The 57,671-nt window shown below is 69.6% G+C and carries 48 protein-coding genes, 1 tRNA gene and 1 riboswitch (1 of these 50 running past the window's edge); of the genes, 30 read left to right on the top strand and 19 right to left on the bottom strand.

Annotation, left to right across the window (positions count from 1 at the left end; all coding sequences use genetic code 11):
• Positions 1–1,512, bottom strand: the 5' portion of a protein-coding gene (locus ABZX12_RS01450) for a helix-turn-helix domain-containing protein (RefSeq protein WP_355688785.1). It extends 27 nt beyond the left edge of the window; the window shows 1,512 of its 1,539 coding nt (coding positions 1–1,512); its start codon is at positions 1,510–1,512; its stop codon lies beyond the left edge, outside the window.
• A gap of 90 nt (positions 1,513–1,602) precedes the next feature.
• On the opposite strand from ABZX12_RS01450, the gene ABZX12_RS01445 reads away from it, so the two are divergent.
• The 3 genes from ABZX12_RS01445 to ABZX12_RS01435 all read left to right on the top strand — a co-directional run bounded on the left by ABZX12_RS01445 (position 1,603) and on the right by ABZX12_RS01435 (position 3,978).
• The gene (locus ABZX12_RS01445; protein WP_355688783.1) at positions 1,603–2,868 is read left to right on the top strand and encodes an FAD-dependent oxidoreductase; all 1,266 of its coding nucleotides are present in this window, start codon (positions 1,603–1,605) and stop codon (positions 2,866–2,868) included.
• Between the two features lie 248 nt (positions 2,869–3,116).
• A complete protein-coding gene (locus ABZX12_RS01440; RefSeq protein ID WP_355688781.1) occupies positions 3,117–3,518 on the top strand; it encodes a VOC family protein in 402 nt (133 codons plus the stop codon).
• A 10-nt stretch (positions 3,519–3,528) separates the two neighbouring features.
• Entirely contained in the window at positions 3,529–3,978 is a 450-nt protein-coding gene (locus ABZX12_RS01435) for a GNAT family N-acetyltransferase (RefSeq protein ID WP_355688779.1), read from the top strand.
• A gap of 24 nt (positions 3,979–4,002) precedes the next feature.
• On the opposite strand, the gene trxA is transcribed toward ABZX12_RS01435, so the two are convergent.
• Together trxA and ABZX12_RS01425 are read right to left on the bottom strand one after the other, a co-directional pair.
• A complete protein-coding gene (trxA, locus tag ABZX12_RS01430; protein ID WP_355688777.1) occupies positions 4,003–4,392 on the bottom strand; it encodes a thioredoxin in 390 nt (129 codons plus the stop codon).
• 150 nt (positions 4,393–4,542) lie between these two features.
• Positions 4,543–5,418 carry an aldo/keto reductase gene (locus tag ABZX12_RS01425; RefSeq protein ID WP_355688775.1) on the bottom strand — a complete coding sequence of 292 codons (876 nt, stop codon included), beginning with the start codon at positions 5,416–5,418 and terminating at the stop codon, positions 4,543–4,545.
• Between the two features lie 769 nt (positions 5,419–6,187).
• On the opposite strand from ABZX12_RS01425, the gene ABZX12_RS01420 reads away from it, so the two are divergent.
• The 15 genes from ABZX12_RS01420 to ABZX12_RS01350 all read left to right on the top strand — a co-directional run bounded on the left by ABZX12_RS01420 (position 6,188) and on the right by ABZX12_RS01350 (position 25,463).
• Positions 6,188–7,141, top strand: a complete 954-nt coding sequence (locus ABZX12_RS01420) for a conjugal transfer protein (protein WP_355688773.1) — start codon at positions 6,188–6,190, stop codon at positions 7,139–7,141.
• Between the two features lie 52 nt (positions 7,142–7,193).
• A complete protein-coding gene (locus ABZX12_RS01415; RefSeq protein ID WP_355688772.1) occupies positions 7,194–7,478 on the top strand; it encodes a hypothetical protein in 285 nt (94 codons plus the stop codon).
• Positions 7,478–8,041 (top strand): hypothetical protein, encoded by a 564-nt coding sequence (locus ABZX12_RS01410; RefSeq protein ID WP_355688770.1) that lies wholly within the window; start codon positions 7,478–7,480, stop codon positions 8,039–8,041. The genes ABZX12_RS01415 and ABZX12_RS01410 overlap by 1 nt, the downstream gene beginning before the upstream one ends.
• Entirely contained in the window at positions 8,038–10,986 is a 2,949-nt protein-coding gene (locus ABZX12_RS01405; protein ID WP_355688768.1) for an ATP-binding protein, read from the top strand. The genes ABZX12_RS01410 and ABZX12_RS01405 overlap by 4 nt, the downstream gene beginning before the upstream one ends.
• Complete coding sequence (locus tag ABZX12_RS01400) at positions 10,983–12,989, top strand: hypothetical protein (RefSeq protein WP_355688767.1); 2,007 nt, start codon at positions 10,983–10,985, stop codon at positions 12,987–12,989. The genes ABZX12_RS01405 and ABZX12_RS01400 overlap by 4 nt, the downstream gene beginning before the upstream one ends.
• A 153-nt stretch (positions 12,990–13,142) precedes the next feature.
• The gene (locus ABZX12_RS01395; RefSeq protein ID WP_355688765.1) at positions 13,143–13,931 is read left to right on the top strand and encodes a hypothetical protein; all 789 of its coding nucleotides are present in this window, start codon (positions 13,143–13,145) and stop codon (positions 13,929–13,931) included.
• Positions 13,932–13,946: 15 nt separating this feature from the next.
• Positions 13,947–15,098, top strand: a complete 1,152-nt coding sequence (locus tag ABZX12_RS01390; RefSeq protein ID WP_355688763.1) for a hypothetical protein — start codon at positions 13,947–13,949, stop codon at positions 15,096–15,098.
• A 249-nt stretch (positions 15,099–15,347) separates the two neighbouring features.
• The gene (locus tag ABZX12_RS01385; protein WP_355688762.1) at positions 15,348–16,199 is read left to right on the top strand and encodes a M48 family metalloprotease; all 852 of its coding nucleotides are present in this window, start codon (positions 15,348–15,350) and stop codon (positions 16,197–16,199) included.
• Between the two features lie 266 nt (positions 16,200–16,465).
• On the top strand, positions 16,466–17,299 hold the full coding sequence (locus tag ABZX12_RS01380; RefSeq protein ID WP_355688760.1) for a hypothetical protein: 834 nt from the start codon (positions 16,466–16,468) through the stop codon (positions 17,297–17,299).
• Between the two features lie 301 nt (positions 17,300–17,600).
• Entirely contained in the window at positions 17,601–19,067 is a 1,467-nt protein-coding gene (locus ABZX12_RS01375) for a M36 family metallopeptidase (protein WP_355688758.1), read from the top strand.
• A gap of 38 nt (positions 19,068–19,105) precedes the next feature.
• Positions 19,106–20,035 (top strand): oxidoreductase, encoded by a 930-nt coding sequence (locus tag ABZX12_RS01370; RefSeq protein ID WP_355688757.1) that lies wholly within the window; start codon positions 19,106–19,108, stop codon positions 20,033–20,035.
• A 58-nt stretch (positions 20,036–20,093) separates the two neighbouring features.
• Positions 20,094–21,680, top strand: a complete 1,587-nt coding sequence (locus ABZX12_RS01365; RefSeq protein WP_355688755.1) for a CocE/NonD family hydrolase — start codon at positions 20,094–20,096, stop codon at positions 21,678–21,680.
• A gap of 86 nt (positions 21,681–21,766) precedes the next feature.
• Positions 21,767–24,226 (top strand): LamG-like jellyroll fold domain-containing protein, encoded by a 2,460-nt coding sequence (locus ABZX12_RS01360; protein WP_355688754.1) that lies wholly within the window; start codon positions 21,767–21,769, stop codon positions 24,224–24,226.
• Between the two features lie 66 nt (positions 24,227–24,292).
• The gene (locus tag ABZX12_RS01355; protein ID WP_355688752.1) at positions 24,293–25,111 is read left to right on the top strand and encodes an aldo/keto reductase; all 819 of its coding nucleotides are present in this window, start codon (positions 24,293–24,295) and stop codon (positions 25,109–25,111) included.
• Positions 25,109–25,176: riboswitch (guanidine-III (ykkC-III) riboswitch) on the top strand. It overlaps the preceding gene by 3 nt.
• A 23-nt stretch (positions 25,177–25,199) precedes the next feature.
• Positions 25,200–25,463: a hypothetical protein gene (locus tag ABZX12_RS01350; RefSeq protein ID WP_355688750.1), complete on the top strand. Its 264-nt coding sequence runs from the start codon at positions 25,200–25,202 to the stop codon at positions 25,461–25,463.
• On the opposite strand, the gene ABZX12_RS01345 is transcribed toward ABZX12_RS01350, so the two are convergent.
• The gene (locus tag ABZX12_RS01345; RefSeq protein ID WP_355688748.1) at positions 25,460–26,314 is read right to left on the bottom strand and encodes a hypothetical protein; all 855 of its coding nucleotides are present in this window, start codon (positions 26,312–26,314) and stop codon (positions 25,460–25,462) included. The genes ABZX12_RS01350 and ABZX12_RS01345 overlap by 4 nt on opposite strands.
• A 277-nt stretch (positions 26,315–26,591) precedes the next feature.
• Here ABZX12_RS01345 and ABZX12_RS01340 point away from each other — a divergent pair, with 277 nt between their 5' ends.
• The 3 genes from ABZX12_RS01340 to ABZX12_RS01330 are packed head-to-tail and all read left to right on the top strand — an operon-like array spanning position 26,592 to position 29,571.
• Positions 26,592–27,626 (top strand): MoxR family ATPase, encoded by a 1,035-nt coding sequence (locus ABZX12_RS01340; RefSeq protein ID WP_355688746.1) that lies wholly within the window; start codon positions 26,592–26,594, stop codon positions 27,624–27,626.
• A 29-nt stretch (positions 27,627–27,655) separates the two neighbouring features.
• On the top strand, positions 27,656–28,618 hold the full coding sequence (locus ABZX12_RS01335) for a DUF58 domain-containing protein (protein WP_355484560.1): 963 nt from the start codon (positions 27,656–27,658) through the stop codon (positions 28,616–28,618).
• Positions 28,618–29,571, top strand: a complete 954-nt coding sequence (locus tag ABZX12_RS01330) for a VWA domain-containing protein (protein WP_355688744.1) — start codon at positions 28,618–28,620, stop codon at positions 29,569–29,571. The genes ABZX12_RS01335 and ABZX12_RS01330 overlap by 1 nt, the downstream gene beginning before the upstream one ends.
• A 52-nt stretch (positions 29,572–29,623) precedes the next feature.
• Here the strand turns inward: ABZX12_RS01330 and ABZX12_RS01325 are convergent, their stop codons facing one another.
• Both ABZX12_RS01325 and ABZX12_RS01320 read right to left on the bottom strand, forming a co-directional pair.
• Positions 29,624–30,022 carry a hypothetical protein gene (locus ABZX12_RS01325; protein WP_355688743.1) on the bottom strand — a complete coding sequence of 133 codons (399 nt, stop codon included), beginning with the start codon at positions 30,020–30,022 and terminating at the stop codon, positions 29,624–29,626.
• Positions 30,023–30,334: 312 nt separating this feature from the next.
• Complete coding sequence (locus tag ABZX12_RS01320; protein WP_355688742.1) at positions 30,335–32,521, bottom strand: glycoside hydrolase family 9 protein; 2,187 nt, start codon at positions 32,519–32,521, stop codon at positions 30,335–30,337.
• A gap of 198 nt (positions 32,522–32,719) precedes the next feature.
• On the opposite strand from ABZX12_RS01320, the gene ABZX12_RS01315 reads away from it, so the two are divergent.
• The 3 genes from ABZX12_RS01315 (at position 32,720) to ABZX12_RS01305 (ending at position 35,442) form a co-directional block, all read left to right on the top strand.
• A complete protein-coding gene (locus tag ABZX12_RS01315) occupies positions 32,720–33,730 on the top strand; it encodes a LacI family DNA-binding transcriptional regulator (protein WP_355688740.1) in 1,011 nt (336 codons plus the stop codon).
• Between the two features lie 38 nt (positions 33,731–33,768).
• On the top strand, positions 33,769–34,752 hold the full coding sequence (locus tag ABZX12_RS01310) for a hypothetical protein (protein WP_355688739.1): 984 nt from the start codon (positions 33,769–33,771) through the stop codon (positions 34,750–34,752).
• A 192-nt stretch (positions 34,753–34,944) separates the two neighbouring features.
• Positions 34,945–35,442 (top strand): DUF3145 domain-containing protein, encoded by a 498-nt coding sequence (locus ABZX12_RS01305; protein WP_355688737.1) that lies wholly within the window; start codon positions 34,945–34,947, stop codon positions 35,440–35,442.
• Positions 35,443–35,649: 207 nt separating this feature from the next.
• On the opposite strand, the gene ABZX12_RS01300 is transcribed toward ABZX12_RS01305, so the two are convergent.
• The 6 genes from ABZX12_RS01300 to ABZX12_RS01275 all read right to left on the bottom strand — a co-directional run bounded on the left by ABZX12_RS01300 (position 35,650) and on the right by ABZX12_RS01275 (position 42,269).
• Complete coding sequence (locus ABZX12_RS01300) at positions 35,650–37,083, bottom strand: carboxyl transferase domain-containing protein (RefSeq protein ID WP_355688735.1); 1,434 nt, start codon at positions 37,081–37,083, stop codon at positions 35,650–35,652.
• Between the two features lie 2 nt (positions 37,084–37,085).
• The gene (locus tag ABZX12_RS01295; RefSeq protein ID WP_355688733.1) at positions 37,086–38,321 is read right to left on the bottom strand and encodes a beta-ketoacyl-ACP synthase II; all 1,236 of its coding nucleotides are present in this window, start codon (positions 38,319–38,321) and stop codon (positions 37,086–37,088) included.
• Positions 38,322–38,472: 151 nt separating this feature from the next.
• Positions 38,473–38,721, bottom strand: a complete 249-nt coding sequence (locus ABZX12_RS01290; protein WP_130446978.1) for an acyl carrier protein — start codon at positions 38,719–38,721, stop codon at positions 38,473–38,475.
• Between the two features lie 77 nt (positions 38,722–38,798).
• A complete protein-coding gene (locus ABZX12_RS01285; protein ID WP_355688731.1) occupies positions 38,799–39,788 on the bottom strand; it encodes a beta-ketoacyl-ACP synthase III in 990 nt (329 codons plus the stop codon).
• Positions 39,785–40,978, bottom strand: a complete 1,194-nt coding sequence (locus ABZX12_RS01280; RefSeq protein ID WP_355688730.1) for an acyltransferase domain-containing protein — start codon at positions 40,976–40,978, stop codon at positions 39,785–39,787. Before ABZX12_RS01280 ends, ABZX12_RS01285 begins: the two co-directional genes overlap by 4 nt.
• A gap of 79 nt (positions 40,979–41,057) precedes the next feature.
• Positions 41,058–42,269, bottom strand: a complete 1,212-nt coding sequence (locus tag ABZX12_RS01275) for a helix-turn-helix domain-containing protein (RefSeq protein ID WP_355688728.1) — start codon at positions 42,267–42,269, stop codon at positions 41,058–41,060.
• Positions 42,270–42,416: 147 nt separating this feature from the next.
• Here ABZX12_RS01275 and ABZX12_RS01270 point away from each other — a divergent pair, with 147 nt between their 5' ends.
• Together ABZX12_RS01270 and ABZX12_RS01265 are read left to right on the top strand one after the other, a co-directional pair.
• The gene (locus ABZX12_RS01270; RefSeq protein WP_355688727.1) at positions 42,417–43,460 is read left to right on the top strand and encodes a PHP domain-containing protein; all 1,044 of its coding nucleotides are present in this window, start codon (positions 42,417–42,419) and stop codon (positions 43,458–43,460) included.
• Positions 43,457–44,464 carry a pirin family protein gene (locus ABZX12_RS01265; RefSeq protein WP_355688725.1) on the top strand — a complete coding sequence of 336 codons (1,008 nt, stop codon included), beginning with the start codon at positions 43,457–43,459 and terminating at the stop codon, positions 44,462–44,464. The genes ABZX12_RS01270 and ABZX12_RS01265 overlap by 4 nt, the downstream gene beginning before the upstream one ends.
• Here the strand turns inward: ABZX12_RS01265 and ABZX12_RS01260 are convergent.
• From ABZX12_RS01260 to aceE, 6 genes are all read right to left on the bottom strand, one after another.
• The gene (locus ABZX12_RS01260; RefSeq protein ID WP_355688723.1) at positions 44,439–44,963 is read right to left on the bottom strand and encodes a hypothetical protein; all 525 of its coding nucleotides are present in this window, start codon (positions 44,961–44,963) and stop codon (positions 44,439–44,441) included. The two genes, ABZX12_RS01265 and ABZX12_RS01260, sit on opposite strands and share 26 nt — an antisense overlap.
• Before the next feature lie 196 nt (positions 44,964–45,159).
• Positions 45,160–46,794: a LuxR C-terminal-related transcriptional regulator gene (locus ABZX12_RS01255; protein WP_355688722.1), complete on the bottom strand. Its 1,635-nt coding sequence runs from the start codon at positions 46,792–46,794 to the stop codon at positions 45,160–45,162.
• A 33-nt stretch (positions 46,795–46,827) separates the two neighbouring features.
• Entirely contained in the window at positions 46,828–47,913 is a 1,086-nt protein-coding gene (locus tag ABZX12_RS01250) for an NAD(P)/FAD-dependent oxidoreductase (RefSeq protein WP_355688720.1), read from the bottom strand.
• The gene (locus tag ABZX12_RS01245) at positions 47,910–48,206 is read right to left on the bottom strand and encodes a hypothetical protein (RefSeq protein WP_355688718.1); all 297 of its coding nucleotides are present in this window, start codon (positions 48,204–48,206) and stop codon (positions 47,910–47,912) included. The genes ABZX12_RS01250 and ABZX12_RS01245 overlap by 4 nt, the downstream gene beginning before the upstream one ends.
• Positions 48,207–48,385: 179 nt before the next feature.
• Positions 48,386–48,907, bottom strand: coding sequence for a GNAT family N-acetyltransferase (locus ABZX12_RS01240; RefSeq protein WP_355688716.1), 522 nt, complete (start codon positions 48,905–48,907; stop codon positions 48,386–48,388).
• A gap of 90 nt (positions 48,908–48,997) precedes the next feature.
• Complete coding sequence (gene aceE, locus ABZX12_RS01235; protein WP_355689712.1) at positions 48,998–51,724, bottom strand: pyruvate dehydrogenase (acetyl-transferring), homodimeric type; 2,727 nt, start codon at positions 51,722–51,724, stop codon at positions 48,998–49,000.
• A 330-nt stretch (positions 51,725–52,054) separates the two neighbouring features.
• Here aceE and ABZX12_RS01230 point away from each other — a divergent pair, with 330 nt between their 5' ends.
• From ABZX12_RS01230 to ABZX12_RS01220, 3 genes are all read left to right on the top strand, one after another.
• Positions 52,055–52,498 (top strand): DUF3052 domain-containing protein, encoded by a 444-nt coding sequence (locus tag ABZX12_RS01230; RefSeq protein WP_355688715.1) that lies wholly within the window; start codon positions 52,055–52,057, stop codon positions 52,496–52,498.
• Positions 52,495–52,977, top strand: coding sequence for a peroxiredoxin (locus tag ABZX12_RS01225; protein WP_355688713.1), 483 nt, complete (start codon positions 52,495–52,497; stop codon positions 52,975–52,977). Before ABZX12_RS01230 ends, ABZX12_RS01225 begins: the two co-directional genes overlap by 4 nt.
• 21 nt (positions 52,978–52,998) lie before the next feature.
• A tRNA-Val gene (locus ABZX12_RS01220) sits at positions 52,999–53,070 on the top strand.
• Positions 53,071–53,076: 6 nt separating this feature from the next.
• On the opposite strand, the gene ABZX12_RS01215 is transcribed toward ABZX12_RS01220, so the two are convergent.
• Positions 53,077–54,159: a serine hydrolase domain-containing protein gene (locus ABZX12_RS01215; protein WP_355688712.1), complete on the bottom strand. Its 1,083-nt coding sequence runs from the start codon at positions 54,157–54,159 to the stop codon at positions 53,077–53,079.
• Positions 54,160–54,598: 439 nt separating this feature from the next.
• On the opposite strand from ABZX12_RS01215, the gene ABZX12_RS01210 reads away from it, so the two are divergent.
• Positions 54,599–57,671 (top strand): AMP-binding protein (locus tag ABZX12_RS01210; RefSeq protein WP_355688711.1); only part of this gene is annotated, 3,073 nt, incomplete at its 3' end.

Below are 57,671 nucleotides of genomic sequence, written 5' to 3'. Positions count from 1 at the left end.
CTGCAACTGCAACGCCAACCGCTCGCGCGGATCCGACAGGTCGAGCGCGGCGATCTCCCCGATCCGTTTCATCCGGTGCCGCAACGTGTTGGTGTGCAGGTGCAGTTCCCGCGCCGCCCGCTGCGGCTGCCCCGGAAAGTCCAGCCACGCCTGCAACGTTTCCACGTAGCCCGTGTCGTGCTCGATGTCGTGCCGCAGCAACGTCGCGAGCGGACCATCCATCTTGGTGGTATCCAGCGACGTCACCGCCCGGTGCACCGTCAGCACGTGCCACGCCTCCTCGACCCGCAACGCCGGCCCCGGCGCGACACCCCGCCGTACCAGTCCCAGCAGCTCGGCAGCCTCGGCCCGTGAGCTCGGCAGATCGGCCGGACCGCGCGCGGGACCGCCCGCCGCGGCGTACGTGCCGGACGGTTGCTCCAGCACGAGTTTCTGCAGCCAGTTCCAGGACCCTGGCCCGTCGGCGTCCGTGACGACAGCGAGTACCGTCCCGTCGAGGTCAGCCAGCTGCGGTTCGCTCCATCCGTGCCGACGACCGGTCGACTCCCAGAGGTCCAGCTGCTGCGGTACGTCGTACCCGTCGGGCGACCCCAGCGCTACGACTCGCCACGGCTGTGCCGGGAGCCGTACGTCGATCGGGTTGTCCGGCGAGAACTGCCGCAGGATGGTCCGCAGCCGGTCGATCGCACTCCGCCGCGCCACGTCGGCCTGGGCGCGCAGCCGCAACAAGTGCAACGCGAGAACGGACGCGGCGTTGCTGAGCTCGGTCGTGACCGCATCACTGACCGGACCGTCGACAACAGCCCAGATGGAACCCAGCCATTCACCCCCAGCCCGGACCGGTACGACGAGGCGCGGGCGGATGCCGTTCGGTCCGTCCGGCACCAGGAACGGCTCACTGGACCGTGCGAGCCGTCGGAAGATGCCACGGGCCCGGAAATGCGCGATCACCTCAGGCGGCACCCGGCGTCCGACGATGGTCGACACCCGGGTCGGGTCGGTGAAGTCCTGACCGGAGGAGTACGCCAAGACCCTGGACTGGTTGTCCTCGATCGTTACAGGCGCGTCGACGATCGCGGCGGCGGCATCTGCCAGCGCGAAGAGCTCTTGATGGACACCGGCGTCCCCGGCGGCGGGGGAGTCCGGTGCGGCCGCCCGGTCGAGTACGCCGCGGAGCAGCCACACCACGTGCGCCCAGGTGACGCTCGGCTGCAGTGCGACGAGTGTTATGGCTTCCCGCTCCGCTGCGGCGACAACAGTCGGCTCGTGCGCCAACGCCGTACGCAGAACCACTCCGGACGCGTTGCCGGCGGCGCAGCGCTCCACAAGCTCCACAGCGTCCTCTGCGTCGCGCAGACCGAGTCCGAGCACCAGATCGCCCGGCTGACCGGTCGCGGGCTCCTGTGGGTCGGCCAGGAACACGTCCCGGACCTCATTGTCACCCCTGCCGGCGACCACGACCTCGAACAGCGCAGGACCGACAGCCACGATCAGATCGGACGAGGAGGTCATGAGGTTATTGTGCGCTGAGCACAGTCATTTGTCGCCGATATGGTGTGATCGCACCATGACAGTCGCGCGCGGCGGCCCCACCATCGATACATGACCACAGCTGGATCCACTCACCTCGTCCCGGATCGCGTCGCCGTCGTCGGCGCGGGCATGGTCGGCCTGGCCACTGCCTGGTTCCTCCAGGAGGCGGGCGTCGAGGTGACCGTGCTCGACCGTGAGGGTGTCGCCGCGGGCGCGTCCTGGGGCAACGCCGGCTGGCTGACCCCCGGACTGGCCACCCCGCTGCCGGAACCAGCGGTCCTCAAGTACGGCGTCCGTGCGGTGCTGAGCCCCTCCTCGCCGGTGTACGTCCCGCCGACGGCGAGCCCGCGGCTCCTCACGTTCCTCACCCGCTTCGCTCGCAACAGCACCGCCGGACGCTGGAAGACCGCGATGGACGCGCTGGTCCCGATCAACCGGCAGGCTCTGACCGCCTTCGACTTCCTGGCCAAGTCCGGGGTCGAGGCGCAGACGCACGAGGCCAAGTCGTTCCTGGCCGCCTACCGGACCGTCGAGGAGCGCAAGGTGCTGCTCGAGGAGATCGAGCAGATCCACGCCGCCGGCCAGGGCATCGAGTTCGAGGCGATCAGCGGTGACGACGCCCGCGAGATCGAGCCGTCGCTGTCCGACCAGATCGGCGCCGCGATCCGGCTGCACGGGCAGCGCTTCATCAACCCCGGCGAGTACGTCGGCCTGCTCGCCGACTCGGTGCGCGCCCGCGGCGGGCAGATCATCAGCGGCGTCGACGTGCGCGACATCGTCGACGAGATCCGCGGTGTCCGGCTCGTCACGGGCGACGGCGAGACCGACCCGTTCGACGCGGTCGTGATGGCGACCGGCGCGTGGCTCGGCGACCTGGCGCGGCAGTACGGCGTGAAGACCATCGTCCAGGCGGGCCGCGGGTACAGCTTCAGCGTGCCGATGGCCCACGTACCGGCCGGCCCGGTGTACTTCCCGGCGCAGCGGATCGCCTGCACGCCGCTCGGGGACCGGCTCCGGGTCGCCGGGATGATGGAGTTCCGCAAGCCCGGAGCCAAGCTCGACCCGCGCCGGATCAACGCGATCGTCGAGGGCGCCCGGCCGCTGCTGCGGGACGCCGACCTGGACGCGCGGACCTTCGAGTGGGTCGGGCCGCGGCCCTGCACGCCGGACGGCCTGCCGCTGATCGGCGCGACCGCGTCGCCGCGGGTCTTCGCCGCCGGCGGGCACGGCATGTGGGGCATCACGCTCGGCCCGATCACCGGGCAGCTGCTGGCCGAGACGATCACCACCGGCCGCACCCCGGAGGAGCTGCGTCCCTTCAACCCGCTCCGCTGACCGACCGCTCGGCGTGGAGGGGCTCCAGCGACGTGGCCCCTCCGTCCCGCTGACCGTGTAGCGCTTTCGGTGACCCTCCTCGGGCAGCCACCTCACCTGCCCGCCACCACCCGGCCACCACGACGCCGCTCCGGTCAGCCTCGAGAGCGGGCCCTGGCGATCGTTCTCCTGCCCAGGGCCCGCTCTCTTCTGTCGTGGGCTGTTTCGTCGTGGGCTGTTCTGTCGGTGGGCTGTGGGACGGTGCTGCCATGGTGCTCAGGTGGTACACGGTGGTGATCGACTGTCATGACGTCCGCAAGCAGGCGGCCTGGTGGGCCGAGGCGTTCGGCTGGAAGACGATCATCGAGACCGACGACGAATGTGTGAACGTGCCGGGCTGGGTCGAGCCGGACACCGTCCGGGACATTCCGTGGGAGCGGATCGGCCCTGGGATGGTGTTCGTCCCGGTGCCCGAGGGCAAGACGGTGAAGAACCGGCTGCACCTCGACTTCGCCCCGCACACCAGTCAGGACCGCGACGCCGAGATCGCGCGACTCGAGGCGCTGGGCGCCCGGCGGGTCGACGTCGGCCAGTCGGAGGAGTCCACGTGGACCGTTCTCGCCGATCCTGAGGGCAACGAGTTCTGCGTCCTCAGCTCCCGCGAGTACTGACCCCGCGCCGATGCTCACCACCGCACATGCGGTGCCTGCACACCGCATCCCCGAGTTGACCGAGCTCATGCGCACGGCCTGGTGGATGACCGACCGCACGCCCACCGAGGTCAGTCGATTGCTGGACAACTCGGACCTGGTCTTCGCCGTCACCCACGACCCGACGGACGAGCTGGCCGGCTTCGCGCGAGTCCTCACCGACTACGCGCACATCGCCCTGCTCCTCGACGTCATCGTCGCTGAACCTCATCGCGGCTCCGGCGTCGGCGCGGCGCTGCTGGACGCCGTCGTCACTCACCCGGGGCTCGCCGGCGTCCGCAGCCTCGAGCTGGTCTGCCAACCCGAACTGTTCCCGTTCTACGCCCGCTGGGGATTCACCACCGAGGTCGGCACGTCCCACCTGATGCGCCGCACCACCGACCCCCGCCTCGGACACAGCAGATCCGGGAGCTCGAGCTGAGCTCCCGGATCTGGTGGGGTTGTGTCAGTGAGCGTGCGGCTCGGACCCGTGCTCTGCCTCGTGGGCGGCGATCTGGGCCTTGACCTCTTCCATGTCGACCGCGCGCAGCTGGCCGATCAGGTCCTCCAGGCTCGCCGCGGGCAGCGCACCGGCCTGCGAGTACAGGACGACGCCGTCGCGGACCGCCATCAGGGTCGGGATGGACCGGATCTGGAAGGCCTGCGCCAGCTCTACCTGTGCCTCGGTGTCGACCTTGCCGAAGGTGATGTCACCGTGCGTCTCGGACGACTTCTCGTACACCGGCCCGAACATCTTGCACGGGCCACACCACTCTGCCCAGAAATCCACCAGCACCAGGCCGTCGCTACCGACCACCTCGTTGAAGTTCTCCTGGGTCAGCTCGACCGTTGCCACTAGGACCTCCGAAAGTAGATGAGTACGAAGTAGTCAACACCGGCGGCCCCCGGACTTGTTCCCGCGCCGCGACGGCCGCCGTACGGAGATCCCGTACGGCGTACGGCGTGACCGGAATGCGGAGTCTCGTATGTGACCTGGGCCACGTTGTCAGATCGGCATGTCCACGAAGGGTGACGCGTAGTCCTTGACCTCGTCGAGGATCGACGCGGCGGCCTCGGGGGTCAGGTCGGCGCGCTCGCGCTCTGCGACGATCATCTGCTGCAGCAGCCGGGTCTCACCCGCCGTAGCCAGGCCGGTGATCTCCGGATGACCGTTCAGCAGCCAGGCGGTCGCGGCGGTGATGTAGCGCTGCTCGTCGAACGGCCGGTACCACGTGTCGTACGACTTCTGCTCGCCGTCGGCCCAGTTCCGCCGGGCGATCATCTTGATCGTCATCAGTGCGGCGTCCGACGCCTTGACCGCGTCCACGAGCGCGGCGTAGTCGGCGGCGTACTGCGGATCCGTGGACAGCTTGTAGTTGAACGGCGTGAGCACGCTGTCGAAGTCGAACCGGCGCAGTCCCTCGGTGTGCACCGACGGCGCCTGCGCGGTGTGGCCGGTGATCCCGATCGCGCGGACCATGCCTTCGTCCTTGGCCCGGATCGCGGCTTCGAGCGATCCGCCCTTGCCCGTCACGAGATCGAGGTTCTCCAGGTCGCAGACGGCGTGCATCTGGATCAGGTCGACATAGTCCGTCTGCAGCCGCTCGAGCGACCGGTTGATCTCACTCCAGGCCTCCTCGAACGTCCGGCGGCCGGTCTTGGTGGCGAGGAAGATGCGGTCCCGGATCTCCGGCATCCGGGGGCCGAGGCGCAGCTCGGCGTCGCCGTAGTCGGCGGCCACGTCGAAGTGGTTGAGGCCGGCGTCGAGGGCTTCCTGGATCGACGCGTCGGCGCGATCCTGGTCGACGCCGCCGAGCGACGCGGCGCCGTAGATCAGTACCGAGCTCTGGTGGCCGAGCCTGCCCAGTCGGCGAGTTTCCATCCTGGTCCTCCAGGGGTAGCAGGGGTCACTCCGACCTTATGCCCGCACGCGCCGTCGGCAAGCGGTTGTCCACAGCCTAATTTGACCCCGTCGGCGCGGGAGAGTTTTCCACAGGGTGACCATCGGATCGGTTACTATGCGTGATCAGTGGTGCGTTCTTTTACCATGTTCTTCGCACGGATTTTCGAACCTGTCCGCGGCGTGTGGCATGGTGTGCGCTGCCCGGCCGACCCGAGCGGGCATGGGAGAGGAGCTATGACGACGGTACCGAAGGTGTCACTCTTGGCCGGGAACTGTGACGGTGAGGATGGCACTGCCCGCGAGCGGGGTAACAGTATGGCTGCGGGGAGCGATGGACCATCGGGATCCTGGCTTCAGGTCTCCCGGAGGGCGGTTGCTTGCCGTATCCTCCCGGCTACTGTCCGCGTAACTGCTGTCTGAGGGGCGGGTAGGGATGAGTTGGTGGCGAACGGTACTGAATCTGCCGCCAAAAGGTGAGCATTGGTCGGACCAGCGCCGGACCAGGAAGCCGGGTAAAGGACGCCCGCAGAGCACCGCGCCGGAGTGGTGGGCCCACCCCGGCGGGCCGGTGTCACCTACCCCTCGCCAGGCGCAGGGGGTCGCGGCGCAGTATTCCGCTCCGCAGAGCCAGACCCCGCCGAACCAGGGCCCGCCGCCCGGCGGCGTGATGGCTCCTCCTCGTCGTCCAGGTCCGCAGCGCCCGTCCGAGACCCCGCAGCCGGAGCCGGGGCGCCGCACACCCGAACGTTTGAAACAGCGTTCGCCGCATAGTTCGCACGCGGCGCCCGGACCGGCCCGCGAGGTGCTGGAGCCCGGGCAGACACCGTGGTCGACGGAGCCGGAGTCCTCGTTCTCCACCTGGGCCCGGCGGTTCTTCCGCGGCCTCGTGGTCGTCGTGCTGCTGCTGGCCGCGATCAGCGGTATCCGCTCCTGGATCGCTCCGAACAAGACGCCTGAGACGATCGTCAGCGGACAGAGCAGCTTCCCGGCCGCCGACGCGAGCGCCGTCGCGACGCGGTACGCGATCTCGTACTTGACCTGGGACGAGAACAACCCCGACGCCCGTCCAGCGCAGATCGGTCTCGACCTGGCCTCCGGCTTGGACGGCCGAGCCGGCTGGAACGGTCGCGGCAAGCAGACCGCCGACGTGGCGTATCCGGGAGAGGTCAAGGCCGACTCCAACGGCGTCACGGCCGTGGTCGACGTCCGGGTCCGCGTCTACACGTTCACCCGGCAGGGCAAGAACTGGGCCGCCGGACCGGTCACCTGGGAGCGCATCTCGGTGCCGGTCGCACGGACCGCGTCCCGGGTGGTGGTCAGCGGGCCGCCGACGTTCGTCCCGGACGAGCGGGCGCCGCTGCCCGGCAACATGCCGGACGCCGGCCAGCCCGACGAGGACCTCACCACGGCGACCGAGAAGGACGCGGAAGCCTTCTTCTCGGCGTATGCGGAGTCCGACAACAAGGTGTCCGCCGTGACCGCGCCCGGCTCCACGATCCGCAGCCTCAACGGTGCGGTGAAGTTCGGTGAACTGAAGGACTGGCAGGTGTACGCCGGCAACGACGACGAGCGGCGGGCGACCGCCGCCGTCACCTGGAACGGCGTGGGTGACACCACGCTGGACCAGACCTACACGCTCACGCTGAGGCGTACTGTCGCCACGGACGGAGCACAGCGATGGCAAGTGGCTGCCGTCGGATGAATCCAGCGACTGGCCATCGGATGACCGAAGCAACAAGGGAGACACCGCAATGATGACGCACGAACTGGCCGCGAGCGTGGTTCAGCTTGCTCTGCCCCTGGCTGACCCGAATGTTCCCACCGGCGCGGACTTCAAGGACTGGGTCCTGGTCATCGCGGGGAACATCTTCATCGCCATCCTCGTGCTGCGCGCCATCGGTCACTACTTCAAGCGCGAGTGGGGCGAACTGTTCGGCCATATCGCGGCCGGGGTGCTGGTCGGTGGGCTGATCTACGCCAACAACCAGACGATCAACGTGCTCAAGGGCTTTTGGGGATTGCTCTCCGGGGGTAATTGATGCGCGTCGGCCGTACCCTTACCCACCACTTCGAGATCGAGACCCGGCAGTACGACCTGCTCGGGATCGACCTCGGAGAAGGCGCCCGGCGCCGGATGATCATCTTCGGTGCGGTGGTCATCCTGCTCTGGGTCGCGCTGCTGTTCCCGTTCATCGGCGTACCGCAGAAGCCCACGGTCAGTCTGTACATCGTGCCGCCGTTCGTCATCACCGCGTTCGGCTGGCGGTCCGGCAAGTTCCACGAACGGCGCCGGCGGGTGACCGAGTGGGCGTTGTCGGTGCGGTACGCACTGCGGGCGCACCGCCCGATCATCGGCCTGGGCGCCCGGGCCGCCGACAAGTCGGAGTACCTGCCCTGGCGGGAACGCATCTCGACCCGGAAGGTGGCCGACCTGGCCAAGGCCCGGGTCACACCGGAGTGGGAGCGCGAGGTCGTGGTGGAGGTCGACCCGATGGTCCGCGCGGGCGCGGACATCACCGTCAACCAGCGGGCCCGCCTGCTGGGATCTGATTACGTACAACGGGTGAGTCGCAGGACGTCGTCAGGGAAGGGCCGCGAATGAAGATCGCTGACAAGCTCTTGAACCTGGTGGGGGTCGGCCGCGAGCGCGGCTTACCGCCACCTCGTCTTGTTGCTATCGCCGACGGTCTGCTGGTGACCGAGCGCAGCGCCGAGGCATGGTTCCTGATCTCGGTGGCGAACACCGACCTGGCCACCGAGGCCGAGCAGGACGCCGCCCTGGACGCCGCGGTCAGCGCCGCGGCGACCATCCTCGGCGACCGGCTCAGCCACCTGAAGGTGGTCTGGGGCCGTTCGACCGGACAGGACTACATCGACTCGGTCGGCGGCCACTACCGGCTCGGCGACCACGAGGCGTGGGCGCAGACCCGGGCCGACCGGATCGACGAGATGCGGATGCCCGAGCGGTACGTCGCGCTCGGCGTCCATCTGTCCGACCGCGACCCGAGGGCGACGGCCCAGGTCCGCGGCTCGATCAGCGATGCCCTCGGTACGACGTCGTGGCGGGTCAGTGCGCGCGAGCTCGCGCACCTCGACGAGCGGGTGCGCAAGCTCGCTCGCCAGCTCGGCTCGACCGTCTGGCGGGCACACACCGCGCCGGCCGAGGTGATCTCCTGGCTGATCAGCCGCGAGATGCACCGCGGGGCGGTCGCGGCTCCGCGCCGTGGTCTGATCACCGGCGCCTCACTCGCCCGGCTGACGTCCGGGCGTGTCGTGCCGTACACCGACCACCTCCGGATCTACGACACGCGCGGCCAGATCGCGGCGTACACGTCCGTCCTGGCGATGACCGACTTCCCCGAGGAGCTCGAGACACCGGGCGCGGGGGAGTGGTTGCGGACCCTGTCCGAGATCAAGGCGATCGACGACGACGGCGAGGAGATCGACGTCACCGTCGAGGCCTCGGTCCGGTTCCGCGTACTGACGAAGAAAACCGCGCGCCACCTGGTCGACGAGACCCGGAAGAGCGCGAAGGAGCAGCGACGCTCGGCCGCCAAGGGCACCGCGGAGGAGACCGCCGACGAGATCGTGGAGACCGAGCGCGTGATGCGCGAGGTCAAGCGCGACATCAACCGGAGCGGTCTGACCCTGGTCGAGGATCACCCACGTCTACTGGTCAGCGCGGACACCCGTGAGGACCTCGAGGCGTACGTCGACGCGGTCATCGCGCACTACGCGGACCGCGGCATCACCGTCGCCACCGGTGCCGACGAGCAGCGCGACCTGTGGCTGGAGTCCTTGCCGGGCGACCAGCTGCGCGTTCCCGACCTCGGGCACGTGCGGGAGTCGACCGCGTTCTTCGGGTCCTGGTTCTGGGGCGGTGCATCGATCGGTGACGCCACTGGCCCGGCTATCGGCTATCTGACCGGCTCCACGCCCGGTCTGGTGCGTTTTGACGCCGCGGCCGGTTCTGCGCTTGGTGACGCGACCACAACGCTGTTCCTCGGCCGGTCCGGTCGAGGGAAGACGACTGCCGCGATGATGGGCGGTCTGGACTCCGCGTTCGCCGGTGCGTGGGTGCCGCTGCTGGACCTGAAAGGCGACGCCGCCGGCGTGTCGGCCGTCGCGGCCGAGTACGGCGTACCAACTGCTGTCATCGAGATCACCGCACAGTTCTCGGGTGCTGCCGACCTTCTGCGGGTCCTGCCCGTCGATGACGCGTTGCTGCAGGCTCCTTCCCAGCTGATGCTCCTGCTGCCGCCGCATCTGCGTGGTGCCGCTGAGGCCCCCGTGGTGGCGGCGACACGTGCCGAGATCCAGTCGCCCGACCCCTCCTCGTGGGGCGTCATCCAGCGGCTGTGTAACGCCGAAGAAGAGACCGTGCGCACGGTCGGCTTCGCACTGCGCGACCTGGTCGAGACAGGTCTCGGCTCCGTCGTCGCCGGCCCGCCGTCCGGCCTGTCCTCCCTGACCACCAACCCAGGCCTCTGGGTCGTCCAGATGCCCGGCCTGACCCTGCCGTCCCCCGAGTCGGCGCCGGAGTCCTGGTCCCCGATCGAGCGCGTCGGCATGGCCTGCCTCCGCGGCTGCCTGGCCTGGATGATCCGGACGACGGGTCGCCGCGAGTTCCGCGGTCGCTCCAAGGTCGTCATCGTCCCCGAGGTCCACCTCCTGACGAAGACCCCCGACGGCGCGTCCTTCCTCGACTACATCGCCCGCGTAGGCCGCGCCCTCGGCGCCTCCCTGGTCCTCGACACCCAGGACCCCGCGTCGATCCTCAAGCTCCCCGGCCTCGTCGAGCAGATCACCACCCTGTTCGCCTTCAGCCTCCGCTCCCGCGAACAGGTCGACTCCCTCCTGGAGTTGCTCGGCCGCCCGCAGACCCCGCCGTACCAAACCCTCGTCCGCGGCATCAACACCGCCGCCAACGGCAAATCCATCCGCCACGGCCACTGCATCATGCGAGACCGCTGGGACGAAGTAGCCACAGTCCAGATCGACATCCCCAGCCAACGAGTAGCAGCCCTCCTCCGGACCACCCCGGAGTCCGAACACAAGGTCGAAACGGCCCCGGTCGTTCCCGACTACGAGCCGGAAGACCCGTTCGCCGAGGACGAGGAGCTCTACGAGCCGGCCTCCTCAGCCCACGCCCAGGCCGAGGCCGTACACCCACCCCAGGACACCATCACCCAACCGGCACCGCCTGCGACCCCGGCACCGAGTGTCCCGAAGCAGCCGCCGGCTCCCCAACCTGCGCCTAGCGCCAACCCGGCTGCCAAGTCGCCTCAGCAGCCGCCGGCACCAGCACCCGTGGCGGTAGCCCAGCAAAACGGCCATCCCCCCATCCCCAACGGCCAAGAACCCAACGGCGACCACAGCCACCGCCACCCCCTCCGCTACGAGTCCCCGATAGGCCCCGACGAGGTCTACGACCAAGAAGCAGACGAGGCCGCCTACAACGAGGCGATGTACCCCGCCTACGACACCACCGACCAACCCCCCAACGACTCCGCAAAGACCCCGTCCGGCAAGGAGCACGTCGCATGAGATGGCAGCGCCGCACCCGCACGGCGCTCACCGTCCTCTCCATCTCCCTGATCCTCACCTCCCAACTAGCCCTAGCCGCCGACCCCAACCAAGGCCCCACCAACCCCACGGGGTTCGCCGACCTGCTCCCCACCCCAGACCTGACCCACGGCGACACCCGAACCCTCTTCGAGCAATACAGCCCGATGACCTACGGCCTGGACTTCGACACAGGCCTGTCCGACACGTTCAACATGATCTTCAACGGATACGCGTACATCGTCATGATGTACATCCTGGCGATCACGCGTGCGGCGATCTCAGTTGGCTGGTGGCTGTTCTCATTTACCGATGTCAAACCGCTGACAGACGCGACATCCGCGACCATCGGTGCTACGGGCACTCAATTGGTGGGGTGGCTGTTGCCGTCGGCGCTTGCTTTCGGGGCAGTTGCGGCCTACACACAACGCCGAGCCACCGGGAGCGCCCTCGGCCAGATGGTCTGGGTTCTTGTTGCGGGTGTGCTGAGCATTAGTTTCGCGCTCGCGCCGGCGACCTGGCTGCGTGGCGTCGACGGTGCACGTCAACTCGGAGCCGGTGCCGTTATGACCGCCTCCTCCGATGCCCTCGGGCCGACCATCCAAAGCCCGATCCCTTGGCCCGAGCCAGGATTTACGGGAACGCCACGAGACACCTTGCTCCGGAAGTCGGCAGACGCGAGCTGGCGCGGGTTCGCTGTCACTCCATGGTGCATCGCGGAGTTCGGCTCGATCGCGGCATGTGAGCGCTACGGCAAGGGCATGCTTGATGTCGGCGTAAGTGCGGACGCCAGAAAAGACTATGTGGACAAGGTGATCGCTCCGGCCGAAGGCGGTGATGACTCGCCGACTGTCAAGTGGGTCAAGGGCGACAATCCCTTTGGTCGCACGGCCGTCGTCATGCTTGCCGCCATCGCGGCAACGCTCTTCGGCTTCCTGAACATCGGGTTGGCCTTCACCGCGCTGATGGCCTTTATAGGTGCGTTGCTGCTGCTGGTAGTCGGAGTGTTCTTCGCCTGCCTGTGGATCATCCCTGGCCGACCTCGTCAGTGGGGGTTGAACTGGTTCGAGGCGCTCGTCGGGTTGGTCCTGCAATCATTCCTCGCGATGCTGGTGTTCGGTACGGCGTTGACACTCGTAACGGCCGTCTTCTCGCTCACAGGTCCGCTCGGCTGGCTGCCGGTTACTGGACTCGCGATCGTTGTTCTGATCGTCGGGTTCCGGTTGCGACGATTGTTGGACAGCTTGACGACGATGATGCGGCCGGGGTCGGGGAGCATCATGCTTGGTGGGCTTGCGCGTCGGGGTGCGATGGGCGCGGTCCGCAAGGTCATGAGTGTGCTGAACAGCCGGGGCGCAGCCCCGATGCCGACCGAGCGAAGCAGAGACCGGATCCGGACCACGGACCCTACGGCCCAGCGGGTTTCCTCCGTTCGTGTGTATCGCGAGGCGCCCAGGGCCGGAGCGGCTCTTTCACGGGGTTCCACGGCGGCAAGTTCGCCGTACGAACTCACCACCGGATCCGAGCGACGGCGAACTGAAGCAGGATCGATGCCCGGCGCCGCTGGCCCAGGCGGCCAGGCGGCAGGCACCGGAGCCGGGGGACGACTGGCGGCGGCGGCGCCGTCCGGCGGCACGTCCGCGCTCAATCTCTCGCGCGCTCGCGCGCAGTCCAAGGACGGCAACAGGCGTCGGACCATCACGGTCACAAGCGCTGGCGTTGCGGCCCGCAGTGCTTCTGCTTCAGGCGGCTCGCGGGGTGGGGAAGCGCAGAAGGCTCGGCATTCTCGGCGGCCGGTTCCGGTGCCCGCCAACGAGGTTCGGTATGAGCCGAGGGTGCACACGCATTCGGCGAGTCTTCGTGAGGGGCCGCCGAAGGGGCAGCGGGCGCGGCGGAAGTCGCCGGCGTCTCAATCGCGGCGGTTCCGTGAGTATTCCGCTGTCACCAACGACGGTGTGACGGTCCACGTACCGACGCGCAGGTGATGCCGCATGGCCCGGAAACCACGTTCATCACAGGACCGTCGCGAGGGCGCGAGCCGGTCCCGACATCGTGCGCCCGACTCTGAGCAGACTGATCCGAACCTCGGACGTCCTGCGGGCCGGCACCGTCCGGACGCACCCGACGGCTGGCGCTCGATGATGAGCACCGACTACGACTACCCGGACGAGATCGACGACCTCAGCGGTCGCGAACGACGCCGCGCGAAGAAGAACTGGCGTCGGGACGATCATGCGCAGCGGATGGCGTGGCTGCGTGACCGGCGTCAGGCCGAACCGGTCAGCCCGGTGGCAATCGTGGTTCTGGTCGTCATCGTTGCGATTGTCGTTCTCGGTCTCGGTGGTGGTCTGCCGCGCCTGTTCGGAAACGGCAATGGCGACGACGGCGGCCCGGTCAGCCTGCTGACTCCTGGCCGAACCGTTCCGCTGCCGACCGCTCCGTCGAACACACAAAGCGGCCAGCCCGCGAACACGAACACGACGACCGCGCTGTCGACACCTCCGCCACAAACACAGCGACCGTCCTCTGAGGCAACCGCGCTGGCGAACGGTGTCGTCGGGTCCTGGGCGCGCGCGTTCTACACCCGCGACCCCGGCGCGGAGACCTACGGTGCGCTCGTCACCAATGCGTCGAAGTACATGACCGAGGACGTCGCGGCAAGCTTCGTCTCCGCTGGCGATCCGACGTACGAGGCTCTCAAGAACGACGGCGGGAAGTCGACGGTGATCGCCGCGCCCGTCAGCACCCCTCCGGCGAACGCGGAGGCGCCGGTCGACACGCCGGAGCGGATCACCCGCTTCGTCAAGGTCACGATCGATGTGACCGGCAAGCATGCCCAGCGCTTCGACGTACCCCTGCTCGTCACGCTGGCGAATCAGAACGGCCAATGGCTCATCAGCGAGGTGTCCGGCGGGACTGGGCCATGACGGCAGGGGGCTACGATGTTCGACGAGCGTGACCTCGGCCGGGGGGTCCTGGCGGTGGCCAGTAAGGGTGTGTTCGCCAAGGGCGCAGCGGCACTGGCGGTGGTCGGCATCGCGGGGCTGTTGATGCTGGCGCCATTCGGTGGGGGAACGAAGACGCAGGCCGCGTGTCCCCTCGTGGTTCCAGGTCAGGCTGACGTCCCGGCTGCCACCGGAGCTCTGAGGGCCAGCCAGCTCTATTACGCGAAACTGATCGATCAGGTCGCGGTGGAGCGGGGCTTGCCCGGCAGAGCGACTCTGATCGCGTTGATGACAGCTCTGGTCGAGTCGGATCTGCAGAACCTCACCTACGGCGACAGGGACTCGGTGGGTCTGTTTCAGCAGCGCTGGAGCGCCGGTTGGGCGCCCAGCAAGTTGGCGATCATCACCAACCCCCGCTATTCGATCAATGCCTTTTTCGGTGGCGCGGCGAAGCCGGATCCGCCGGGCCTGGTCGACATCGATGGCTGGCCGTCGATGGCTCTGGGGGATGCGGCGCAGCGGGTTCAGAGGTCGGCGTTTCCGGATCGCTATGCCTTGCGGGAGAACGAGGCACGCCAGATCGCGGCAGCCGCGGGGATCGACCTCACTCGGACAGGAGACCCGTACGCCGGTCGCGCGGGCCCGCCACCTGGATCTGGGGGGGACGGCCTACTGCAGGACAACGATGACTGCGGGCAGAGCGACGGTCTTGCAGACGGCCGTCCTGTCAATGGTGTTTGGCCTGAACAGCAGCAGAGTGTGACCGATCCGACAGGCACCGGCGGGATGGTGACTCCGCGTACGGCGGCCTGGGTCGCCGAGGCTCGCAAGACCCTCGGCACGCTGAGCATGAGCTGCTGGGACGCACACGTCTGGAACCCGACCAGCGACCACCCCAGAGGCAAGGCGTGTGACGTCATGGTCGGCGCCGACGCACGCCAGTCGGCCCCGGCGAGGGCCCGTGGCGACGAGATCGCGAACTGGGCTGTGCGGACCGCCGGCCAGACAGGCGTGCACTATGTCATCTGGTACGGCAAGATCTGGTCCGCCCGCCGCGGCACGTGGATCCCCTACAACGGCGGCGGCGTCTACAACCCCACCGACGCCACCGGCGGCCACTACGACCACGTCCACGTGTCTTTGTACTGATAATGGATCGACCCTCCCCGCCATCCCAAGGAGTACCCCACAATGACCGGCTCCGGTGAGCCCCAAGACCCGAACGGCGGCCAGGTACCCGGACCCGGCGAAGGACGCCCGTTCTCGGACGTGCCTCACCAAATGCCGCCCCAGCCCTCCTGGGCACAGCTGCCAGGCCCTGGTGGGCAGCCGCGAGGACAGGCTCCCAAGCCGCGCTCACTGCCTGAGGCGTCGGCCTGGACCGAACTGCTGTCCGCCGTGCCATGGTTCTTCTGGAGTCTGGTCCTTGTTATCTGGATCGCAGGTGCCATCGGGTTTGACTGGGGCTGGATCGTCATTGTCGCATGGGTCCTGTCGGGAGCTCTGGTCCTGCTTCCTTCGACCGAAGACTCGATGGCCAGGTATCTCTTCCGCTTACGCAAGCCGACGCTCGTCGAGCAGCAGCGCCTTGGTCCCGTGTGGCAGCAGCTTCTGCGTCGGGCGGAGGTGCCCGACGGCATGTTTTCCCTCTGGATCCAAGAGTCCGACGAGGTCAATGCCACTCCGACTCCAGGACACATCGTCGGTGTCTCGCGTTGGGCGCTCTACACCTTGCCTCCCCAGCATCTTGAGGCTGCGCTGGCACACGAGTTGAGTCACCATCTGGGCGGACGCGCCTGGCTGAGCCTGATCAGCTTTTGGTACTCGATCCCTGCCCGGTTCGGCCTCATCGCCGCGAGGGCCGTGGCTCGCGTGATGAGGCGTGTTCCAGCGCTCGGCTGCATCATCGGTGGGTTCCTCGTGCTGGCCTACGCGGGTATGGCGCTGGCGGCCTTCACCTTCGGCCGCGGCTACATCTGGCCAATCCTCTTCCTGACACCTTTCGTGGCTCCGCCGTTCCTGGCCTGGCTGAACCGTTGGCATGTTAAGCAGGCCGATCGCAAGGCGGCGCTGCTCGGGTACGGCACGACGCTGGTCCAAGTCCTCTACGGATGGCAGATGCAGCACCAGCAGATGCTCGGGCGGGACACAAACCGCCGCACTCAGGTGATGTCGAGTTCGCCGTCGCTGATCCAGCGCGTACAGACGATCGAACAGGCAGGGGACATCCCACCGCAAGCGTGGAGCTAGTGCCGCCGGTAAGGGTCTTGCAGGTTCGTGCAATCTTGTGGGACTGACTTACGGACCGTGGCGTGGTTTCTCTACGCTTTGGGATCGGTTGGGCTCGTTCCGTAAGTGGGGGAGGGACTGTGCATCGAGGGTTTCGCCTCCCGCTCGGACGAGATCCTCTCGGTGAGGGCCGACGGTACGACGCCGGAGCCGATCGCCAGCGATTTCCCGCTGGTGAGCAGTGCGACGACCGCACCGAACTACGCGATCTCCGGGACGGGCGTTTCGTGCCCTATCGCACGGCGGCCGGGTCGCTGAATCAGAACGACCAGATCGCCGTGCGGGACACGCAGTCCGGCGAACACTGGACGTCGCCGGTGACGCCGGACAAGGTGAGTGTCTTCATACTCTCGGCAGACGGCACCAAGCTCACCTACATCACCGGCAATGGAGGCTTCGGCACGCGCAGGGTCTACCAGGCAACCAAGGGACAGGCGGACGCCGTGTGGTTTGACGGCTGCTTCGACGCGAAGTCCTGCGGCTCGGGCTCACCGCTGGTTCTCGGCGTGACGCCGGACGGCAACTCTGTGATGTACGACTTCGAGAGCGAGGACCCGGCGAGCCCGTACTACACAGCCACCAACCGTGTGATGGTGCTCGATGTCAGCACCGGCCAGAAGACCATGCCGTACGTGAACCAGGGACTGCCGTTCCTCGATCCGATCTTCAGCGCCGACGCGTCCTGGATGCTCGCCCAGGTCAAACTCGGCGACGACTTCGACCCGCAGTACACCGTCGCTGCCCGCAGGTCGGCACCGGGCCGTTCGTGGTTGCGAACGTCCTGTTCCGCGGGACGTCGGACGGGGGTCGACATCAGCAACGACGGCGAGCGGATCGCCTGGCGGGACGGCTGGAAGTCTGGGAGCTACCCGGATCCCAGGCGCCTGCACGTGTACTCGCGCTCCACCAAGACGAACTGGACCGCACCGACAGGCTCGAACACTGGCTACTACCTGGACGACCTGGTGGACCTGGCGCCCTCCGGTTCCGCGGTCGCCTGGCACAGCGTCGACGAGAACACGACCCCGGTCGGCAAGCCCTGGGGAGCGGCCGTGGGCTAGCGAATCACCTGGCCCGTAGATCATGTTCTGGTACACCTCACGTTCCAGCCGCGGCTGGAGCGTGAGGAAGTCGCGGCTCGACATTTGGTGGATGGTTGCCCGCATCATCGAACCGCGGATCGTCTGGCGTTTCTCCAGGAGCTTCAGTGGCGCGGTTCAGGGCTCGCCGAGCGGAACGCGCAGAGGGTTTCCCTTGCCCGTCCGGGCGACGCGCTGGTCGGCTTCCTACCGCGACCGCCGCGAACTAGGGTCGACGGACAGTAGTGGTTGCGTCACGCAACACGAACGTGGGAGGGAATGAATGTCGAAATGCCGCAAGGCGGTGGTGGCAGTCACCGCCGGACTGGCCACCATCTCGCTCGGGTTGTCCTTCACCAGTGCCGCGGGGGCGGTGCCCGAGGCAACAATCAGCCTGGGCGACCTGAAACTCGTCAAGACCAGGACGTCGCTGCTCGGCAAGCACTACTGGTACCAGCAGACCTTCAAAGGGCTGCCTGTGATCAACGGGTACTACGCCAAGCACGTGACGAAGCAGGGCGCCACCGAGATCGCAGACGGGCGGGACGCCGTGCCGGCGAACCTCGATGTCACCGCGAAAGTGCAGGCCGCGAGCGCCACGCGGAGCGCGAACGCGGTAGTCACCGCGCGGGCCAACAGCCAGGCGCGGGTCGCCGTGCCGAACAAGAACATCGCGCCGGCGCCGGCCGCGACCAGTGGCGCCGCGCAGCTTGCGGTGATTGGTGGCCTGGATGCTCGTCTGGTCTGGAATGTCACGAGCCGTTCGACCGAGGGGGTCAGTCGGTCGCTCGTCGACGCGAAGACCGGCAGTGTCGTCGAGTCGGAGGTGATCAGTGACAACGTCGACGGCCGGGGCTCGGTGTTCGATCCGAACCCGGTGGTCAGTGAGCAGAACGAGAAGCTGACCGACCAGAACGACAAGAACACCGACGAGCTGTTCCTCGCGCAGAAGAACGTGATCCTGGGTAACCTGGACGGTTCCGGCAAGCTCAACGGCACCTACGTGAACATCAAGGAAGCCAAGGGCGGGCTGGCGCAGAGCAAGACCAACACGTTCGTGTATCAGCGGCAGAACGACAAGTTCGAGCAGGTGATGGCGTACTACCACGTCAACCAGACGCAGGAGTACATCCACCAGCTCGGTTTCACCGAGGTGAACAACGAGTCGCAGGACTTCTCGATCGACACGTTCTCCGGTGACAACTCGTTCTACGACCCGTCCACGGACATGATCACGATGGGCGAGGGCGGGGTCGACGACGCCGAGGACGCCGAGGTGATCTGGCACGAGTACGGGCACGCGATCCAGGACGACGTGGTGCCGGGCTTCGGCGAGTCGGAGGAGGCCGGCGCGATGGGCGAGGGCTTCGGCGACTACTGGGCGGTGACGATGTCGGTCCCGGTCAGCAAGGGCTTCGAGCTGCCGTGCGTGATGGACTGGGACGCCACGTCGTACACCACGAACGAGCCGCACTGCCTGCGCCGTACGGACACCGGCAAGACGATCGACGACAAGACCGGTGAGGTGCACGACGACGGTGAGATCTGGTCGAACGCGCTGTGGGACATCCACCAGGCGCTCGGCCGGACGAAGGCGAACAAGCTGATCCTCGAGGCGACGTTCTTCTACGACCCCGACACCTCGTTCGCCGCCGCGGCCCAGGACACCGTCCAGGCGGCTCGGCTGCTCTACGGCAAGGCCGCCGCGCAAACGGTGACCGACGCCTTCAAGGCCCGCAAGATCCTCTAGCGACCACCCGGTCATGCGCCCACCACTACTGTGGGCGCATGACCTGGACCACGGCGGACATTCCTGACCTGACCGGACGGCTGGCGCTCGTGACGGGCGCCACCAGCGGGATCGGGTACGAGACCGCGTGCGAACTGCTCCGGCACGGCGCGGACGTGCTGGTCGCGGCCCGCAACCCGGAGAAGGCCGCCCGGGCGGCGGAAACGCTGACGCAGCGGGCCGGGCGGGCGCCGACGGTTCTGGAGCTCGACCTCGCCGATCTCGCCAGCGTCGAGCAGGCCGCCGCCGAGGTCGTGAAGTCGTACGACAGGCTCGATCTGCTGGTCAACAACGCCGGCGTGATGGCGCCGCCGCACCAGGAGACCGTCGACGGATTCGAGCTGCAGCTGGGCACGAACCATCTCGGGCATTTCGCGCTGACCGGGAGATTGCTCCCGTTGCTGGTCAAGGGCAGCCGGGTCGTCACGGTCAGCTCGTTCATGCACAAGACCGTGCGGGGCATCAGCGAGAGCGACCTGCGCCGCCCGTCGGGCAGTTATCGCAAGTGGGAGGCGTACGGGAAGTCGAAGCTCGCCAACCTGCTCTTCATGCTGGAGCTCGATCGACGCGCTCGCGCGGCGCGGGCTGATCTGTTGAGCGTCGGCGCGCATCCCGGGTATGCAGCGACCCATCTGCAGGCCGCCGGTCCCGAGCTCGCCGGCCGTGCCCGGCAGGCGCAACTGTTGGCTGCCGCGACGCGCCTGGTCGCACAGTCCGCGGCGGCCGGCGCCTGGCCGAGTCTGTACGCCGCGACGTACCCGGACCTGCGTCCCGGATCGTTCGTCGGGCCGAGCTTCTTCGAGTACCGCGGTACGCCGAAGGTCGTGCTGCCGACCCGCACCGCGCAGGACCCCGAGCTGGCCGAGCGGCTCTGGGCATGGTCGGTGGAAGCGACCGGGGTCGATCCGAAACTCACCGTGCCGAGCTAGTGACACAGCGGCATCGTTCTGGTTACCCTCCGGTAATTCCAACTGCCGGAGGCCCCCAGTGCGCAGACTTGCCGCCGCCCTTGCTGTCGCTCTGACCCTGATCGCGATCGGTCCACGCGCGGACGCGAGTCAGGCCACCGCCGGTTTCAGCACGTCGTACCAGCGCATCCCCGGCGCCGGCGGGATCGAGATCGGCGCCGTCGTGCTCACGCCGACCGGGCAGGGCGACGGACCGTTCCCGCTCGTCGTGATGCCGTCGAGCTGGGGGGTGCCGAACGTCGAGTACGTCGGTCAGGGCGCGAAGCTGGCGACCGCCGGGTTCCAGGTGATCTCCTACTCGAGCCGCGGCTTCTGGGACACCGGCGGCGGCATCGACATCGCCGGCCCGCCGACCGTGGCCGATGTGAGCAAGGTGATCGACTGGGCGGACCAGCACACGCCCGCCGACACCGAGCGGGTCGCCGCTGTGGGAATCTCGTACGGCGCCGGTACGTCGCTGCTCGCCGCCGCGCAGGACCCGCGGATCATGGCGGTCGGCGCGCTGAGCGGGTGGGCGGATCTGATCCGGTCGCTGAATCCGAACGAGACGGTCTCGCTCCAGGCGGTCGCCGGTCTGCTTGCTCTGGGCAACGTGACCGGTCGGCCGGGGCCGGAGATGGCGTCGCTGCAGACGAAGTTCGTCACCGGCGACTTCGACGGCGCGATCGGAGAGGCGAAGCAACTCGCGCCGGTGCGGTCGGCGGCGACCGTGGTGGACCGGATCAACGCCCGCCGGCCGGCCGTGTTCCTCGCGAACGCGTTCGAGGACTCGATCTTCCCGCCCGCGCAGTACACGGACTTCTACACCGCCCTCACCGGCCCGAAACGGTTGCTGCTGGCGCACGGCGATCACGCGACGCCGGAGGCGAGCGGTGCCGTTGGCCTGCCCAATGAGACGTGGACCGAGCTGGCCGGCTGGCTGCGGCGCTACCTCACCGGCGCCGACAACGGGACCGACAACGGGACCGACACCGAGGCGCCGGTGCAGTTGAAGTCGCAGCGCGGCGTGTGGCGTGGATATCCGAGCTGGTCGGCGGTCGGGCAGGAGCGTACGTCGTACCTGACCAAGGCGGGTGTACTGCAGGCGAAGGAGTCAACCGGCTGGAGCCGGACCATCGGTGCCGGCGTACCGACCGTTGCCGACAGCGGGGTTGCGCTCGTGTCCGGCGCGTTGCAGGGCCTGCTGTCGATCCCGACCGGGGTTGTGACGCCGTTGGTGGACAGGACGTTCGCCGGCGTGTGGTCCGGGCCGGCGTTCGATCGGCCGACCGTCGTGAACGGGTCGCCGAAGGTCCATCTCACGGTGAAGCCGTCGGCCGCGAGTACGTCGTTGTTCGCCTACCTGTACGACGTCGACGCGCTCGGCGTGGGCTCGCTGATCTCGCACAAGCCGTACACGCTGCGCGGCGCGACGCCGGGGAAGGCGCTCCCGCTCGACGTCGCGCTCGAGGCGACGAGCTGGGAGGTGCCGACCGGACATCACCTCGTCCTGGTGGTGGACACGGTCGACCCGCGGTACCTCGGCCGGAGTGTGCTGGGCTCCACGGTGACGTTCAGTTCACCGGCCGGGGATCCGTCGTGGATCGGCATTCCAGTGGCAGGGTGAATGTTTGATCGTGCGCGAGCTCTTGCGCTTTTGTCGTGAGAACGTTTCCATGGGATCGCCTTTCTCCGCCCCTGAAAGGACCGCCCATGCTCAAGATCCTGGCCGCAGCAGCCCTCGTGGCGTCAGCCGTCCTGGTCCCCACCGCCCAGGCCGCACCGGAGTGGCAGGTCGGCGTGCCGCCGCTCACGACCCCGTGGACCGATGACGTCTCGCCCGCGAACGCGCTCCCGGAGTACCCGAGACCCCAGTTGACCCGCCCCAAGTGGCGCAATCTCAACGGCCTCTGGGAGTGGTCCGCCGCCGCGCCGGACGAGCAGCCGCCGGTCGGGCGCACGCTCGGCGAGAAGGTGCTCGTCCCGTACCCGATCGAATCCGCGCTCTCCGGGCTGCAGAAGCATGAGGACCGGATGTGGTACCGCCGTACCTTCGACGTCCCCGGCAACTGGAAGGGGAAGCGACTGCTGCTGCACTTCGGCGCGGTCGACTACGACGCGAAGGTGTGGGTCAACGGCCGTCAGGTCGCCACCCACCGCGGCGGGTACGACGGCTTCGACGTCGACGTCACCGGCGCGCTGCACGCCACCGGCCCGCAGGAGCTCATCGTCTGGGCCGAGGACCTGACCGACGAGACGTACCAGCCGATCGGCAAGCAGCGCGAGGTCGGGGACCACGGGATCTTCTATCAAGGCAGCTCCGGTATCTGGCGGACCGTCTGGATGGAGCCGGTGAACGCCGCCTCGATCAGCCGCTTGCAGATCACTCCGGATCTGCCGAACCAGGCTCTGAAGGTGACCGCGGACACCGCCGCCGGTCCCGCGAACCTCGACGTCGAGGTCACGGCGTACGACGGACGCCGGCTGGTCGGGAAGGCGACCGGCACGGCGGACACCGAGCTGAGCGTGCCGATTCCGCACCCGAAGACCTGGTCGCCCGACAACCCGTTCCTGTACGACCTGAAGGTGAAGCTGTTCGACCGCGGCAGACTGGTGGACCAGGTCGGGTCGTACGCCGGGCTGCGCGCGGTCGGCCTGAAGAAGGGGGCCGACGGCAAACTTCGGATGGCGCTCAACGGGAAGATCCTGTTCAACCTGTCCACCCTCGACCAGGGCTTCTGGCCGGACGGGCTGAACACCGCGCCGACCGACGCCGCGCTCCGCTTCGACCTCGAGCAGCACAAGCGGCTCGGCTTCAACACCGTCCGCAAGCACATCAAGGTCGAGCCGGACCGCTGGTACTACTGGGCCGACAAGCTCGGACTGATGGTCTGGCAGGACATGCCGGCGTCGAAGACCGACGCGATGCCCGAGCCGTGGCGAACCCAATGGAAATCCGAGCTGCACGAGATGGTCGAGGAACACAAGAGCTTCACGTCGATCACGGTCTGGGTGCCGTTCAACGAAGGCTGGGGCGAGTGGGACCGGACCGAGACGGGCCAGATCGCAGACTCCGTGAAGGCACAGGACCCGTCCCGGCTGGTGAACGCGCACAGCGGTGTGAACTGCTGCAACTCGCACGGCGACTCCGGCCGCGGTGACCTCCTCGACTATCACGCGTACCTCGGCCCGGCGACCACCTCGCCGACGGCCGACCGTGCCGCGGTCGACGGCGAGCACGGCGGATTCGGCCTGAAGGTGCCGGATCACATGTGGTTCGGCGACGGATCGGCGTACGAGATGGAGCCCGACTCGGCGACCCTCACCCGCAGGTACGTCGAGAACCAGACCGACGTGCTGAAGTCGGCCCGGCAGTGCGGCATCAGCGGCTCGGTCTACACCCAGATCACCGATGTCGAGGGCGAGCTGAACGGCTTCTTCACCTACGACCGGCGGGTACCGAAGATGGACTTCGCGCAGGTGCGGACGATCAACGAGCAGATCGTCGCCGCCGCGGACGGATCCGGCAGCGGTGCCCCGGATCCCGGCCCGGGCACACCCGGTGCCGACGGCATCCACTTCTACCCCCTCGACGGATCCGGTGAAGATGCCGTCGGCAACAACGACGCGACGCTCCAGGGCGGCGCGGTCTACGGACCCGGCAAGATCGGCGAGGCCCTTGTGCTCAATGGGTCCGGCCAGTACGCCGACACCGGCGCGGCGCTGCTCGACACGAGCAAGAACTACACCGCGAGCGCCTGGGTGAAGCTCAACAAGGCCGACGGCGCGTTCCAGACCTTCGTCAGCCAGGACGGCGATCGTGACAGCGCGTTCTTCCTCCAGTACTCCGGGCAGGACCAGCGGTTCGCGATGAGCTTCCCCGGGATCCGGGCGCTGTCGCCGACGAAGCCGAACCCGGGGCAGTGGTACCACGTCACCGGCGTCCGCGACGTCGTGCAGGGCGAGCTGAGGCTGTACGTCGACGGGCAGCTCGTCGCCGCGAAGAGCGCCTGCACCCTGGACGCCGGCTCGACCGGCGACACGGTGATCGGACGCGCGAAGTTCGGCGGCAACCCGGTCGACTTTCTCGACGGGACGGTCGACCAGGTGCACCTGTACGACCGAGCCCTGACCGACGCGGAGGTGCGGACCCTGTACGAATCCGGTCGTTAGTTCGAGATGCGGAGAAGCCGCCCAGCCCTGATCCTGGTAGGTAACCGACCAGCGGAGGTGAGTGCGATGGCCGCACCCAGCCAAGTGCTCGCGCCCCGCTCCACGGCCCGGTTCCGGCCGCCGCGGTTCGGGCTCGGCGGCGCCCATCTCGGCGACGACCTGCCCGGGACCGCCGCCGGCGTGGCGGACGAGCGTGCCGTCGCGACCGTCGACGCGGCGTACCAGGCCGGGATCAGGTTCTTCGACACCTCCCCGGCGTACGGCGCCTCGGAGCGCCGCCTCGGTACGGCGTTGCGGCGCCGGCCGCGGGGTGAGTTCCTGGTGTCGACGAAGGTGATCGGCGCCGACCCGGAGGAATCGGTCCGGGCGAGCGGCGAACGACTCGGTCTCGCGGTCGATCTGGTGTTCGCGCAGGACGAGGCGGCGTACCCGGTGCTCGACCGGTTGCGGCGCGACGGCGTGATCAAGGCGGTCGGCGCGGCCTCGGACGACTGGCGCGATCTCGACCGGCTGGTGCGGGACGTCGAGCTGGACTGTGTGCTGCTGACCGATCGGTACGGGCTGCTCGACCGGTCGGCCGAGCCGCTGCTCGACCGGTGCGCGGCGCGTGCCGTGTCCGTGATCGTGTCCGGTGTCCTGACGCCGCAGATCCTTCAGGTGCAGACCGTCGAGGCCCGGCGGATCTCGGCGGTGTGCGAGCGGTACGGCGTGTCCCTGCCGCAAGCCGCGCTCGCGTTCCCCACCAGGCATTCCGCGGTCACCTCGGTGCTGATCGCGGCGTCGACACCGGCGGAGATCCGGGCCGACGCGGCACTCGTCCGGCAGCCCGTGCCGCAGCGGCTCTGGAAGGACCCGGACTTGCTGCGCTTGCTATCGTCGAGATAGGAGTCTGCGTTCCGGCGACTCCCCGGACGAGCGGCGTCGTACCCGGTCTGCCAAGACGGCGCCTCACCCCGCAGGAGGGGGTCGTCCGATGCACGTCCTCGATGTCGTCGAAATCGTTGGTGCGCTCACCGTTCTGGTCGCCTTCGCGGCCGCGCAGGCCGGCCGCCTGCGGCAGCGCACAGTCACCTACCAGCTGCTGAACCTGATCGGATCAGGTGCGCTGGCAACGATCGCCCTGGTGCAGTCGTCGTGGGGCTTCCTGCTGCTCGAGGGGAGCTGGGCCGTCATCAGCCTGCTCGGCCTGATCAACCTGATCAACCTGGTCAGCCCGGCACGGCGGGACGCCGACTAGAACTTGTCGCCCGGGTTGGTCGCCGTACCGGCCGATCCGGTCGGCACCTCGGTCGGGACACCGCCGGTGCTCGGGGTGCTCGTCGGCGGGCCGGTCGGCGGCGGTGTGACCGATCCGGAGCCGGTGCCGGGCGGTGGCGTGGTCGGCGTGACGGTGACCGTCGTGGTGCCGGTCGGCGTCGGGATGACGGGCTCCGGCTCCAGCGGCGCGGCGTGCCGGAACAGCAGCCAGGCCAGGAACACCGCGAGCGCCATGATCACGGCCATCGTCAGCAAGGCGAACCCGAGCGCCCACCACGACGGCGGGCGGAGCGCGTTCGGCCACGGCAGCGGCCAGATCCGGAACAGGCCGGGGCGGCGGCGGTTCTCCCAGTAGTGCCGGAAGTCCGGGCCGCGGAGCTTGCCGGGCTGCGGGATCCGGTCCATCAGCACCGCGGACAGGATCTCCTCGCCGCGACGCTCCGCGATCAGCCGCTCGTCGGACGCCGCGCTGGATCCGTCGTCGGCCCGGATCGGCCCGATCGCGACCCAGAGCGCCAGATCGTCGTCGTCGGAGTCGTTGTGCGCGAGGACGACGTCCTCGGGCAGCTCGTCGACGGCGTACACGAACCGCTCGCGCGCGGCGGCGTCGTCGGCCGAGCCCTCGGTCATCATCGCGACGACCGCCTCCCGGCCGTCGTCGGAACTGACCGCGTACAGGTACCCGGCCGCGTTCGCGCCGAGGCGGCCGCGGAGCCAGAACTCGCCGACCCGCGGCGGGTCCTCCGGCTGCAGCGGGAGGGCGTCCGGAATCTCCAGGCCGGCCGGCACGTCCGCCGGCTGCACCTCGGTCTGGGATTCGGTCGCAGTCATCACCCCCAATCCCACCACATCCCCGGTAGCACTGTCGTCGCCACTCCTCCCGAGCCGACTTTGTGCACCGCGTCCGTACGCGGGGCGCGCCGACGTACGGACGTCGTGCACAAAGAGTGGTCGGCGGGCGGGATTTGGCGCGCAGGGGGAGGATGGGGAGGGACTGCGGCAGGCCCTGCGGCTGCTGGCCCCGGTGATCTGATGGAATGGCCGGTGTTGCGAAGTGGGGAACGACGGTGAATGACAAGGTCCGCGCGCGGACCCCGGAAGGACAGGCATGACCGAAACCACGGTGCCGACAGGTTCGGTTGCCCAGCAGTCCCGGCTGATCGGCGAGGCCGTCAGCGAGGTCAAGCGGGTGATCGTCGGCCAGGAGCACATGGTCGAGACCCTGATGGTGTCGCTGCTGGCCAAGGGTCACTGCCTGCTCGAAGGCGTTCCGGGCGTCGCCAAGACGCTCGCGGTGCGCACCTTCGCGAGTGTGGTCGGCGGCACCTTCGCCCGGATCCAGTTCACCCCGGACCTGGTCCCGTCCGACATCGTCGGCACCCGGATCTACCGCCAGACCCGGGAGGCCTTCGACATCGAGCTCGGCCCGACGTTCGTGAACTTCGTGCTGGCCGACGAGGTGAACCGCGCGCCGGCCAAGGTGCAGTCCGCGATGCTGGAGCTGATGGCCGAGCGGCAGGTGTCGATCGGCGGACAGACGTTCCCGATGCCGAAGCCGTTCATCGTGATCGCGACCCAGAACCCGATCGAGTCCGAGGGCGTGTACCCGCTGCCGGAGGCGCAGCGGGACCGGTTCCTGGTGAAGATCGACGTACCGCACCCGCGCGGCCACGAGGAGTTCGAGATCCTCCGCCGGATGAGCGTCGACCCGCCGGAGCCGCGGCAGGTGCTGCAGCCGGAGACGATCCTCGAGCTGCAGCGGTCCGCGGAGCAGGTGTTCGTGCACAACCTGGTCGCGGAGTACGCCGTCCGCCTGGTGATGGCGACCCGGACGCCGACCGACTTCCACCTGCCCGACCTGGAGCCGATCATCGAGCTGGGCGTCAGCCCGCGCGCGACCCTCGGCCTGATCGCGGCCGGCCGGGCGCTGGCGCTGATCCACGGGCGTGACTACCTGCTGCCGAGCGACATCCAGACCGTCGCGCTGGACGTGATGGGCCACCGGCTCGGCCTGACCTTCGACGCGGTCGCGGACAACATCGACCCGCGGGCGGTGATCGAGCGGATCCTGGCCACCGTCCCGCCGCCGCAGCCGGTCTGGCGCGACGGCGCCGACGGCACCGGCCGCCCGGAGTTCGTGTAGTGCCCAACCGACCCGATGCGCGAGCTGCGATGACGATCTCGCAGCTCGCTCCCGAGCGTGCGCTGCGGCGGCTGGAGCTGACCGTCGTCCGGCGGCTCGAGGGCTACCTGCACGGCGAGCATCTCGGCCTGCTGCCGGGGCCGGGCACCGAGCTCGCCGAGGCGCGTGAGTACCAGGTCGGTGACGACGTACGGCGGATGGACTGGGCCGTCACCGCGCGCACCACGGTCCCGCACGTCCGCGACCTGATCGCGGACCGTGAGCTGGAGACCTGGGCGCTGGTGGACCTGTCCGGCTCGATGGACTTCGGTACGTCGACGCTGGAGAAGCGCGAGCTCGCGGTCGCGGCCGTCGCCACCGTCGGGTTCCTGACGCATCGGCTCGGCGACCGGTTCGGCGGGCTGATGCTGCGCGACTCGGCGCTGCGGCGCTGGCCGGCGCGGTCCGGGCGGCTCGCGCTCTACGGCCTGCTGCGTGCGCTGCTGGCCGAGCAGTTCAGCACCGACGACGAGGTGCACCGCAGCGACCTGGCCGCGGCGCTGGAGTCGATGGCGCGCACCCAGCGCAAGCGTGGTCTGCGGGTGATCGTCTCGGACTTCCTCACCCCGCAGGACGGCGAGATCGCCACCCAGATCGAACCCTCCTGGGAGCGGGCGATGCGCAAGCTGACCGCACAGCACCAGGTGCTCGCCGTCGAGATCGTCGACCCGCGGGAGCTGGAGCTGCCGAACATCGGTGTCGTCACGATCGGTGACCCGGAGACCGGCGAGGTGCGCGAGATCGACACCCGGCGGCGCAAGGTCCGGGAGGCGTTCGCGACGGCCGCTCTGGCACAGCGGGAACGAACCCGCGCCGCCCTGCGTAGGGTAGGTGCCGGGCATCTCGTGCTGCGCACCGACCGTGACTGGGTCGCGGACACCGTGCGGTTCGTGCTCGCCTACCGGCGGGTGGCGCCCCGCCTGCACCAACCGCCGAAGGGAGTGGCTCGCTGATGGAGTTCCTGTCTCCGGGGCGGTTGTGGTTCCTGCTGCTCATCCCGCTGATCGTCGCGGGGTACATCTTTCTCCAGCACCGTCGCTCGCAGTACGCGCTGCGCTTCACCAACATCGCGCTGCTCGACCGGGTCGCGCCGCGGCGCCCGCAGTGGCGGCGGCACCTGGCTGTCGGGCTGGCACTGCTGGCCGCGCTGATGTGCATCGTGGCGTTCGCGCAGCCGAAGGACAAGGTCAAGGTCCCGCGCGAGCGGGCCACGATCGTGGTCGCAATCGACGTCTCGCTGTCGATGATGGCGACCGACATCGATCCGAACCGGCTCGAGGCCGCGAAGAAGTCGGCGAAGAACTTCGTCAACCAACTGCCGGGCAAGTTCAACGTGGCGCTGGTGAACTTCGCCGGGACGGCGTCCATCATCGTGCCGCCGACGACCGACCGGGCCACCGTGCTGCGCTCGATCGACGGGCTCGAGCTGGCCGAGTCGACCGCGACCGGTGAGGGCATTTTCACCTCGCTGCAGGCGCTCACCCAGGTCCCGCCGGACCCCGAGCACCCGAACGACCCGGCCCCGGCGCGGATCGTGCTGCTGTCCGACGGGAAGCGGACCGTCGGCCGCACCGCCCAGGAGGGGGCGCAGGCGGCGAAGGCGAAGAACACCCCCGTCTACACGATCTGTTTCGGCACCGACTCCGGCTTCATCGAGATGGACGGCATCCGGCAGCGGGTGCCACCGGACCGTGCCGAGCTGCGCACCGTCGCCGAGATCAGCGGCGGCGAGGCGTACACCGCCGAGTCGGCCGGTGAGCTCGAGGACGTCTACAAGGACATCGGCTCCTCGGTCGGCTACGACGAGGTGGACAAGGAGATCACCGCCCGGTACGCCGGGATCGCGATGCTCTTCACCCTGGCCGCCGCGGGCGCCTGCATCGCGCTGGCCACCCGCTTCCCGTAACGCCGGCGGACGCCCGCGCGGGGGCTCGGCGCGGACGTCCTGGGTGCTGCTGTCAGAAGGTGCCAGGCAGTGTCACCGAGATGTTGTTGGTGGTGTCCGTGACCGTCACGTCACCGAAGACCACCGTCATCGGCGGGCTGCACTTGGGCTGGAACGTCGCCGTCAGGGTCAGCGAGAAGTTCGCCTTCCCGTTCTGGACCGGGAAGTCGCCGGCCGCGGTGAACGTCTGCTTGTTCGCGGCCTGCGGGAAGTTCTGTCCCGGGTTCAGGCAAGCCGCCTCGGCCGAGATGACGATGTGGACCTGGTCCTCGTTGCCTAGTCCTGCTTCCTTGCCGGAGACGGTCAGCGAGTCGCCGGACCGTGTGACGGTCGGCGTACCGACGAAGTGCGGGCTGCCGGCCGATGCGGTCGGCAGGAAGAACACCGAAGCGGCGAGAGCCGCAAACAGCATGAGCACGAACCTGCGCATAAGGTAACCCCCTCGGAACTGCGCGTGTTGCGGCTGCGGGGCGGAGCGCAGCGATCCTGAACGCGGCGTGCACGGTCGCGGACCGTGCGACGTCCTGAACCCGCTCAGCGATCACCGGTACACCGGCGGCGACCGGGCTGTGGCACGGACCGCCGTACGCCGATCACCAAGGTCGATCGGCGCCGCCCCACCTACCGCGACCGTTGCCATGAGCCCATGCCATCCACAGAAGTTCCCCCAGGCTCAGCACGACCATAGGCCTGTCAGGAGGTCTGAGAAAGGCCTACCCGCGGGTCATCTCGCATCCGCGTAGGCGGTGAGCCAGGCCAGGGCGGAGTTCCAGTTGATCGCTACCTCGTTGGTCGAGTAGGAGCCGATCTCGTCGAGGTAGCAGGTGGCCGGGGCGCAGCCCTGGAGGCTGCGCTGGGCAACGGGATCCTGCAGGTGCGAGTTCGGGCCGCCCGCGAGCGAGCCGGGGTACGGCGACGGCAGTGCGGGGTTCAGCGAGTGGGCCCAGAACCGGTGATGCTGGTTGTGGCTGGACCGTTCGCCGTACCCGGTCACGTACGACTGGCCGATCGCGTTCCGGCCGAGCAGGTAGTCGAGCGACTCGAGCGCGGCGGAGCGGTACGCCGGGCTGCCGGTGAGGTCCGCCGCGATCGCGAGGATCATCGCGTTGTTCGCCGTCGCGGAGTTGGAGCCCCACACGTACTGTCCGTCAGCTGGTTTGTACGGATTGGCATAGCCCTGCGACCTGAGATCGGCAAGGTAGCTGTTGGCAACCGATGCGATCCGCCCGCGTAACCGGAGCCGCTCGAGAATCGGCAACCGCCACGACACCCGTGCCAGCGCGAGATCGGCCAGCCCGCCGGTCTCCTGCCAGGAGAACCCGTCGACTGCCGTCAGGCTCGTGGTGATGAAGCGTTTGTACGACGCCGTGCCCGTTGCCGCGAACAACTCGGCGGCGGCCCAGGAGAACTCGTCCGTCAGCTTGGTGTCGTCGTACGCGCCGCCGCCTTCGCCGCCTGGTGGGGCGTAGATCGCGGGGTGCCGCCGAGCGGCGCTCCACGCCTTCTCTGCCGCCGACAGGCAGCGATCCGCGAACTGACGGTCCCAGCGTGCGTAGACCCGCGCGCACCGGGCGCCGACGGCCGCGAGATTGAGCGTGGCCGCGGTCGACACCGGATAGAGGTAGCGAGGCTGCGGATCGGCGGCCGGGGGAGTTCCGAGTGCGGTCCACTTCTCGTCGTGCACCTTGTGGTGCACCAGGCCGCTCGGCGCCTGCATGCGGAGCAGGAACTCGAGCTCCCACCGGGCCTCGTCCAGCACATCCGGTACGCGGTTGCCGGCCTCGGGGATCTTCAGGCTGACGCCAGGCCCTGTCTCCTCGGACAGATCGAGGAGCTGCCACGCGGCGAGCGCGCCGTTGACGACGTACTTGCCGTGGTCGCCCGCGTCGTACCAGCCGCCGCGCACGTCCAGGCTGTAGTCGCACGTGCCCGGGTAGCAGGGGACGGACGTGTCGCCCTGGTTGGGAGCGACGCCGAGGTGCCCGGCCGCCCGTGCGTACTCGGCGCCGACGTACTGCGCCTCGATCGGGATGCCGCTGCGGTTGTTGTAGAAGTACGCGAGCGCGTCGCGGCGCAGCCCTGCGTACACGTGGCTGCCGATGTCGAACGGCTCGCTGACGTCGTCGCCGACCGCCAGCCGGAAACCCGTCCCGGTGCCGCGATAACCGCCGAAGTCGATCAGCTGGACGGTGTCGCCGGACAGGGCGTCCAGACCATACGGTTCCGTCTGGCCGCCGGCGACCACCTGGTTGCCCGCGGCAAGCAGCCGCCAGTCGAGCGGTGCGGTCGCCGTGGTCACGTAGGTTGAACGCTTCGGCCCGTCGGCGACGTACCCGAGCTGGTTGACGCGCACCGGTGGGCCGAAGTCACGGACGCCGCCCGGCGGGACGATGCCGCCGGTCACGGAGATGTTGTCCAGGCAGAGCGTGTACGGCTCGGTCGCGCCGCCGGCCTGGAACGAGATCTGGCCGTGCGTGTCGGTGACCGGCGAGGTCCCGGTGAACGTGAAGGTCTGGGCGGTCGTCGTGGCGTCGACGGTCTTGTTCAGCACCGTCGCATGCGGGGCGGCCGCCTGCTGGAGTACGGCGTGGAACTGGACCGGGCGGCTCGCCGACGCGTCGAACCGCAGCGTGTACGGCTGCCCCTGTTCGATCGGCAGGTCGTCCTGGCCGATCATCGAGTCCCACGGGTTGACCGTGCCGGCCGGGACCTGCGCGCACAGCCGCCCGTCGGTGACGGCGGCCGGGGTGTTGCCACTCGACCACCACGGCTCCTTAGCGGCGTCGAACGTCCCGTTCAGCACTCGCTCGTACGGCGGGTCCGCGGCGACCGCCGGTAGTCCCGTGAGGAGCGTGCTGACGAGTACGGTGGCGGCGAGGGCGACGGTGGCGCGTTGGCGGGCGGTGGGCATGGGGCGAGCCTCCATCGAGGACCGGGAGCGCTTCCAGTTTGCCTCCGCATCGTGCCGACCGTCCGGCGTCGCGTCAAGGGCGCAGCGCCTTGAATCCAGCGCTTTCCGACGTGCGGGCACGTCTCGGGAGCGCTTCCAGCTCGAACCTGGCGTCCCGATGGTTTACCCTCGTCCCACTCAATCGTTAAGGACGATCCGGTGGCCGACCTCCCGAAACGCCAAGTGACGCTCGACGAAGTCGCCGAGCGGGCCGGTGTGTCCCGGTCGGCGGCGTCCCGGGTGATCAACAACGCCCCGCATGTCAGCAAGGCCAAGCGGGAGGCCGTGCAGCGGGCGGTCAGCGACCTCGGATACGTGCCGAACGCAACGGCCCGCGCGCTCGCGACCCAGCAGGCCGGCGCCGTCGTGCTGGCCATCTCCAGCGACAATGCGCAGGTGTTCGCGGACCCGTTCTTCGCGGAGGTCGTGATCGGGATCAGTTCGGTGCTCGAGGACACCGATCTGGAGCTGATGCTGATGATGGCCACCTCGAGCCGCGGGCAGACGCGTCTCGAGCGGTTGCTGCGGACCCGGCAAGCCGACGGCGTGATGCTGATGTCGATGCACGGCGACGACCCGCTGGCGCAGCTCGCCGAGAAGGCCGACGTACCGGTGGTGTTCGGCGGTTCGCCGGTGAACTTCGAGCCGAGATATTCCGTGGACGCCGACAACCGCGGCGGCGCCCGGCTGGCGACCGAGCACCTGGTCGCGACCGGCCGGCGGCGGATCGCGACCATCACCGGCCGGATGGACGAGGGCGCGGGGACTGCGCGGTTCAAGGGGTACCAGGAGGCGCTCGCGGTGGCCGGCCTGGACGCGGGCCGCGTCGCGCACGCCGACTTCTCCGAGGAGGGCGGCACGCGCGCGATGCAGGAGTTGCTCGCCGCGCACCCGGATCTCGACGGCGTGTTCGTCGCGTCGGACCAGATGGCGATCGGCGCCCTGCGGGTCCTGCGCGACGCCGGCAGGTCCGTACCGGACGACGTCGGGCTCGTCGGTTTCAACGACATCAGCACCGCCCACCACACCAGCCCGCCGCTGACCACGGTCAGTCAGCCGATCCAGGCGCTCGGCCGGGAGATGGCCCGGATGCTGCTCGCGGTCATGTCCGGCGAGGACCCGACGCCGCTGATCCTCCCCACCCGCCTGGTCCGGCGCGCCTCGACCTGACCCTGGCGGGGCAGGCCGTTCAGGCGGACGCTGGACGGGTGGAACCTCACGATTACCTGGAGACCGCAGTCGAGCGCACGCCGATGTCAGGCAACGTCGGGAAGTCGGGCGCCACACTGGAGCGCGTCGTGCTGGCGGACGGCCGGCGCCTCGTCGTGAAGCGGTCGTCGCCCGACACCGACCTGCTGATGGCGCTGTCGGGCGACTCGTTCGGGCGCGAGTACCTGATGTGGTCGAGCGGAGTGCTCGACCAGCTTCCGCCCGCGGTCGGGCATGCGATCGTCGACGGCTGGCAGGACGGTGACGTCACCGTCCTGGTGATGCGCGACCTGGGCGACGCCGTACTCAGCTGGGACGACCGGCTCAGCCGGGAACAGTGCCGCCGGCTGTTCGCCGCGGTCGGTTCGATGTACGACGGGTTCCTGGGCCGGGTCCCGTCCAGCCTCACCCCGCTGACGACCCTGGTCGGCATGTTCACGCCGGATCGCGTGCGGCCGCATGCCGGCGGTGACAACCCGTTGCCGGGACTGGTCCTGCGCGGGTGGGACATGTTCCCCGGCATGGTGCCGCCCGACGTCGCCGAACCGGTACTGCGGCTGCTCGCCCAGCCGGGACCGCTGGTGGAAGCGTTGCAGGCCCGGCCCTGCACGCTGGTGCACGGCGACCTCGCGACCGTCAACATGGCGTTCGAGAAGGAGCGGCTGACGTTGCTCGACTGGAGCATGCCGGCGGAGGCGCCGGCCGCGCTCGACCTGGCGAGATTCCTGGCCGGCTGCGCCTCGGTGGTCGACGCGACTCGCGAGCAGGTGATCGAGGACTTCCGTGAACTGGTCGAAGCCGGCCGCGACGAGCCGGCCCTCCGCCTGGCGCTGCTGGCCGGCCTGCTCTGGCTGGGCTGGAACAAAGCCCTGGACGCCGCCGAGCACGAGGACCCGGCGATCCGTGCCCGCGAGCGGGCCGACCTCGACTGGTGGGCCGACGAAGCCCGCCGGACCCTGGCCGCGGGTCTGCTGACCGCCTGAGGTTCGCGACACGACGGTGATGTGGTTGACACGGCGAGGTTACTGGTGTTCCAGGGGGCGGTGGTGCAAGATGTACAGAAGTTTCGCGGGGTGCCTTGTGGTGCCCTGTAGAACTGTAAAGAGACTGGTCCGCCGGATCGACGGCTGTTCGAGAACGCTGGGGAAGGCGCCCCTCGAGCACAGGAGGTCCCGGTGGCGACGACTCGTGGCGTTCTGTACGTCCACACGGTGCCGTCAGCGTTGTGCCCGCATGTCGAGTGGGCCGCGGGCGGCATCCTTGGCGTGCCCGTGAAACTGGATTGGACTCCGCAGCCGGCGGCCCAGGGCACGTACCGGGCCGAGCTGTCCTGGCAGGCCGAGGCCGGTACCGCGGCCAAGCTGGCTTCCGCTCTGCGCGGCTGGCAGAAGCTGCGCTTCGAGGTCACCGAGGAGCCGAGCAACGGCGCCGAGGGCGAGCGCTACTCGTTCACGCCCGAGCTCGGGATCTTCCATGCGACCACCGGTGTGCACGGCGACATCATGGTGCCCGAGGAGCGGTTGAAGGCCGCGATGCTGAAGGCGGCGAGCGGCGAGGCCGACCTGACCGAGGAGGTCGAGCGTTTGCTCGGTCGCCCGTGGGACGACGAGCTCGAACCGTTCCGGTACGCCGGCGACGGCGCCCCGGTCCGCTGGCTGCATCAGGTCGTCTGAACGAATCCTGAGAACTTCAGAAGAAACCCGTGAAAGCCAGGACAGGGCCGAACTTTTCGATGAGACTGAGCATCAGACGTCGTACAAGGGTGGGAGGGGCCGTGGCCGCTGGGCCACCGGGTGTCGGGACACCCCCGGTGGTTGTCTAACAACAGCGGCCGCACCACGTGAAGGGCACGAACCTGAGGGTTCGTGCCCTTCAGCCGTCTACAGCGGAATGTTGCCGTGGTTGCCGCGGACACGGCCGTCCGCCTCGGCCCCCGCCAGCGCTGAGGCCAGCGCGGTGCGGGTGCGGGTGGGCTCGACGACCTCGTCGACGACGCCGATCTCGCGGGCCCGGTCGATGCCTCCGGCAATCTTCTCGTGTTCCGCGGCGAGCTCGGCCTCGACCTGCGGACGGAGCTCGGGCGGCACCTCGGCGAGCTTGCGCCGGTGCAGGACGCGGACCGCCGCGACCGCGCCCATCACGGCCACCTCGGCGCGCGGCCAGGCGAACACCCGGGTCGCGCCCAGGGAGCGGGCGTTCATCGCGATGTACGCGCCGCCGTACGTCTTGCGCGTCACCAGCGTCACCCGCGGTACGACGGACTCCGCGAACGCGTGCAGCAGCTTGGCGCCGCGACGCACGACACCGTCCCATTCCTGACCGACGCCGGGCAGGTAGCCGGGGACGTCGACCAGGACGACGAGCGGTACGCCGAACGCGTCGCACATCCGCACGAACCGGGACGCCTTCTCCGCGGACAGGGCGTCGAGGCAACCACCGAGGCGGAGCGGGTTGTTGGCGATCACGCCGACCGTGCGGCCGCCGAGGCGGCCGAGCGTCGTGACGATGTTCGGCGCCCAGCGCTGGTGGAGCTCGACGGAGGTTCCCTCGTCGAGCACCCCTCCGACCAGCGGATGGACGTCGTACGCGCGCTTGGCCGACTCGGGCAGGAACCCGGACAGGTCGAGGTCCGGGACGTCCGTGGCCACCGACCCCTGGTTGGCGAGCAGATCGGTGAGGCGACGGGCCTGCTCGAGGGCGTCGGCCTCGGTGTCGGTGGTGATGTGGACGACGCCCGACCGCCGGCCGTGCGGCTCGGGTCCGCCGAGGCGGAGCATGTCGACGTCCTCGCCGGTGACCGAGCGGACCACGTCCGGGCCGGTCACGAAGATCCGGCCCTCCGGGCCCAGCACGACCACGTCGGTCAGCGCCGGTCCGTACGCCGCGCCGCCCGCCGCCGGGCCGAGGACGACGGAGATCTGCGGGATCTTCCCGGACGCCTGCGTCATCGCGTAGAAGATCTTGCCGACCGCGTGCAGGCTGAGCACCCCTTCGGCCAGCCGGGCGCCGCCGGAGTGCCACAGGCCGATGATCGGCACCTGCCCGGCCCGCGCGACGTCGTACGCCTTGACGACGACGTCGCAGCCTTCGTCGCCCATCGCGCCGCCCATCACGGTCGCGTCGGAGCAGAACGCCACGACCGCCGCCCCGGCGATCGTCCCGCGGGCCGCGACCATCCCCGACAGGTTGTCGGGGGTGATCAGCTCCAGACTGCCCGGATCGAGCAGCGTGGTGAGCCGGGTGACCGGGTTCCGCGGGTCCTGCTCGCGCGGCAGCTTGGCGGGCTTCGCCGGGGCCACGGTCAGGGGGCTCATGGCTACACCGTCTTGAAGGCGATGGCGGCGTTGTGGCCGCCGAAGCCGAACGAGTTGTTCAGCGCGGCGATGTCGCCGTCGGGCAGCTTGCGCTGCTCGGTCGCGACGTCCAACTCGATCTGGTCGTCGAGCTTGTCGATGTTGATGGTCGGCGGCGAGACCCGGTTCTTCAGCGCGAGCACGGTGGCGACCGACTCGACCGCGCCGGCGCCGCCGAGCAGGTGGCCGATCATCGACTTCGGCGCGGTGGCGACCGCGTGGTCGGCCTCCTTGCCGAGCGCCTGCCGGATCGCGATCGACTCGGCGATGTCGCCCTGCGGCGTCGAGGTGGCGTGCGCGTTGATGTGGAAGATGTCGGCCGGGGTCAGGTCGCCCTCGGACAGCGCCCGCTCCATCGCCCGGCGGGCGCCGGAACCGGTCGGGTCGGGCTGTGCGATGTCGTGGCCGTCGGCGGAGATACCGGCGCCGGCGAGCTCGGCGTAGATCTTCGCGCCGCGCGCCTTGGCGTGCTCGTACGACTCCAGGATCAGGATTCCGGCGCCCTCACCGAGCAGGAACCCGTCGCGGTCGACGTCCCACGGCCGGGAGGCCTTCTCCGGCTCGTCGTTGCGCTTGCTGAGCGCCTGCATCATCCCGAACGCGGCCAGCGGCAGCGCCATGATCGCGCCCTCGGAGCCGCCCGCGATCACCACGTCCGCGCGACCGAGCCGGATCTGGTCCAGGCCCAGCCAGATCGCCTCGTTGCCGGAGGCGCACGCCGAGACCGGGGTGTGCACACCGGCCTGCGCGCCGAACTCCAGGCTGACGTAGGCCGCCGACGAGTTCGGCATCAGCATCGGGATCGCCAGCGGCGACACCCGGCGCGGGTTGGACTGCAGGGCGTCGTAGTTCGCCAGGGTGGTGTGCAGGCCGCCGATGCCGGACGCGACCGCCACGCCCAGCCGCTCCTTGTCGAGCCCGGAGTCCGCCAGGCCGGAGTCGGCCCAGGCCTCGCGGGCGGCGACGACGGCGAGCTGCGCGGTCCGGTCGAGACGGCGGGCCTTGACCCGCTCGATGACCTCGGTCGGCTCGACCGCGGCCGGCGCGGCGATCTGCACCGCGAGGTTCTGCACCCACTCGTCGGTCAGCCGCCGCGCGCCGGAGCGGCCCGCCAGCAGCCCTTCCCAGGTGCTGGTCACGTCGCCCCCGAGCGGGGTCGTGGCACCGAGCCCAGTGATGACGACCCGGGTCTTCGACATGGTTACCTCATCCTTCACATGAGAGATCTGCGGTTGGGAGCGAGGGGTGGTACTGCGGGGTACTTCCGGGCTACTTCAGGGGTCCTTCAGGAGTACTGCGTGGTGCTCATCGGTGTGACCCGATGAGCACCGGCCAGCACGGTGACGCAGGTCAGCCGTTCTGGGCGCGCTCGATGAACGCGACGGCGTCGCCGACGGTCTTGAGGTTCTTGACCTCGTCGTCGGGGATCTTCACGTCGAACTTCTCCTCGGCGGCCACCACGACCTCCACCATGGAGAGCGAGTCGACGTCGAGGTCGTCGGTGAAGGACTTGTCCAGCTGGACGTCCTCGACCGGGATGCCGGCGATCTCGTTCACGATCTCGGCGAGGTTGGAACGGATCTCTTCGGTGCTGGCCATCTCTTGGGTTCCCTTTCGGATTTCTGCTGGTTGCTTCAGCCGGTGCGGCCACCTGAGCCGCCCCGGACAACTATGAACTACGGCAGGCGGATCACTTGGGCGGCGTAGACCAGGCCCGCGCCGAAGCCGATGATCAGCGCGAGGTCGCCGCTCTTGGCCTCGCCGGCCTCGCGCATCGCGGTGATCGCGAGCGGGATCGAGGCGGCCGAGGTGTTGCCCTGGCGCTCGATGTCGCGGGCGACCTTGACGTGCTCGGGCAGCTTCAGCGTGCGGCGCATCGCGTCGGTGATCCGCATGTTCGCCTGGTGCGGGACGAACAGGTCGAGCTGCTCGGCCTTCACCCCGGCGACGTCCAGCGCCTGCTGCGCGGTCTTGGCCATCTCGAACGACGCCCAGCGGAACACCGGGTTCCCGTCCATCGTCAGGTGCGGCCAGTTGTGGTTGCCGTGCACCTCCTGCCAGGACTCCTTCTGGCTGATCACCTGGTGCTGCGTGCCGTCGGAGCCCCAGACCACCGGGCCGATCCCCGGCTCGTCGGCCGGACCGACGATCGCGGCGCCGGCGCCGTCGGCGAAGATGAACGCCGTACTGCGGTCCGTACGGTCGGTCAGGTCGCTGAGCCGCTCGACGCCGATCGCCAGCACGTACTTCGCGCTGCCGCCGCGGACCAGGTCGTTGGCCAGCGCGACGCCGTAGCAGAAGCCCGCGCAGGCGGCCGACACGTCGAAGGCCGCCGCCGTCGGGGCGCCGACCTCGACCGCGATCCGGGTCGCGATCGCCGGCGTCTGGTACAGGTGCGTGACGGTCGAGACGATCACGCAGCCGATGTCTGCCGGGTCGATGCCGGACTCGGCGATCGCGTCCTTGGCCGCGTTCACCGACATCATCAGGACGGTCTCGTCCGCCTCGGCCCAGCGCCGCTCCTTGATCCCGGAGCGGGTCTGGATCCACTCGTCGCTGGAGTCGATGTGCTCGAGGATCTCCGCGTTCGGTACGACGCGGCGCGGCCGGTAGGAGCCGATGCCGAGGATGCCGGCGTACGTCGCGCCGGTCGACGCGGTGATCATGCGGGGGTCCCGGCGGGGTGCAGGCGGACCAGCGGCTGGCCGGGGGAGACCGGGTCGCCCTCCTCGACGAGCCACTCGACCACGATGCCGCCGTGCGGCGCGGTCACCTCGACCTCGTCGCGGAGGCTGCTGACCTTCGCGACGACCTCGCCGGCGCCGACGTGGTCACCGGCCTCACGACCGGTCTGCGCGGAGCGGCTGAAGGTGCCCTTGATCGGGGCGACGAGCAGCCGCCACGTCGGCGTGGCGTCGATCTCGGACGGGCTGCCGTGCTTCTCGACGAAGGCCCGGGCGTCGTCGAGCTGGTCCGGCGTCTTCAGCGCGAACGTCTCGACGCCCTTGAGGGCGCGGCGCGCGATCCCGGTCAGCGTGCCCGCCGGCGGCAGCTCCAGGATGCCGGTCACCTCGAGGTCGGCCATCGTCTGCAGGCACAGGTCCCAGCGGACCGGCGCGTTCACCTGGGTGACGAGCCGCTGCAGGACGTCCTGGCCGTCGTGGACGACGTGGCCGTCGCGGTTCGAGATCAGGCGGGTCCGCGGGTCGTGGGTGCTGATCGCGGTCGCGTACTTCGCCAGCGTCTGCACGGCCGGCTCCATGTGCCGGGTGTGGAACGCGCCGGCGACCGACAGCGGGATCAGCCGGGCCTTCGCCGGCGGGTCGGCGGCCAGCGCCTCGAGCTCCGCGACAGTGCCCGCGGCAACGATCTGGCCGGGGCCGTTGTCGTTGGCCGGGGTCAGGCCGTGCTCGGCGAGCTTGGCGAGGATCTCGTCGCGGTCGCCGCCCAGCACCGCGGTCATCGAGGTCGGCGTCAGCGCGGCCGCGGCGGCCATCGCCTTGCCGCGCTCGCGGACCAGGACCATCGCCTGCTCGGCGGTCAGGACGCCGGTGCCGGCCGCGGCGGCGAGCTCACCGACGCTGTGCCCGGCGACCGCGCCGACCTTCGCGAAGGCGTCGGCGGGGTGCGGGAAGACCGCCAGCGCGGCCAGCATGCTGGAGGCGACCAGCAGCGGCTGCGCGATCGCGGTGTCCCGGATCGTGTCCGCGTCGGCTTCGGTGCCGTAGTGGGCGAGGTCGAGACCGGCGACCGCGGAGAGCCAGTTCAGCCGGCTCTCGAAGACGGGATCGGCCAGCCACGGCTCGAGGAAACCTGGGGTCTGGGCACCCTGACCGGGCGCGACGATGACGAGCACGTGACAACTCTCCCTCAGCCGGGCCCGCCGCGAGCCGCACGGCGAGCACGAATTCTACCGGGCCGCTTTTGTGGAGATCCTACAAAACCGTGCTTCCGGGCTCGGGATGCAGCAGGCGACCCAAGGTCAGTGCGACACGCAATGTGAAACTGTCGCGGGGGTTCAGCGGGTTGTAGCCCGTGAGGTCCGCCACACGCTTCAGCCGGTACCGCACGGTGTTGGCGTGGATGAACATCGCCCGGGCGGTCGCCTCGATCGAGCCGCCGGAGTCCAGGTACGTCGAGACCGTGTCGAGGAGCACGCCGTCGCCCATGGTGAGCGGGCCGTAGACCTCCGTGGCGAGCTGGCGGCGGGCGTGGCCGTCTCCGGAGAGTGACCGTTCCGGGAGCAGGTCGTCGGCCTGCACCGGCCGCGGGGCGCCCGGCCAGGCCGCCGCGGCGCGCAGACCGGCGACGGCGGCGCGGGCCGAGGTCACGGCCGACATGAGGTCTTTCACGACCGGCCCGACGACGATCGGGCCGGGTCCGAACCAGCGGGCGAGTTTTTGTACGGTCTCGACAGGTTTGCTCGTACCGCCGAGTACGACGACCAGCCGGTCGCCCTGGATCGCGCACAGTGCGTCGGCGCCCGCCTCGCGCGCCGCGTGCCGGACCATGTCCGCGACGTTCGAGCCGGTGTTGTTCGCCGGGGGCGTCTCGGCGACCGGGGCGCGGCCGACCACCACCGCGACCTCGGCCGATCCCGTCGTACCGACGGTTCCGGTCCAGCCGAGCGCCGAGGCGCGGGAGCGGACCGACTCGTCGGCCTCGCCGCGGATCACGGAGTCGACGAGCAGGGCCTCGAGCCGGGCGTCCCAGGCGCCGCGCATCTCGGCGGCCTGCGCGTAGACGGTCGCGGCGGCGAACGCGACCTCACGGGCGTACCGCTGCATGGCCTCGTGGACGATCGGCACGTCGTCCGGCGGCAGCAGGGTGCCGATGGTGTTCTCGATGGTCTCGATCGTGGTGCGCACCAGGTCGACGGTCTGGTGCAGCGAGATCACCCGGGTGAACTCACGCGGCGCGGACCCGAAGATCCGGGTCGGCATCGACGAGTGCGCCTCGGGGTCGCGGAACCACTCGACGAACGCGGAGATCCCGGACTGCGCGACCAGGCCGATCCAGGACCGGTCCTGCGCGGACAGCGTCGCGAACCACGGCAGCTTCGCGTCCATCGCCGTCATCGCGGCGGTCGCCAGCGCACCGGTCGCGTTCTGCAACCGCTCGGCCCGCGCCAGATGTGCCTTCGTCACCACCAGACCCTAACCCCACCCGTCACCCGGCGCCCAGCCTCCCAATTTGCCTGGTTGACCAGCCAAATGCGGGGTTCTGCACCCGCGTTCACGGTGGAGAACCCCCAAGTTGATGGGTCTACCAGGCAAATGGCGGAAGATGGGCCTATGACGGACAAGGCGGGTGTGGCGGACGCGGTCGCGGCGTTGCGGGCGATCGGGTACTACCTCGAGCGGGACCGGCAGCCGACGCACCGGGTGAAGGCGTACCGGCGGGCCGCCGACACGATCGCCGCGCTGCCGGCCACCGAGGTGCGGGCGCGGCGCCGGGCCGGGACGCTCACCGAGCTCCCGGGGATCGGGCCGAAGACCGAGGCCGTGATCGTCGAGGCGATGGACGGCGCGACGCCGTCGTACCTGGTGAAGCTGGAGGAGGCAGCGGGTGAGCTGACCACGGCCGGCAAGGGTCTGCGCGCCGACCTGAAGGCGGACCTGCACCTGCACTCGGAGTGGTCGGACGGCGGCAGCCCGATCGAGGAGATGGCCCGTACGGCGCACCGGCTGGGGCACTCCTACATCGCGCTCACCGATCACTCGCCGCGGCTGACCGTCGCCAACGGGCTGTCCCGCGAGCGGCGCCTGCAGCAGCTCGAGGTCGTTGCCGAGCTCAACAAGAAGCTGCAGGACGAGCTGGACGGCTTCACGATCCTCAACGGCATCGAGGTCGACATCCTCGACGACGGCTCGCTGGACTGCGATTCAGAGATCCTGGCCCGGCTCGACGTGGTGGTCGCGAGTGTGCACTCGAAGTTGCGGATGGCGTCCGAGCCGATGACCGAGCGGATGGTCCGCGCGATCGCGAACCCGCACGTGGACGTGCTCGGGCACTGCACCGGCCGGCTGATCACCGGGGGCCGCGGGACCCGTCCGGAGTCGGAGTTCGACGCCGAGGTGGTGTTCGAGGCCTGCCGCCAGTTCGGGACGGCGGTCGAGATCAACTCCCGTCCCGAGCGGCTCGACCCGCCGAAGCGGCTGCTCTCGATGGCCGTCGAGATGGACTGCGTGTTCTCGATCGACACCGACGCGCACGCGCCCGGCCAGCTCGACTGGCAGGTGTACGGCTGCGAGCGCGCCGAGGACTGCGGCGTCACCTCCGACCGCGTCATCAACACCTGGGATCAGCAACAACTTGTGGAATGGACTGCGTCATGAGCGATCTTGAGAAGGACCCGGCCGAGGTCGTCGGGTTCGCGGACTGTGAGGGACCCGCGCTGGAGATGCTCGAGGGCAGGGAGGTCGTGCTGGGGCGGTCCACCACGGTCCGCCGGTTGCTGCCGAACAAGAACCGGCGGATGGTCGGCGCGTGGTGCTTCGTCGACCACTACGGGCCGGACGACCTGACCCGGCGCGTCGACTCCTACGACGTGCCGGGGGAGCGCGGCATGCAGGTCCCGCCGCACCCGCACACGAGTCTGCAGACCGTGAGCTGGTTGTTCGAGGGCGAGATCGAGCATCGCGACAGCGTCGGGTCGCACGCCCTCGTCCGCCCCGGCGAGCTGAACATCATGACCGCCGGCAACGGGATCGCGCACTCCGAGGTGTCCACGCCGGACGCGCCGCCGAAGCTGCACGGCGCCCAGTTGTGGGTCGCGCTCCCGGACGCCGTCCGTACGACGACCCCGCCCGCCTTCAACGCGTACGCCGACCTGCCGCGGCTCGACCTCGACGGCGCGCAGGTGACGGTGATGATCGGGACCGTCGCCGGGGTCACGTCGCCCGCACCGGCGTACACCCCGCTGGTCGGGGCCGACGTCACGGTGGCGCCGGGGCGGTCCCTGACGCTCCCGCTGACCCCGTCCAACGAGTACGCCGTCCTCGTGGTCGACGGATCGCTGGCGGTCGGGGACCTGACGCCGGGCTTCGGCGAGATGGTCTACCTGGGGGCCGGCCGGGAGGCGATCGACCTGGTCGCCGCGGAGGGCGGTGTGCGGTTCCTGCTGCTCGGCGGCGAACCGTTCGAGGAGCAGTTGGTGATGTGGTGGAACTTCATCGGCCGCAGCCACGAGGAGATCGTCGCCGCCCGGGACGCCTGGCAGGCCGCGATCGATGCTGCAGGCAACGACCGCTTCGGTATGGTCCCGGGCTACGACGGCGATCCGCTGCCGGCTCCGCCGCTGCCCGCGACCACACTCAGACCGCGACCGCGGGCACGCTGACCCGACGCCGGTAGTAGGCCCAGGTGAGGACCAGCAGCGACGGGCCCCACAGCTGCAGGGGCGCGTAACACGTGATCATCAGCGCTGCCCACGGCGTGCTGGAGAAGGGGATGAACTCCTTCGAGAACACGTCGCGGAAGCCGTAGGTCCAGATCGCGATCAGGCTCAGCGCCCCGAGCACCGCGGGGACGATCGCGGCGTACGGCGCGACGCGACGGCCGCCGATGAACGGGATCCACCGCGGAACGATCTCGCCCCACCGGCTGACCAGGCCGAGCGCGGTCAGCGCGACGAGCTCGGAGAAGATCGTCAGACAGACCACGTACAGCTTCTGACCGAACCCGATCAGGTGGGCCGGCTGGCCGGCGTCGTCCAGCATGCCCATCGACGAGCCGAAGACCAGTCCGAGTCGCCACAGCCCGGACGGCAGGGTGAGGAAGGGGATCGCGTGCGCGAGGCGGTGGGCCCAGCGCGGGACGGGACGCTCTGTTGTGCTCACGCCCCGAGCATCCGCCGGACCGGCCGGTCGCTACCTCACCCGTCGGAGTGAACCCGCTCCCTCCCAGGACCGATTCCCTGCTCCAGCGCATCGAACGCGCGGTCGGCGACCTGGTCGCGCCGCACCGGCGCATCGCGCAGCTCACCCGCTCGGCTGCCGTGGCGGGACCGGACGGGGCGCTGTCGGCCTGGGTGCCTCAGATCAGGTCGTGATCGCGGGCGTAGGCGGCGGCCGCCGTCCGTGACGGGACGTCCAGCTTGGCGAAGATGTTGGTGAGGTGCCGGGCGACGGTCTTGTCGCTCAGCACCAGCCGGTGCGCGATCTCGGCGTTGCTGTTGCCGATAGCAACCAGCCGGAGGACGTCCAGCTCCCGTCCGGTGAGCCCGCCCGCCGTACTCCGGCCGAGCAGTTTCTCGGTCTCCTGCCGCGCCGGCGTCGCACCGATCTCGGCGAAGGACCGGCAGGCGGCGGTGAACTCCGCCGCCGCCGAGTCCTCGTCGCCGAGCAGCCGCACCGCGCGCCCGACCAGCACCTTCGCGCGCGCCACCTCGTACGGCGCCCGCAGTTCGTCCCACAACCGCGCCGCCGTCCGGGCGTGCGGCAACGCCCTGTCCGGGTCGTCGTCGGCCAACGCCACCAAGGCCGAGCAGTACGCCGCCGACGCCCGCAAACCCGCACAGCCGAAGCCCTGCGCGATGGCGGCCAACTCGTCCGCGGCAGCCTCCGCGTCGGGCCGTGCGTCACCGGCCAGCAGGACCTCGACCGCCCCCGCCAGCAGCCGTGAACGGTGGACCGGGTCACCAGTCTCCGCCAGCAGCCGGCGGACCGCGGCGAGCGCGCCCGCCACGCGCCCGCGCGCGACCATCAGCAGCGCGCGTCCGGGCTGCGCCTCGTACCCGAACCTGGCCGCCTCGTCGTACGACGCCTCCGCTGCCGCGACGTCGCCACGGATCCGCAGTACGTCGCCCCGCTCGGCCAGCGCGAGGCCGGCCGCGGCCTGGGAACCCGACGCCGCGTACCGGCGGCAGGCATCCTCGAACTCGGCCAGCGCCTCCGGGTACGCCGCGTGCACCCGCAGGATCTGACCGCGATGGACCGCGCACTGCCCGGTGAACGGAACCAGGTCGGGCTGACTGTCGCACCAGCGCGTCAGCGCCGTCGTCCACGCCGACGCGCGAGCGAAGTCCAGAACTTCCTGGCAGGCTTCGATCATCGCGCAGTAGACGTTGCCCGCGAAGATCGGTGACAGTTCACCGGCCGCGACGGCGACCATCGCCTCGTCCAGCAGGGCGAGCCCCTCCGGAACCCGCCCGGAGTACATCAGCAGCCGGCCCTTGCACACGAGGCTCTGGGCGAGCAGATCGGGATCGGCGTGCCGGCGGGCGATGCCGATCATGTCCTCGCTGACCGCGAGCGCGCCGGGGAAGTCGCCGCTGTCCAGGCACCGGAAGAAGTCGTGGACGCGCAGGTAGCCGCGTTCGAGGACGTCGTCCGGCTGGTCCGCGAGCAGCCGCTGGGCGCGCGCGGCCCAGCCGCTGCCGACCGCCACCTCGCCGCGGATGTTCAGCACGAGGGCCAGCCAGAAGGCGAACCGGACCGCGCCCAGCACCTCGCCGGCGTCGGTCCGCAGGCGGTAGCCGCGCTGCAGTGCGCGAATGCAGCTGTCCGTGTCGCCGAGCAGGAACGCGGCCGTGGCCAGCGTCATCAACTCGTCCGGGCCGAGAGCCGACCCCGGCTCGCCGTCCACCGTGGCGAGCCGGTCGTACGCCGAAGCCCAGTCCCGCCGCTCGTACGCGGACCGGGCTCGCTGCAGATCGTCGACAATGCCCATCCGTGCCCCTTGAGGTGAGCATGCGCCGTCGGGTCACGCGGCGGCAAGACTCCGGTCCGCGGTCGCACGGGCCGCGATCCGCCGGGCGACGTACGCCGCGTCCCGGCCGACGCCCGGCAGCACCATCGAGCTGAACGCGTACTGGAAGGACAGGCCGCAGAAGAACAGCCCGGGCGCGTCCTCGGCGACCCCGCGGTACTCCCGCGGCCAGCCGTCGGCGCCGGTCACCGGGGTCTTGATCCAGTCGAACACCTGCCGGAACCCGGTCGCCCACACCACGTTCGCGACCTCGAGCACCCGCCCGTTCGCGAGCTGTGGCCGGCCGTCCCGGACACCCGTGACCCGGTCGTGGACCCGCGCGACCCCGCGCGCGAGCAGGTCGTCCCGCTTCACCCGGATCATCGGCCCGCCGTGGAACCGAACCTCCCCCATCTCCTTGCGGCCCATCGGCGTCCGGCGCGTGAGCACGTGCCGCCAGGCGAACAGGAGCACCGGCCAGACCAGGACCTGACCGCGCCGGCCCGGCCGGAAGGGCACCTGCCCGGGATCGCGACCGCACAGGATCGTCTCGTGCGTCTGCGCGACCTCGTACGCGATGTCGGTGCCCGAGTGCGATCCGCCGACGACGAGCACCGGCCCGTCCTTCAGCTGCTCCGGCCGGCGGTACTCCGACGAGTGCAGTTGCCGGATCGCCGGATCCAGGTCGACCGCGCAGTCCGGCAGGTACGGCGTACGCCCGAACGTGCCGGTGGCGACCACGACGTTGCGGGCGGTGAGCTGCTCGCCTCCGGTGGTGACGATCCACCGGTCGTCGATCCGCTCGAGCCTGTCCACCCGGGTGTTGTGCCGGATCGGCAGCTCGAAGTGCGCGGCGTACGACGCGAGGTAGTCGGCGACCTCGTCCTTGCCGGGGTAGTGCCACGGATCGCCCGGGAACTCCAGGCCCGGCAGCCCGTCGTACTTGGCCGGCGAGTACAGCCGCAGGCTGTCCCAGTGCGAGCGCCACTGGTCGCCGACCTGGGCGTTGCCGTCCAGGATGAGGAACTCCTCCCCGAGCTGCTGCAGGTGGCGGCCGGTGGCGAGTCCCGCCTGCCCGGCGCCGATGACGATGGTGTTCATGCTGGTCTCCCTTCCACGTCGCGCCGCAGCGTGTGGAAGCGCAGCCACCACAACAGCATCAGCGCGGACGTCACCACGTAGAAGCCGTGCAGGATCCAGATCGGTCCCGGCGGCAGGTGCACCACGTAGATGCAATGGACGGCGTTGCCGACGTTGGCGAGCACCAGGTTGACCGGGCTGTACGACGCGAGGTCGCGGGTCCGGATCGCCTTGATCACCATCGGCAGGGCGCTCGACGCGAAGAGGATGGTGGACATCGTCCCCGCGAGAAGAGCAACGCTTGCGCCAGTCATGTCACCGACGGTAGGAACCGCGGGCGGTGCACCGCGTCGGACGGAATGCGCAACTCGCGCGGGCCGCGGCTACGAGGTTTGTCGTACCGAGGTCCTGTCTGGTGGTCCATCGCCTACTGCGGGGCACCCGCGCGGTCTGCTGCCTGCCGGTCATGTACTGACCGTAGTAACCCGACTACTCAGAGAGTGATCCAATAGCGCCGGGTCCGCCCCAGCCAGGTGTCGCGGACGTCCTCGAGGACACCGCCGTTGCGTTCGATCGTCCGCGCCGACGCCACGTTGCCGGCGTCGCAGGTGATCAGCACGCGGTCCATCCCGCGGGCCCGGGCCCGTTCGAGAACGGCGCCGAGCGCCCAGGTCGCCACGCCGCGCCCACGGGCCGACGGGCGCACGCCGTACCCGATGTGCCCGCCGCCTTCGAGCAGCTTCTCGTTGAGGGCGTGCCGCAGCGTGATCGCCCCGAGGTACGTGCCGCCGTCCACGATCCACCAGTACGACGCCGGCACCCGCTCCGGTGTGATCGGGACGCTGTCGTCGCTCTGCTCGCGCAGCCGCTGCGTCCACGCGGCGAAGCCGTCGACCGTGCCCAGGTCGTCGGCCTCCCACAGCCCGGCGCCGTCCTGGTGCACGTCGCCCCACTCCCGGGACGACTCCAGGAAGGACTCGCGCAGTTCGACGGTCGGCTCGATCAGGTCAGGCATGGACCGAGGGTAGGGCGTGGCAGCCGCGAGCCCCACCGAATATGCGAACGGGCCGCCCACCGGTGTGGTGGGCGGCCCGTTCTTCGCCGGCTACGCGCCGGCGCCTTCCTGCTTCACGCCGGCGACCGCGGTCGGGTCGTCGATGCGGTACTTGCGGGCCGCCTCGGCGGCGACCTCCGGCTTCACGTCGCCGCGCTTGGCGAGGATCTCCAGCGCCGCGACGACGATCGACTCGGCGTCCACCTGGAAGTGCCGCCGGGCCGCCGCCCGGGTGTCGGCCAGGCCCCAGCCGTCGGTCCCGAGCGACGTGTAGTCGTTCGGCACCCAGCGGGAGATCTGGTCCTGCACCGCGCGCATGAAGTCGCTGACGGCGACGACCGGACCGTTGGTGTCCTTCAGCTGCTCGGTGACGAACGGCACCTGCTCCGGCTCGTCCGGGTGCAGCAGGTTGTGCTGCTCCGCGGCGACGGCGTCCCGGCGCAGCTCGTTCCACGAGGTCACCGACCAGATGTCGGCGGCGACGGAGTACTCCTCGGCGAGGATCTGCTGGGCCTTCATCACCCACGGCAGCGCGACACCGGAGGCCAGCAGTTGCACCCGCGGCGCGTCGTCGCCCTCGGCGGTCTGGTACTCGTTGAAGCGGTACATGCCCTTGAGCAGCCCCGCGACGTCGAGGTTCTCCGGCTCGGCGGGCTGCGCCACCGGCTCGTTGTAGACCGTGAGGTAGTAGAAGACGTCCTCGCCGTGCGGCTTGTCCTGGTCCAGCCCGTAGCCGTACATGCGGCGCAGGCCGTCCTTGACGATGTACGGGATCTCGTACGCGAACGCCGGGTCGTAGTGCACCGCGGCCGGGTTGGTCGAGGCCAGCAGCGGCGAGTGACCGTCCGCGTGCTGCAGTCCCTCGCCGGTCAGCGTCGTACGGCCCGCGGTCGCGCCGACCAGGAAGCCGCGGCCGAGCTGGTCGCCGAGCGCCCACATCCAGTCGCCGGTGCGCTGGAACCCGAACATCGAGTAGAAGATATAGAACGGGATCATCGGCTCGCCGTGCGTCGCGTACGCCGTACTCGCCGCGAGCACCGAGCCCATCGCGCCGGCCTCGCTGATGCCCTCGTGCAGCAGCTGGCCCGCCGTGGACTCCTTCCACGACAGCAGCAGGTTGCGGTCGACGGCCTCGTAGTTCTGCCCGTGCGGCGAGTAGATCTTCGCGGTCGGGAACATCGAGTCCATCCCGAACGTGCGGTACTCGTCCGGGGCGATCGGGACGATCCGGTGACCGATCTCCGGGTCCTTCATCAGGTCCCGGAACAGCCGCACCAGCGCCATCGTGGTCGCGACCGGCGCGTGCGAGCCCTTGCTGAGCGGCTTGTACACGGCGTCGCCCGGCAGCGTCAGCGTCTTCGGCTGCACCCGGCGCTCCGGCAGCGAACCGCCGAGCTGCTTGCGCCGCTCCATCATGTACTGGTATTCCGGCGAGTCGGTGCCGGGGTGGAAGTACGGCGGGTTGTACGCGTCCTCGAGGTCCTTGTCCTCGATCGGCAGGTACAGCCGGTCGCGGAACGCCTTCAGGTCGTCCGAGGTCAGCTTCTTCATCTGGTGGGTCGCGTTGCGGCCCTCCAGCGCCTCGATCGTCCAGCCCTTGATGGTCTGGGCGAGGATCACGGTCGGCTGGCCGACGTGCTCGGTCGCGCTCTTGAACGCGGCGTACACCTTGCGGTAGTCGTGACCGCCGCGCGGCAGCTTGCGCAGGTCCTCGTCGGACAGGCCGCTGACCATCTGCCGCAGCCGCTGGTCGCCGCCGAAGAAGTTCTCCCGGATGTACTCGCCGGACTCCACCGAGTACGTCTGGAACTGGCCGTCGGGCGTGGTGTTCATCTTGTTCACCAGCGCGCCGTCGTGGTCCTGCGCCAGCAGGTTGTCCCACTCGCGGCCCCAGATCACCTTGATGACGTTCCAGCCGGCGCCGCGGAAGAACGCCTCCAGCTCCTGGATGACCTTGCCGTTGCCGCGGACCGGGCCGTCCAGCTGCTGCAGGTTGCAGTTGATCACGAAGGTGAGGTTGTCGAGCTCCTCGCGCGCGGCCAGGCCGATCGCGCCGAGCGACTCCGGCTCACCCATCTCGCCGTCACCGAGGAACGCCCAGACGTGCTGCTGGCTGGTGTCCTTGATCCCGCGGTTGTGCAGGTACCGGTTGAAGCGCGCCTGGTAGATCGAGTTCAGCGCGGCCAGACCCATCGAGACGGTCGGGAATTCCCAGAAGTCCGGCATCAGCCGCGGGTGCGGGTACGACGACAGGCCCTTGTGCGGGCCGCGCGAGACCTCTTGGCGGAAACCGTCCAGGTCGTCGGTCGTCAGCCGGCCCTCGAGGAAGGCACGCGCGTACATACCGGGGGAGGCGTGACCCTGGATGAAGATCTGGTCGCCGCCGCCCGGGTGGTCCTTGCCGCGGAAGAAGTGGTTGAAACCGACCTCGTACAGGCTCGCGGCCGACTGGTAGGTGGCGATGTGACCGCCGACCTCCAGGCCCTTGCGGTTGGCCTTGCTCACCATCACCGCGGCGTTCCACCGGATGAACGCCCGGATCCGCCGCTCGATGTGCTCGTCGCCGGGGAACCAGGGCTCACGCTCCGGCGGGATCGAGTTGATGTAGTCGGTGCTCCGCAGTGCGGGCACCCCGACCTGTCGCTCCCGGGCCCGCTCGATCAGCTTGAGCATCAGGTAGCGCGCTCGCGCCTTGCCCCGTTCGTCCAGGACCGCGTCGAGCGATTCGACCCACTCCCGTGTCTCGTCGGGGTCGATGTCGGGGAGCTGGGTGGGCATCCCCTCGGTGATGATGGCTGGTGGTTCGTGTCCGGAAGCCACGGTGTCCTGCCGTTCTCTCTGGATTCTCTTCACCGCAATCCTGTCACCTGTTCGGAATGCGTTCTACTTCGCCTTCCTTTCCGCCCGGTTTCCGGCTCGCCGGGCGAGATCTGAGCGGACACGCCTGGTACCCGCCACGCGCATACCGGACACGTCACGGAACCCTGGTGCATACTTGCGCGACGCGGTAGGTCACGATGGACTACTGCTAACTGTGTGGCTCTATGAGTGCAATACCAGTGCAATGACACCTACCCCCGGGCAAGCGGGGACCACGGAGGAGGACACGTGAGCGCGACCGCGGATCACGCGGACGGCAAGAGCGGAGTGCCGAACATGGCGTCCCGGCTCGGTCTCGAGGCCGGCTGGGTCGTACAGGAGATCGGATACGACGACGACTGCGACGACGACCTGCGTGATGCCATCCGGGAGGTCACCGGAGAGGACTTCGTCGGTGACGACACCGACGAGGTCGTGGACGCGGTCCTGCTCTGGTTCCGTGAGGACGACGGCGACCTGGTCGACGCGTTCTTCGACATCCTGACCGACCTGAAGGCCGGCGGAGTGGTCTGGCTGATGACTCCGAAGGTCGGCCGTGACGGGTACGTCGAGACCAGTGACATCGCCGAGGCCGCGCCGGTCGCCGGCCTGGCGACGACGAGCACACTGAGCGTGACCGACGACTGGTCCGCCACCAAGCTGGTGGTCCCGAAGTCCGGTCGCCGCGGGTGACTTTCCCAGCTGCCGGCCCGGCTGCCGGCAGCCGGGCCCCCGACTTCGAGACGCGAAACCAGTACGGCGAACCGGTCCGGCTCAGCGACTACGCCGGGCGGCGGGACGTCGTACTGGTCTTCTATCCGTACGCGTTCAGTCAGGTCTGTACGAGTGAGCTGGCCGCCCTCCGCGACCGGCCGGACCTGCTGGCCGCGGCGGAGTTCCTGGCGGTCTCGTGCGACCCGATGTTCACGCTCAGGGCGTACTCGGACGCGCAACAGCTCCCGTTCGGCCTGCTCACCGATTTCTGGCCGCACGGCGCGATCGCCACGTCGTACGGCGTCTTCGACGCGGAACGAGGCTGCGCACTCCGGGGCACCTTCGTCATCGACCGCACCGGCCTGGTCCGGTGGTCCGTCGTGAACCAGATCCCCGAGGCCCGCAGCCTCGACGACTACGCGGCGGCGCTGGCCAAGCTGCGACCGGAACTCGGGTAGACTCCTCCGGTCGTTTGATCCGGGCGAATAGCTCAGCGGTAGAGCGCTTCCCTTACAAGGAAGATGTCGGGGGTTCGATTCCCTCTTCGCCCACCCGAATCAGTTGAAGACTGCCTTGACCAGGCGGTCGAGGGCCGGCGGGAAGATCTGGAGCAGGTCCACGTCGGCGTCGCCCATGGTGATGGCGGCGGTCAGGGTCTTGGTGCCGTCGGCGTTGCTGTACATCAGGGCGCCGTAGCCGCCCGGCGCGCTGCCGTTGTGGTGGTAGATGGTCTCGCTGCCGGTGTCCTGGGCGAACAGGCCGAGGCCGTAGTTGAGTGGTCCGCTCTTCGGCTGCGGCGTACGCATCTGGCTCAGCAGTTCAGCGGGCACGAGCTTGCCGCCCTGCAGCGCCGACATGAACCTCTGCAGGTCCTGCGTGGTCGACAGCATGCTCCCGGCGGCGAACAGCAGCGACGGGTTCTGCTCGGTGACGTCGACGACCTTCCAATTGTCACCGTCCTGGTACCGGAAGTACCCGTGCGAATGCGGCCCAGGAATGTCCGTCCGATCGCCCGGCTCCACAGTGCCCGTCAGGCCGAGCGGCTCGACGATCCGCTCCGTCAGCTCCTCGACGAACGAACGCCCGGTCACAGCCTCGATCAGCAGCGCGGCAACGGTGTAGTTGGTGTTCGAGTAGCTCCACTCGGCCCCCGGCTCGAACCGTGCCGGCTTGGCCAGCGCGAACTCGACCAACTCGTCCGGCGTGTACCCCTGCAGCCGGTTGTCGGCCCACTCCTCGCCGGTCGCGGGGAACCCGGCGACCACCGTGCCGTCGGGGTAGTACTCGCCGGTGTAGTTGAACAATCCGCTCGTGTGGTCGAGGAGCATCCGCACCGTGATCCGCGGGTCCAGGCCGAAGCGCGTGAGGTGGCCGGCGACCGCGCCGTCCAGCTCGAGCTTGCCCTCGGCCACGAGTTGCAGCACCATCGTCGACACGAACGTCTTGGTGACGCTGCCGACCCGGAACTGCCCGTTCACCGGCGGCGCCTCGGTCCGGCCGAGCTCACGGATCCCGGCGGTGCCGACCCATTCGCCGTGCTCGTCGTGCACCCGCAGTTCGAGCCCGCCGAATCCTGCGTCGATGAACTCCTGGGCGGCCTGCTGGAGGGTGCTGTGCACGGAAGGGGTCTGGATCGACATGGTCTTGCTCCTCGTTCGAGTGATGGTCTGTTCGACGTCACTCACGATCCCGGCGAGTCCTGACACGGAACCGCCACCGCGCTGACGCGGTCCGGCTTTCGTACGGCCCGTACCCGAACCTGCCGTCGCTCGTTGGAACCATGTCGGCGGTCAGGGCTGCGCACCGGAATTCTTAACCTTCGGCTGCCGAGATCGGACTCCTCCGGGGCGGGTCGCGGCTGGTAGGGTTCACGGCTGTCGGTCGGCGCGATGACGCACCGGGTGTGCCCGGTCACGACATCGTTCCGGCAGGTGGAAAACGGGGCTGCTGTCGGTGTGAAGTGAGGCGGGGTCTGCCCAGAACCCGCTCCGTCCAGTTGGGGAGGCACGTGTCCGTGGGTCGCCAACCGGCCGAGCGCCCCGTCGTACCCGAGACGTCTCAGCTGGTGGTGGCATCGGCGTGAGAAGTGGTGCGGACCGGCCGGCGATCTCCACCGGGCCGGCGTTGATGATTCCCGCCGGATATCCCCGCGACCTGCCGAGCGCGCTGCTGCGCGCGGCGCGCGACTTCAGCGGCTCCGGCGTCGTCGAGATCGGCGCGGACGGCCGCGAGACCCGGCTCGACTTCCCGACCCTGCTCGAGCTCGCCGCGCGGATCCTGGCCGGATTGCGCGCGAACGGCGTCCGCGCCGGCGACCCCGCGGTCGTGCACTGCACCGAACCGGTCGGTTTCTTCGCCGCGTTCTGGGCCTGCACGCTCGGCGGCATCCGCCCGCTCCTGGTCGCGCCGAACCCGGGCGGCGACCGCACCGAGGAAGGCCGCGAACGGCTCCGCCGGATCACCGATCTGCTCGGCTGGACGGTCCTGATCGGCCGCCCGTCCGATCTGCCGAACGACCTCGGCCTGCCGGTCCTCGACCCGGACGCGATGGCCGGCCACGAGCCGACCTCCGACTTCCACCGCCCGGCCGCGGACGACGTCGCCGTACTGATGATGTCCTCGGGCTCGACCGGTACGCCGAAGATCGTCCAGCTCACGCACCGCGGTCTGGTCGAGTTCGCCGCGGGTACGCCGGCGATGCTGCCGGTCCGTCCGGGACAAACCACGCTGAACTGGCTGCCGCTGGACCGCAGCGGCGCGTTCCTGCTCTACCACCTACTGCCCGTGTTCACCGGCTGCACGAACATCCACGTGAACACCGACTGGGTGCTCGCCAACCCGCTGCGCTGGCTCGACCTGATGGAGCAGCACCGGGTCAACCACTCGTGGTCGCCGAACTTCGGGTACCGGCTCGCGACCACGGCGGTCGCCGGCGAACCGGACCGGCACTGGGACCTGTCCGCGCTGCGCAGCCTGGTCAGCGGCGGCGAGCAGATCACCGTCCCGGTGATGGCGGACTTCCTGCGGGTCACGAACCGGTTCGGGGTGGTTCCGGAGACGTTCGTGGCCGCGTGGGGGATGACCGAGACGGTCACCGGGATCACGTTCGCCCGGCCCGGCCTGACGCCGAACGTGCACCGCGTCCGGATCCCACCGACCGGCGTCGTCGAATGGGTCGACCAGCGCCCGTCGTCCGGGAAGGTCGCGGTCGCCCGTCCGGGCAAGCCGCGGACCGAGGCGCCGGGTGTGCTCTCGCTGGTGTCGGTCGGCGCGCCCGCTCCCGGTACGACGGTGCGCATCGTCGCGCCGAACGGCGCCGTACTCCCCGAAGGCCGGATCGGCCAGCTGCAGGTCGCGTCCGCGCGGGTGACACCCGGGTACCTCGGGAACCTCGAGGCGGACCGCGCCGCGTTCCCCGTCGGCAACTGGCCGGCCCGCAAGTGGCTGGCGACCGGTGACCAGGGCTTCATCACCGGCGGGCAGGTCGTCATCACCGGCCGGGACAGCGAACGCATCATCATGTCCGGCCGCCTGCACTACGCCCACGACATCGAATCCGTCGCCGCGACCGCCGTCGGCGCCGAGCACGGCCTGGTCGCCGCCTGCGGCATCGCCGACGAGGAGACCGGCACCGACCGGCTCGTCGTGTTCTACGCGCTCACCGCCGACTCCGTCCCCGGCATGGACCAGGCCATCCGCAGCCTGATCCAGAGCCGCCTGGGCCTCGCCGCGCAAGTCATCGGCGTCCCGCGCCGCGACTTCCCCACCACCCCCGGCGGCAAGATTCTCCGCCCGCTGCTCAAACAGCGCTGGATCGACGGCACCCTGCTGGAACCCGCCCACACCCACGTAGAACCCGCCGGCGCCACTCCCGCCTCCGGCCCCACCGGCCAGGGCCCGTCCACCACACCGGAGACCACGCCGTACGCCGACGAGGACCCGTCCGAACGCACCACCGAACTCCCGGTGGTCCGCCTCGCCTGGAAACGCGAACTCCAGCAATCCATCCCCACCCCACCCCAACGCCCCACCCTCGGCACCCAAACTCCCGCCCACACCGAGCAGACGGCGCCGACCGAGGAACAGGCGGAGGCCGCGGCGCCGGCCGACGAGCGAGCGGACGACGCGGATCAACAGCCGCACGCTGTGGCGGTTCCCACCTCCGGCGTCGACGTCGAAGCCCCGGCGCCCGGCGAGGAGCGGGCGGAGGTCGTGGCGTCGTCCGGCGAGCAGGCGGAGGTCCCGGAGCCGACTGACGAGGAAGCGGACGACGCGGATCAACAGCCGCACGCTGTGGCGGTTCCCACCTCCGGCGTTGACGCCGAACCCTCGGCGCCCGGCGAGGAGCGGGCGGAGGTCGTGGCGTCGTCCGGCGAGCAGGCGGAGGTCCCGGAGCCGACTGACGAGGAAGCGGACGACGCGGACCAACAGCCGCACGCTGAGTCGGTTCCCACCCCTGACGTCGACGTCGAAGCCCCGGCGCCCGGCGAGGAGCGGGCGGAGGTCCTGGCGTCGTCCGGCGAGCAACCGGAGCCCCTCGCACCGGCCGACGTGCAGGCGGGCGACGCCCACCAACAGCCGCACGCCGCTCCCGTCGAAGCCGCGGTACCGTCCGACGAGCAGCCAGAAGCCCTGGCGCCGTCCGACGAGGAGGCGGAGGTCCTGGCGCCGGTCGACGAGGAAGTGGACGGCGCCGACCAACAGCCGCACGCCGAGGCCGCCCTCACCCACGACTCCCACGCCGACGCCCCGGACCTCACCAGCGAGCAGCCCAAGACCCCGCGCGAACTGCAACCCACCGCGCAAGCGGAGGGCCTGGAGCCCACCGACGAGCAGGCGAAGGCCGAGGAGCCGCAGCCACAAGCCGCCACCGTCCCCGGCCCGCAGACCGAAGAGCCAGAGGTACTCGCCGAGCAGCCCGCCGACGCGGAGCAACAGCCGCCGGTCGAGACCGCCACCGACGCCCAGCCTGAAGGCCTGGAGCCGACCGCCGAGCAGGTGGACGCCGAGGAGCCGCAGTCACAAGCCGCAACCTCGGCTGTCTCCGACGTACAGGCTGAAGGCCTGGAGCCGACCGCCGAGCAGGTGGACGCCGAGGAGCCGCAGTCACAAGCCGCAACCTCGGCTGTCTCCGACGTACAGGCTGAAGGCC

Source organism: Kribbella sp. NPDC003505, assembly GCF_040610875.1.
Lineage (GTDB): Bacteria > Actinomycetota > Actinomycetes > Propionibacteriales > Kribbellaceae > Kribbella.
Note: the sequence above shows the minus strand (reverse complement) of the source record. Positions and strands in the feature narration are given on the sequence as shown.

Bases quoted from the DNA above. Each gene is read 5' to 3' on its own strand.
- ABZX12_RS01445 (WP_355688783.1), top strand. From the start codon at position 1,603: ATGACCACAGCTGGATCCACTCACCTCGTCCCGGATCGCGTCGCCGTC.
- ABZX12_RS01440 (WP_355688781.1), top strand. From the start codon at position 3,117: ATGGTGCTCAGGTGGTACACGGTGGTGATCGACTGTCATGACGTCCGC.
- ABZX12_RS01435 (WP_355688779.1), top strand. From the start codon at position 3,529: ATGCTCACCACCGCACATGCGGTGCCTGCACACCGCATCCCCGAGTTG.
- ABZX12_RS01425 (WP_355688775.1), bottom strand. From the start codon at position 5,418: ATGGAAACTCGCCGACTGGGCAGGCTCGGCCACCAGAGCTCGGTACTG.
- ABZX12_RS01415 (WP_355688772.1), top strand. From the start codon at position 7,194: ATGACGCACGAACTGGCCGCGAGCGTGGTTCAGCTTGCTCTGCCCCTG.
- ABZX12_RS01410 (WP_355688770.1), top strand. From the start codon at position 7,478: ATGCGCGTCGGCCGTACCCTTACCCACCACTTCGAGATCGAGACCCGG.
- ABZX12_RS01405 (WP_355688768.1), top strand. From the start codon at position 8,038: ATGAAGATCGCTGACAAGCTCTTGAACCTGGTGGGGGTCGGCCGCGAG.
- ABZX12_RS01400 (WP_355688767.1), top strand. From the start codon at position 10,983: ATGAGATGGCAGCGCCGCACCCGCACGGCGCTCACCGTCCTCTCCATC.
- ABZX12_RS01395 (WP_355688765.1), top strand. From the start codon at position 13,143: ATGATGAGCACCGACTACGACTACCCGGACGAGATCGACGACCTCAGC.
- ABZX12_RS01390 (WP_355688763.1), top strand. From the start codon at position 13,947: ATGTTCGACGAGCGTGACCTCGGCCGGGGGGTCCTGGCGGTGGCCAGT.
- ABZX12_RS01375 (WP_355688758.1), top strand. From the start codon at position 17,601: ATGTCGAAATGCCGCAAGGCGGTGGTGGCAGTCACCGCCGGACTGGCC.
- ABZX12_RS01370 (WP_355688757.1), top strand. From the start codon at position 19,106: ATGACCTGGACCACGGCGGACATTCCTGACCTGACCGGACGGCTGGCG.
- ABZX12_RS01360 (WP_355688754.1), top strand. From the start codon at position 21,767: ATGCTCAAGATCCTGGCCGCAGCAGCCCTCGTGGCGTCAGCCGTCCTG.
- ABZX12_RS01355 (WP_355688752.1), top strand. From the start codon at position 24,293: ATGGCCGCACCCAGCCAAGTGCTCGCGCCCCGCTCCACGGCCCGGTTC.
- ABZX12_RS01350 (WP_355688750.1), top strand. From the start codon at position 25,200: ATGCACGTCCTCGATGTCGTCGAAATCGTTGGTGCGCTCACCGTTCTG.
- ABZX12_RS01345 (WP_355688748.1), bottom strand. From the start codon at position 26,314: ATGACTGCGACCGAATCCCAGACCGAGGTGCAGCCGGCGGACGTGCCG.
- ABZX12_RS01340 (WP_355688746.1), top strand. From the start codon at position 26,592: ATGACCGAAACCACGGTGCCGACAGGTTCGGTTGCCCAGCAGTCCCGG.
- ABZX12_RS01335 (WP_355484560.1), top strand. From the start codon at position 27,656: ATGACGATCTCGCAGCTCGCTCCCGAGCGTGCGCTGCGGCGGCTGGAG.
- ABZX12_RS01330 (WP_355688744.1), top strand. From the start codon at position 28,618: ATGGAGTTCCTGTCTCCGGGGCGGTTGTGGTTCCTGCTGCTCATCCCG.
- ABZX12_RS01325 (WP_355688743.1), bottom strand. From the start codon at position 30,022: ATGCTGTTTGCGGCTCTCGCCGCTTCGGTGTTCTTCCTGCCGACCGCA.
- ABZX12_RS01320 (WP_355688742.1), bottom strand. From the start codon at position 32,521: ATGCCCACCGCCCGCCAACGCGCCACCGTCGCCCTCGCCGCCACCGTA.
- ABZX12_RS01300 (WP_355688735.1), bottom strand. From the start codon at position 37,083: ATGAGCCCCCTGACCGTGGCCCCGGCGAAGCCCGCCAAGCTGCCGCGC.
- ABZX12_RS01295 (WP_355688733.1), bottom strand. From the start codon at position 38,321: ATGTCGAAGACCCGGGTCGTCATCACTGGGCTCGGTGCCACGACCCCG.
- ABZX12_RS01290 (WP_130446978.1), bottom strand. From the start codon at position 38,721: ATGGCCAGCACCGAAGAGATCCGTTCCAACCTCGCCGAGATCGTGAAC.
- ABZX12_RS01285 (WP_355688731.1), bottom strand. From the start codon at position 39,788: ATGATCACCGCGTCGACCGGCGCGACGTACGCCGGCATCCTCGGCATC.
- ABZX12_RS01270 (WP_355688727.1), top strand. From the start codon at position 42,417: ATGACGGACAAGGCGGGTGTGGCGGACGCGGTCGCGGCGTTGCGGGCG.
- ABZX12_RS01265 (WP_355688725.1), top strand. From the start codon at position 43,457: ATGAGCGATCTTGAGAAGGACCCGGCCGAGGTCGTCGGGTTCGCGGAC.
- ABZX12_RS01255 (WP_355688722.1), bottom strand. From the start codon at position 46,794: ATGGGCATTGTCGACGATCTGCAGCGAGCCCGGTCCGCGTACGAGCGG.
- ABZX12_RS01250 (WP_355688720.1), bottom strand. From the start codon at position 47,913: ATGAACACCATCGTCATCGGCGCCGGGCAGGCGGGACTCGCCACCGGC.
- ABZX12_RS01245 (WP_355688718.1), bottom strand. From the start codon at position 48,206: ATGACTGGCGCAAGCGTTGCTCTTCTCGCGGGGACGATGTCCACCATC.
- ABZX12_RS01240 (WP_355688716.1), bottom strand. From the start codon at position 48,907: ATGCCTGACCTGATCGAGCCGACCGTCGAACTGCGCGAGTCCTTCCTG.
- aceE (WP_355689712.1), bottom strand. From the start codon at position 51,724: ATGCCCACCCAGCTCCCCGACATCGACCCCGACGAGACACGGGAGTGG.
- ABZX12_RS01215 (WP_355688712.1), bottom strand. From the start codon at position 54,159: ATGTCGATCCAGACCCCTTCCGTGCACAGCACCCTCCAGCAGGCCGCC.